Below are 57,671 nucleotides of genomic sequence, written 5' to 3' on the forward strand. Positions count from 1 at the left end.
CGAATTAAACCACATGCTCCACCGCTTGTGCGGGCCCCCGTCAATTCCTTTGAGTTTCAACCTTGCGGTCGTACTCCCCAGGTGGATTACTTAACGCTTTCGCTTAGTCGCTAACAGTATATCGCTAACAACGAGTAATCAACGTTTACGGCGTGGACTACCAGGGTATCTAATCCTGTTTGATCCCCACGCTTTCGTGCCTCAGCGTCAATAGTGGCTTTGTGAGCTGCCTTCGCAATCGGTGTTCTATGACATATCTAAGCATTTCACCGCTACATGTCATATTCCGCCCACATCAAACACATTCAAGATCAACAGTATCAATGGCAGTTCCGCAGTTAAGCTGCGGGCTTTCACCACTGACTTATCAATCCGCCTACGCACCCTTTAAACCCAATGAATCCGGATAACGCTCGGGTCCTTCGTCTTACCGCGGCTGCTGGCACGAAGTTAGCCGACCCTTATTCTTATGGTACATTCAGCCTCCTACACGTAGGAGGGTTTATTCCCATACAAAAGCAGTTTACAACCCATAGGGCCTTCTACCTGCACGCGGCATGGCTGGATCAGTCTTGCGACCATTGTCCAATATTCCTTACTGCTGCCTCCCGTAGGAGTCTGGTCCGTGTCTCAGTACCAGTGTGGGGGTTAGTCCTCTCAGATCCCCTAGACATCGTCGCCTTGGTGAGCCGTTACCTCACCAACTAGCTAATGTCGCGCATGCTCATCTATAACCGTCGGAACTTTAATCGTTGAGAGATGCCCCTCTGCGATTTTATGGGGGATTAATTCGAATTTCTCCGAGCTATACCCCAGTTATAGGTAGATTGCATACGTGTTACGCACCCGTGCGCCGGTCGCCGGCATGTATTGCTACACCCGCTGCCCCTCGACTTGCATGTATTAGGCCTGCCGCTAGCGTTCATCCTGAGCCAGGATCAAACTCTCCATTGTAAGTTTGATTTGGCGTCCCCACGGGGGGGGACAATTTTTACCAGGTTATCACTACTCCTTCACGACTCGGTGAAGTGAGTGATAATACATTACTTCCTAATTTAATTTTGGCCTTTCCCAATCTTTCAAAGAACTTTCTGATATTAATATCCGGCGAACCGGCGAATCAGTCAAGCTGTATTAAGAACGTGTTCCGTTTTCTTTTTGTTTGTCGAAACGGGCTGCAAAAGTACAACCAATTTCGTTATCTCCAAACTTTTTTCGATTTTTTTTCGAAGAAGTTTTTCAACCTTTCTGTCGAAACGGGCTGCAAAAGTACAACCAATTTTGACACCTCCAAACTTTTCTGAAAAAATTTTTCTTTCGAAGAACGTTGGTTTCTTTTATTGAAACGGGCTGCAAAAGTACAACCGATTTCGAAACCACCAAACTTTTTTTGATTTATTTTTCAGCGTTTTCGTGTTTGAAAGAACGTTTTGTCGAAAACGGGCTGCAAAGATACAGAGTTTAATTTTTAATCTGCAAATCTTTTTTCAAAGATTTTTTTCTGTGGCCTTTGCAAACCTTGATGAACCGCGTCTTAAAGAACGTTCCGTTGTTGAACGGGGCTGCAAAAGTAGCGGGAGTTCTGATACCTGCAAGCACTACAGGTTCTTTTTTTCATAGTGATTACCCAGTATGCTGATTTACAGCCTATTTAATTTTAACACCCTATTGCGTTAAGGTGTACTTAATGCTACCGGCAGAATCTTTCCATTGAAATACTTATGTCCGTTTAAGGCGAACCAGCCCACATACTCAGCCATTTCCGCAGCAGACAGCGGAGCCTGATAGCCCGGGAATGCATTTTCAAGCATTTCGGTTTGTGCCGCACCAAGTGCGAGGCAGTTTACACTGATATTATACGATTTGAATTCCTCGGCGAGTAATTCGGAAAGGTTTGCAAGTGCTGCTTTAGATGAGCTGTAGGCTGAAAGTCCGGGGAATTTGGCGCTGCCCTGCACACCGCCCATACTACTGATGTTTACTATATGTGCTTTTCCGGGGGCGGCGTCAAGTAAGGGCAGCATCAGTTGCATAAGTCTGAAAGGCCCAAACACATTGACCTGATAGATGTGGGTCAGTTCTTCATGGGTAATTTCAGTGAAGGGTTTATTAAGTAATGCGCCTGCATTATTAATTAGTACATCAAGATGTGGCACTATTGTACCAATCCGCTCACTGAATGAATTGGCCGAATAATGATCAGTAAGATCAAGCGGCAAGGTATGTATGGCCGCGCCGGGGGTATTTCCGTCAATTTCCGCAGTGAGGCGGCGTAATCCGGTAATGTTTCGTGAGGCTGCAATAACGTTGTGCCCTTGTGCGGCAAGCTGAGCTGCAAGCTGTGCACCAATACCTTTGCTGGCTCCTGTAATAAGTATATTCATTTGATGAACCGGAATTGACCGGCACAGCGAAGTTAAAGTTCCGCGGGCAAAACGTATAAATTAATCGGTCTTTTAACTGGCGCTTCTGCAATTTGGCTTGGCCTTTGTACCTTTAGCGTTATGAAACGTATATATTTTATTCTTGTGCTGCTTTTAGCAGTTGTATGTACCGGATTGAATGCACAAACCTTGGGCGACGAAACGGAAGAGTACCGTTCGCCGCTTATGGATAAGCTGGTGGTTGGTGGAAACGTGGGTTTGCAGTTCGGGAATTTAACTTACATCGATGCTTCACCCATGGTAGGATATAAACTATTTGAACGTGTACACGCAGGTGTTGGCGGTACTTACCGTTATTACCGCCAGCGTGTTCCGCAAAGTTCATCAATTTTGCGTGCCAATATTATTGGCGGAAGTATTTGGGCCAGGGGCTATATTTTCGGGAATTTATTTGTGCATGGTGAGTACGAGGGTTTACGTTTTGAAGCAATTGGCGGCACCCGTCGCCGGGCAATTTTACTGAATTATGCACTGGTGGGAGGCGGTTATACCCAGCAATTCGGTCCGAGGCTGTCGGCTATGGCTACTTTTCTTTTTCCGGTTTACAGTCGCAGCACAATCCCCAACTACACAATTTACGTCAATACGGTAATACGTGTAGGTGTGATGTTTGAATTTGGCGGCATAAACCGGTAATAAACGGGCATTGCCTTTTTGTTATATTGCTGAACCAAAACCAATATTCAGCAATTTCCCATGCGTAAGCTTTTTCTGTTTCTGGCATTATTTATGCCAGCAATTTCATTGCGTGCTATTGAAGATCAATTGCCGGTAAATGCCTATGCGGCATACTTTGACGAAGCTTATTCACGCTATCCGCTATTGAAGCGAGGTTCGCTTGAAGCGGTGGCATTTGTAAATACGCGGTTTCAGCATCTGGATGCATCTGTACCGGAAAGCTGCACGGGTATGCCGCGTGCCTGGAGTGTAATGGGGTTGATTGAAGACGGTAAGGGATGGTTTACCCCCACTCTTCAAATCATTGCAAAAACGGCACACTGCACACCAGAGCAAATAAAAACAGATCCGCGTACGGCTATTCTCGCTTATGCAGCAGCACTTGACAGCCTGATGAGCAAGAATGCAAATGGCAATGCAATCAGCCCCGAATATTACCTGCTGAACATGCAGTTTTTAAATGAGTTTCCGCAACGCTTAAACACTTTGGAAATGCACATGGGCGCAGATGCGGCTGAGGATATTAACCGCATATTCGTACATGATGTCTGGCTTTATGGGCTGTACGCATTTCTGAGTAATCAGGAGTACGCGCTTTATTACGGATTTCCTGTGTGGCAGCTGGATACACCTTCTATTTTCGGAAGTAATATAAAGTTGCTTTCCTCCTCACACATCCGGATAAGCCGAAATAAGATACCATCCGGAGATGCAGGAGAATATCAAATCAATGCCAGTAATATTACTCCTTCAGTACCATCTGTTCAGTCGCCCGATTACGGCCCGGCACTTTGGAATCCGGCTGCCACGTGCAATTTCAGTTCGCGGAATAGTGTGGCCATTTCGGCAGTAACCATTCATACCGTGCAGGGAAGCTACGCCGGGTGTATTTCGTGGTTTCAGAACTGTGCCGCGGGCGTGAGTGCGCACTATGTGGTGCGCTCAAGCGACGGGCAGGTTACACAAATGGTGCTTGAATCGCAGAAAGCGTGGCATGTGGGCAGCGAGAATCCTTACACGGTGGGTATTGAGCACGAAGGCTATGTAACCAATCCGGCCTGGTACACCACGGCTATGTATCAATCATCGGCCGATCTGACGCGCAACATCTGTACCGACAACAACATCAACCCGATGCGTACCGGTTTCTGGCCGTGGCTTGCCACTACGTATTACAACCAGTCGTCGATTCCCGGCAACTGCACTCGCGTAAAAGGACACCAGCATTATCCCAACCAAACCCACAACGACCCGGGCGTGAACTGGGACTGGAACCGTTTCTATCAGCTCATCAACAACACGCTACCTGCAGCTACCGTGTACACTGCAGTAACCGGCAATTTTTACGACAGTGGCGGACAAAGCAGCAACTATGCCGACGACGAGCGCCTGATCTGGCGTATTGCACCAACCAATGCCACTTCAGTTACACTCAACTTTAGTGCATTTGCCATAGAAAACACATGGGATTACCTCTACATCTACGATGGAAATTCCACCTCTTCCCCACTCCTTGGCAGCTATACAGGCAACGCCAATCCCGGAACCATTACTTCAAGTGGCGGAAGCATTACCATTGAATTCCGTTCAGACTGTGCCACCAATGGCAGCGGCTGGGCGGCTTCATGGACAAGTACATCAAACACGCCGAGCACCGATAACACGGCACCCACCACAAGTTTGGCTGTAAGCGGAAACTGGCAAACGGCAAACTTCAGCGCCTCGTTTGCTGAAACAGATAATGCCGGCGGCAGCGGACTTGAAAAAAGCTTTTACCAGATTATTGATTTCGACGGAAATGACTGGCGCGCCAATGCTTCGCGCGGTTTCTTCAGCGACAATTTTGACCAAACAACCATTCATCCCGAATGGACAGCTGTAACGGGTACATGGGCAATTACAAATGCCTCGCTTGAACAAAGCGATGAGAACATAAGCAACACCAATATTTACGCATCACTCACCCAAAACCTTTCCAACAAATACCTCTACCACTGGGCCGGAAAAATAGACGGCACGGGGAATAACCGTCGCGGTGGTTTTCATTTTTTCTGCGACAGTGCATCGCTTACCAATCGTGGCAATTCATACTTTGTCTGGTTCAGGGTTGATCAGGGTGTGTGCGAATTTTATGAGGTGGTGAATGATGTGATTACGCTGCGAAATTCGGTGAGCATGACTACTGTGGCCGGACAGTGGTATGACTGGAAAGTGATTTACGACCGCATTACCGGAAAAATTGAGGTATATCAGAACAATGTATATATCGGAAGCTGGACAGACCCGACGCCGCTTGCAAACGGCAATGCGGTTTCGTTCAGAAGCGGAAACAGCAACTGGCAGATTGATAATTTTAAAGTGTATCGCTCGCGCTTCAGTAATCAGCCGGTTACGGTAAATGTGGGCAACTGCGCCTTGTGTGAGCTGCGTTATCAGAATACCAACCCACTTACACCAGCCGGGCGTATCAAATCAATTGTGCGTGATTCGGCCAATAATCTTTCGGCGATTGCCTATCAGGATGTGAATGTGGACTGGACGCAGCCGTTGATGATTGATACGGTAAATGATGGTCCGGCAGGCGATATTGATTTATCGCTTTCGTCCACCACACTCAGCGGCAACTGGTCGGCTTCGTCTGATCCGCATTCGGGGCTGGCCACCTATTGGTATGCAATAGGCACTGCTGCCGGTGATTCGGATGTGGTGAGCTGGTCGCCAAACTGGGGATTTGATACGGTTTCGCTGAGTAATCTCACGCTGGTTACCAATCAATGGTATTATCTCAGCGTGCGTGCCGAAAATGGTGCGGGGCTTCGCAGTACAACAGCAGTGAGCGATGGTGTGCTGATTGATCTTACCACAGGCTTTTCAGTAGCGCAGGGTGGTTTGGCTGCAGGTGTGTATCCGAATCCATGCAATGCTTCGGGTGTGCTACAGCTGCAAGCAGATGTGGCAGCAACCGCGGTGATTCGTGTGACGGATGCTTCGGGACGATTGGTTGCGCTGGAACAGAAAGTACTGCATGCCGGTGCCAATCAATTGTCTTTACATACGTTAATTGGCCACGAAGCGCGGGGAGTGTATATGCTTACTGTGCAGGTAAGCGAAAAACTGCTTGTGCTGCCAGTTGTGCTTACCGAATGATGTGCCAAGCTATTATGCTGGTGGCAATGCACTATCAGCAGGTTTAATTTTTGCGTTGGAGTGTGCGTGATCTGCTGCTGCAATTTTGTGCGGCGCATGATATTCTCCGATCACCACAAAAGCAAACGAATTGCATTTTATAGCCTGTTAGTGTGAATGCAGCAGCATGACTTTGGCTGTTTTCATCACTTCGTGCTTTACGGTTATCTGCACAATGTAGATTCCTTCGGCTTGTGTGTGCATGGGAACAGCGGCAATGCCTGAAGCGGGATGCATGTGCTCGGCTACAATGCGTCCGCTACGGTCGTACACACGAATGGTGGCTTGTTCGTTAAGCGGTGTATTGAAGTTTACAAGAATTGCACCGGGCGCATTGATAAGCTGAATGGCAGCGGCTGTTGTTTCGTTTATACCGGTGGGATCATACACATGCAGCTGCATGGAAACCGAATCGGTGCAGATGCCGGCCTGTGCGGTGAGTGTTACGGTGTAATTGCCGGTTTGGTTGTAGTAGTACACCGGATTTGCCTGAGTGGATTGCCCGCCATCGCCGAAATTCCAGAGATACGAGGTGGCTCCGTTGGTGAAGTTGGAAGTAACCAGCGGGTAGGTAAATTCAAGTGTATCGGTATTGAGCGTAAATGCGGGCTGCACGTTGTTGAGTGCGGGTACATTAATGGTTTGTGCAGTTACACATCCGTTGGCATCGGTAATTTGCAGTATGTATGTGCCGGTGGGAATACCGCTCAGCGAATCAAGTTGAGAGCCATCGGGCCAGAGGAGCTGATAAGGGCCGGTGCCGCCTGCAATTTGTGTAATGCGTATGGTGGCGTCGGTAGTATTGCTGCAGGTTGCGGGAGTGATGCTGGTGAGTGGCATTACAGGCAGCGGACCGTTTACGTGTATGGTATCTTCGCGGTAGCCGCAGAGCCCGCTGTTTCCGGTTACCTGCACGGTGTAAACACCGGCCGTAATGCTGTGCAGCGTATCGTATCCGGTTATTCCGGTGTGCGTAGCAATCACATTGTTTTGAGCATCGAGCCAGGTATAATTCCACGGGCCGTTTCCGGTGCCGCGCGCAATGGCTTTACCGTTTGCCGTTGTGCCACAGGTAGCGGCTACTGATGATTTTGCAAGCGATACGCCTGTGTGCAAAACAAAGCGCGGGTGCTCGGTTGTATCCGAAATGGTAAAGGTATAGCTGGATGTATTCTGCAAATTGGTGAGTGTACCGGTGAGCAAATCTTCGAGAATGATGCAGGCGCTGTTGGGCATAGTCCAGAGCGAATCGCGGGAAATGGTGTATTGTCCGCTCACACCCACTTTGAGGCGTACAGGTATTGACACGTCATTGCCCAGCGGTGCCATTGAATTAACGGAAGCATCCATTGAGTCGTTGATGAGCGACGAGAATGTGGGCATGAGTGTATCACTGCTGGGCAGTTTCCAGGCATCATAGTCGGCATCAAAACCATCCGTTGCACCTGCGTAAAATCGAATAATCAGTTCATCATTCCGCACATTGCCGTCGGTTACTGAAAGCCGCATCAGTCCGGTAGGTGCTGTAGCGGTATTCATGCGCATAAACGCCACATCTGTGGCCGACTTGACACTCTCCGTCATGCTGAGTGAGGGCGAAGATGCAATGGCATGCACCCAAAATGCCTGCGACGAAGGAATGTTTGCTGTTCCTCCGTTGGTACCAATTCCGCTTACATATGTGGCATACTGGTTAATCACGGGATTCCACACATACACTGCAGCTTCAATTCCGGTGCGTGTCCAGCCCGCATTGTCCCAGTTAATTGATGAAGGATAAGGATTGGGCACCATATTCCATCCATCTTCCAGATATCCTGCAGAAGGGGTGTAAGAAAGGGGAATGTTGCGGGTAAATTTATTCGGCGGGCCATCTACATCAACCGTCACTGCAAGTGGTCCGACATAGACATAATAGCCGCGATTCGTTAAAATGGGGTCGTTTGAATTGGCCGGGGGTGCATAACCGAATTCTTTCGGGCCAGGTTGCGTTTCATCGTAGGGGGCAATGGAGTAGAATCCGTTCAGATTGGGATAATCTGAACCGGGAAAACCGGCCGTGATGAGATCATCATCCCAACTTTCGAAGGTTTGTCCGCTCACAGCTGTTGACATTTGCCGCCAGTTTGTGGGGCCTTGATAAATGTGGCGTTGCATGATGATATTTCCGGTAATATCGCCGCCGGTGATGGTTGCAATACGTGCAGTGCCCTGTGTATTTGAAACAAGGGTAAATGCTTGTCCGGTAGTGGTGAAAATGCCACTGGTGAGGGTGAGGGTACCGAGCAGATTTTGTGCGGAAGTAATGCTTACACCGGCAGTATTTTGTATGGTCATGTTTCGGAAATTAGTAATTGCCGGCCCGGAAAGTGTTTGAGCAACTGTGCCATTGCACACAACGGTACCCGATGTTTGTCCGTTGTAAGTACCTGCACTGGCCCAGTTGCCACGCAGGTTAATCGTAAATCCTGGCGTACCGGCGTCCACATTGGCATTGGTAAAAACATTCAGGTTGTTGCAGCCGATGTTGGAAAGCAGTGTTTTTACACCTGCACCGGAGAACACCACGTTATTGAAATTTTCATCGGCCAGGGTGCGTGAAATAGTTTGCGGCGAAGCTCCGTTAAAAGTGGTGGTATTGGTGCCAGGCTGATAGACCCCGCCGGTGTTCACCCAGTTTCCGCCCAGTGTTACATTCTGGTTGTTTGCATTGAATGTTCCTGCCGCAAGTGTTACGTCGGCAATTACGGTAAGCGGGTCGTTGATGATGCGTGCGGTAGCATTGGCGCTATTCACCAGTAAATTGCCCACGGGTGCCACCGTACGGATATTCATGATCTGAGCGGCAGGTGTAGTTGCATCACCAATCTGAAGTACGCCGCCGGTTACATTTGAAATCACCACACCACTTCCGTTAAATCCCAGATCCTGTCCGCCGGTACCGCCTTCTCGTTTAATTACAATCGTGCCTCCGCTTTGTGTAAACTGCGAGCCGGGAACATCCATCATAATCGGCCAGCTTGTTGTTGACGTAGAACTCACCACAGGCACGTTTATTTGACCGCCCGAAATAGTAAGCCTCACCAGCGAAGTAGAATTCACACGATCAAGCCTGCCTGCAATATTTAATGTACCGCCCGAAACGTTAACCAATCCGCCATAGGAAACAATATTCTGATTAGCATTATTTCCAATATTCACAGTTCCGCCCGTAATCCGAAGTTCGCCATACAGGTTAATGTTTCCGCCTGTGGTTGATACCGTGGCAAAATTGCTGTTTATCCAGAGGCGGGCATTACGGGGAATATTTGCGGTAGCATTAAACGGGATTACATTTACAGGGCCGGTTACCGAAAGTTTGAATGTGCCCTGCACAAGCGAGAGGAAACCAATGGCGGCGGTGAATGTGCTGGTTGCAAAATCAACCTGCCGGATGGTATTATCTACTTTATTAATGGTAATTCGGTTGTAGCGGTTTACCGTTCCTACTCCATTCACCAACTGATTGGCGTAGGGATTGTCAAAGGTCACATCACAAAGCGATGTCCCTGTGGGCGCAAAATCAATGGTTCCGGCATTGGCTATGTTTCCGTTTACAAACAGCTGATGTGTAATAAGCGACGCGGTGTTTACTGTAAACGATGCATTTTGCCGCACCAGAATGTTTCCGCCCACATCAAGTGTGCGTGAGGTATTGTTGTTTCCGAAACGGAGTGAGGCTGTTCCTCCCTGCCCGACCTGCAGGTTGTTGCAGGCCGAATTGGCATTGATGGTCACGGTATGTCCGTTTGCTACGATCACGTTATCCGACGCACCGGGCACTGTACCTGCATTCCAGGTGCTGCCGGTGTTCCAGTTTCCGCTTTGCACCGAAATAAATGTAGTTCCGGCGGCAGTAGCCTGCGTGCCCGTAAGCGGTGTGCCGATTGCGCCTTCGGTTACGGCATATACACGCCAGTAATAGGTGGTTGCGGCGTAAAGGCCGGTAATGATTGAGCTGGTGGCATTGGCCGCAGTTTGCAATTCAAAATCGTAGTTAACACCATCAACCGAACTGTAAATTACATAGCCCACTTCGTTGGTAGCCCAGTTAGGCCACGAAAGTGTCATCTGATTTGAGGTTACTCCGCTAAAAGTGAGTGTACCGGTTGTAGCAGTAGGAACCGGCGGCACAAAATTGAGGCGCGAATTAGTGGCCGGCATGGCCGTAAGGTTGTTTTGCGGCGTATTGCTGAAAGTAGCGGTATTCGCCGTTTGCTGTGTGCGCAACTGGGCAGCAGTGGGTATAAAATTGAGTACAGCCGCATTCATGCCTATGGTATAGGAGAAATTGGCTGTTCCCTGTGTCATGTTGCCATACACGTACTGAATCTGCCCGGTAGTTTCGTAAAGTTTTAGCTGATAATTGAGATTGGGGGTTGTGTTGAGATAAATGGCCATATTGAACCACTCAACCGTGAGCACACGATTGGGGGCGCTGCCCGTAACCAGATAGCGGATACTCAGGCCAAGCGGATCGGAGCCGCCCTGCGTGGTCTGATCGTCATAAAAAACGGCCAGCGCATTATTTGTTCCGCCCGATACCGAAAACTGTCCGTTGAAATAGCCGTAAGGCCCGGTAGTGGGCCCTCCATCAGCCGCAGAGGCTGAGAAATCGACATACCCGTTTGTGGACACACTCAGTTCGGTGTAACGCACGCCGTTGTACCAGAAATCAAACCCAATCGGAATCGGATTACTTCTGTTGTCATCTTGCTGAAAACCACCCGAATACCGCCAGCTATTACAGGGAAAAGCAATAGCATTGATAGGCGAGAAAGTAATCCCGGTATTGCGTGTAACCGTGTAATTGGCAAGGCTTTGCGCCACTGACGAACAAGTCACAAATAACGCCGACAGCAGAAGCAATAAATTACGTCTGAGTGGAAGTGTAATCATGGGTATTGAGCGATAATGACATTAAACGATTCTATTCAGTTATGGTTACTCCTCTTCGATAAATAAATGCACGACACGATGAACTAAGAATAAATCCGGTTAAACAGCGTGGCAATTAGTTTATTATCAGGAATTGAACGAGAATTTTAACGATTATCTTTGAAGCTGCTATGAAACGACTCCCGACCCTGATTTTACTATTTGGCCTGCTGTATTTTAAACCGATACTGGCGCAATGGGTGCAACAAAATCCGGGGACTTCTTCCACGCTGTTTTCGGTACATTTTGCAAACGGGCAAAGTGGCTGGGCCGTGGGGGCAGGCGGCACCATTATTCATACGGCCGATGGTGGTCAGAACTGGCAGCCTCAAACATCGGGGGTGAGTACGGCGCTCAATGCGGTTTGGTTTGCCGATACGCAGCAGGGCTGGGCAGCGGGCGATGGCGGAGTGATTCTGGCTACCACCGATGGCGGCCAGAACTGGGTGCCTCAGGTAAGCAATTCGGTAAGCAAGCTGCGTACGATCTGGTTTTTCAACAGTGATACCGGCTATGTGGCCGGCCAGGGTGGACTATGCCTGCGCACGGTGAATGGCGGGCTGGTGTGGACACAGGTCGGCACGGCAGTTAATCAGGATATTTTCTCGATTGGATTTGCCGATGCCAGCAATGGTTACCTGAGCGGGCGAAACGGCAATTTTCAGAAAACCATTACAGGCGGCACAAGCTGGATTAACGGACCGCCCCCGCCCCCGCTCGATACGCTTAAAGCTGTGCGCGCTCCCGCCCCGACCGATGTGTATGTGACCACCCACAACGGCAAAGTGCTGAAAACCGACGGCAGCGGCAACTGGATAAGCCAGCAGCCTGGCAGCACCAAAAGCCTCAACGGCGCCTGGTTTACCACCACCACCACCGGCTGGGTAGCCGGTGATTCGGGCCGCGTATTTACCACCTCCAACGGCGGCGGACTATGGCTGCAACAGTCAACCGGCCTTGCCGAAAGGCTCTGGGCCATACACTTCCCCAACGACAGTGCCGGCTGGTGTGTGGGGGCCAACGGCACCGTGATAAAACTCACGCTGCTTACCACGGCGCTGCCTGCTACAGCGGCCCCGCAAACAATGCGCATTTTCCCCAACCCGGCCAGTGCAGCCACGCCACGCTACATCAGCCTGCCCCAAAACGAAAATGTGGTTCAGCTGGAGTTGTTTGATGCCCAGGCAAACCGGCTCAGTGTTTCACAATTCGCGGCTACGGCTTTCGGAAACGGCTGGAAATTAGAAACCGGCACATTGCCGCCGGGTGTATATATTCTTCGAATCACTACCACATCCGGTGTAATTTGCAGCCGAGTGGTTGTGACCGAGTAAAGTCAGCGCACTTTAGAATAAGTCTGTGTGGCTGTCAGGATTTTTTTCGGGCAGGCGTGTACCTTTTTCCTGAATGCGGTATTAGGAGTTCAAAAACGAATAGTTGCGAACGCTTAATACTGAAGAAACATGGCATCAGGCAAACAAACTCCCCGTCAAAAAATGATTGGCATGATGTATCTCGTGCTTACGGCGCTGCTGGCGCTGAATGTATCAAAAGAAATTCTGGATGCATTTGTAACGGTGAATGCCGGACTGGAAAATACCGGCGCCGGAATAGACCGCGATATTTCTGCGTTGTATGCTGAATTTGACGCACGTAAAAGTGTAGATCCGCTGCGCGTGGGCGGGAACTGGAAAAAAGCGCAGGAAGCACGGCGACTTTCGAAAGCACTCAACAGCCATATCGACCAGCTGAAACGGCGATTGATACGCGAAACAGAAGGTTTTGCCAACCACGAAGAAGACACCATCAGACTGCAGTTTGTGGAGGCGAAAGACAACTATGATATTCCAACCAATATTCTGGTAGGCACCGCCGAGGATGGCTCAAACGGTGAAGCGCATGTATTAAAACAAAAGCTGAACGAATACCAGTCAAAACTGCTTGGATTGCTTGAACCTGAAACGCGCAAATCGGTAAACCTCAATATCGACACCCGCGATCCGGTGAATGAGCCGGAACTCAAAACGTGGGAAATGAAAACGTTTTATCATTCGCCGCTGGCGGCTTCGGTGGCCTTGCTTTCGAAAATTCAGGATGATGTAAAAAGTGCCGAAAGCGATGTGGTGGATGCCCTGCTGCGCGAAACCGAAGCCGATATAATTCCGTTCGATACGGTGGCAGCGCGTATTGTAGCGCAAAGTAACTATGTACTGCTTGGCGAAAATTATCAGGCCGATATTTTCCTCGCCGCATTTAATAAAACACTCAAACCTCAAATTTATCTCGGTGACTATGATCCCGCCACGGGGAAAATGCGCGGTAGTTTCGACAGTGTAAATGTAGAACGGGGTATTGGTAAATACCTGGTTCCGGCCAGCAGTGAAGGAATTAAGCAGTATAACGGCGTAATCAATATGCGCACACCAAAAGGGCAATTGATGCAATTCCCGTTTCAGTCGGAATACATTGTGGCGCGGCCTGCATTGACGGTGAGTGCGGATAAAATGAATGTAATGTATGCGGGACTGGAAAATCCGATTTCCGTTTCCGTGCCGGGTATTCCGAATGAAAAACTTCGGGTGAGTATTGATAATGGCGTGCTTACCCCTAAAGGAAACGGACAATACATTGTTACGAAACCTAAAACCGGATTTGCCAATGTGCAGGTTATTGCAGAAATAGATGGCAAAACCAGAAATATGGGCAGTATGAAATTCAGGGTAAAGCCTTTGCCTAAACCTGTAGCAAGATTGAGTTGTCTTTCTGCTCCCGGTGGCACCATTACAAAAGCGCAACTGTTAGCCTGCCCCGGTGTGATTCCGTTTTATGATCCGAATTTTGAATTTGATGCCAAAGCCCGTGTGGTATCTTTCACTGTGGAGATTCCAGGTGCGAGCGGAGCTTCTTCAAGTTTCAATTCAGGCAATGCTTCTTTCCCGGATGCGGCTAAACAAAACTTCAGCAAATTAAAACGTGGCGACCGGGTTACGCTTACCAATATCAAAGCCCTTGGAGCCGACGGAAACGTGGTTACGCTCGAAGATATCACCTACAAAATACTGTAGTCTGTGTTTGATTGCAGTTAGTTACTGCAATTGTGTTTGCCGCAAAGCCTTCTGACAAATTCAGGAGGCTTTGTTTTTACAAATAGAAACAGCACTTAATTTTCCCAATTTACTGACCGAATGATTATTAGTATGTGATTCAGGCGGGTTGAATTTATGCCAAACAAACACATATTGTTTTCAAGATGAAGCATTTACCTTGCTTGTATGCCAGCTATTTTTATCTTTGTAAAAGCGCAACACATTATTCACTTCCGGTAACACGGTAATTCAAGACAAACACATGAAACAGGTCAGATACAATCTGTCCTTATTATTCCTGCTTTTAGCGGGCATAATAAAAGCACAGTTAACGGTAAATTCAACAGTCACCACCAATCAGCTTTTAAGTGCCCTGGTGGGATCAGGCTTAACAGTAAGCAATATTACGTTGAATTGCCCCAGCGGGGCGTATGCCAGTTTTTCCAATGGAAATACCACAAACCTGGGCCTGAACAACGGAATTTTTCTGGGCACCGGACTGGCTGACAGCATTCCCTTCCCGAACACCACATCATTTGATGTCGGGACGTGTCTAAATCCCAACGGCAATCCGTTTAACGACCCCGACCTGATAGCCATTGATCCTACTGCACAAAATGATGTGTGTATTCTCGAATTCGACATTCTTCCTCAATGCGATTCGCTTACAATTCGTTTCGTATTCGGATCCGATGAATATCCGGTGTTTGTGAATTCGATCAACGATATTTTCGGCTTTTTCATCAGCGGTCCTAATCCGGCCGGCGGTCAATACACGGGATTAAACATTGCCACCATTCCGCCCAATATTCCTGTGGGTATCAATACCATTAACAATGGCAATACCAACACCGGCCCGTGTGTTAACTGTGCGTATTATGTAGATAATTCAACCGGCACAACCATTGAATTTAATGGCTTAACTACAGTCATCACGTCTTCGGTATGGCTTGTGCCCTGCCAGTCGTATCATTTCAAAGTGGCTATTGCCGATGCGTCGGACTGTTTCTATGATTCGGGGGTGTTTATTGATTTTCTTCAATGTTCATCGGCCTTTACCTACACACTGGCCAACACGCCCGATGTGTGCAATACATGTAACGGTACGGCATCGGTTACTGTGCAGGGCGGCGTAGGTCCGTTCACCTACCAATGGCTGCCCAGCGGCGGCAACGGGCCTACGGCAACCGGCTTATGTGCGGGCACCTACTCTGTACTGATTACGGATGTAGTATCGTGCGGTATCCCGGATACGGCAATAGTTACGGTGCAGGCGCAGAACAGCGTATCCACCACGTCCACCCAAACCGATGCGTTGTGCAACGGCGACTGCAACGGCACAATTGCCATTACGGCACTGGGCACACCGCCGTTTACTTATGCGTGGACACCCAATGTAAGCACCACCAACTCGGCCAACGGGCTTTGTGCAGGTGCTTATACTGTAGCCGTAACCGATTCGAGCGGATGCAGCAGTACACTGAATTTTACCATTACACAACCCGCAGCACTTAGTGTGGCGCTGGCGGGTACTACCACCATTTGCAATGGCGATACATCTGTAATAACTGCCACACCCGGAGGCGGCACCGGCCCATACACGGTTACGTGGGACAACAGCCTGCCGCCCGGTCTTACACAAAGTGTATGGCCCACTGTAACTACAACCTACAACGCCACGGTAACCGATTTTAACGGCTGCAGCGTTACACAGGCCTTCACGGTAAACGTAAGTCCTACACCGCTGGTAAGTTTTACTGCATCGCCCGGCGATTGTGCTCCGGCTACCGTTTCATTTACCAACACCAGTACCGGCGCCACCAGCTATTTATGGAACTTCGGCGACCCGGCTTCGGGGTCGCAAAACACCTCCGTTACACAAAATGGCTCACACTTATACCAAACGGCGGGGTCCTACACCGTCACACTGGTGGCTGTATCCGGCGCAGGCTGTGTGGATTCATTCAGTTTCGGACCGGTAATCATTTTCCCTCAGCCGGTAGCCGGCATTATTTCCAACACCGCTACCGTAAATGAACTTTCACCGCAAGTGACGTTTACCGATCTCTCTTCAGGCGGCACCAATTGCGTGTTCTACTTCGGCGACGGCGACTTTACCACAGTGTGCAACTTTGGTAACATTACACACACCTATCCCGCCCCGGGCACTTACACGGCCATGCAGATTGTAACGGATTCCAGCGGTTGTTCAGACACGGCTTATATTACCATTGTGGTGGAACAGGAAACATCTATTTATGTTCCAAATGCATTTACGCCTAACGGAAACGGCAACAACAATGTATTTCAGGCTTACGGCATCAATGTGCAGCAATACGAACTGCTTGTATTCGACCGCTGGGGAATGTTGCTTTACAGCACAAAAGATATTGCGCAAGGCTGGGATGGCTCGTATATGGGTAATTTATGCCAGCAGGATGTATATGTATGGCGGATAAACTATACGGATTCACGCGGGAAAAAGCACCGGCTTATTGGCAGCTGCACACTGCTTCGGTAAATGTATTCCGGCAAAAACAAAACGGCCTTCACGAAAATGAAGGCCGTTTTATTTTGAATGAAACAGCGATTACATGGCTTCTGCCACAACTTCTTTCACGCCGGGCACCATGCGGCGAAGCAACGCCTCGATGCCGGATTTGAGTGTAACGGTAGATGAAGGACAGCCGCTGCAAGCGCCTTTGAGCTGTACGGTAACGGTGCCGTTTTCAAACGAGCGGAAGGTGATGAGTCCGCCATCTGATTCTACTGCCGGACGTACATACTGTTCGAGCACTTCCACAATTTTGTGTTCGGTTTCCGATTGCGGGGCGGCATGTTCGGTGAATACCGTGGTGGTTTCTTTGAACGAGGAGTCGGTATGCACTTTTTGTTCGGGGAGATTATTGATAACTGCGCCGCCTTTGTTGAGATAATCGCGGATGAACTCGCGGAGTTCGAGAATGACATCATCCCACAATACGATATCAGACTTTGTAACGGTGATGAAATTGGCAGTTACAAACACGCCTTTTACAAACGGAAACTGAAACAGGCGGGCAGGTAAAGGTGCGTCAGCTGTGTCGGCGGCTGATTTGTATTCGGCGGTGGCGCCTTCGGCCTGAAGGAGAAATTTATTGGCCACGAATTTCATGGTAGCCGGGTTGGGTGTGCTTTCGGCGTATATGATGAACGGAAGTTGTGTCGGTGTTTCCATAATACAAAGGTACGAGATGCCCGACGGAAACTTCAGAGGCAGTTAGGATTTTTTCTTACTAATGATTTTACGTCTTTTTTGACCGCTCTTCGTTGCTTTTTTCGCTAAGACCTTCCAGGTATTCACTCAAAAAGCGCCTCAATCGGTCAAAAAATCCTGCAAAATCAAAGTGCAACAAAAAGTCCTAACTGCCTCTCAAACAACTAACTTTGTTTTACGTTAAAATTAACAGCGTGGCCAAACAAACCGATTTTCTTATCATCGGCTCAGGTATTGCCGGTTTGACATTTGCCCTGAAAGTGGCAGCACACGGCAAGGTACTGATGATTACCAAAGCCAATGCCGACGAGTCGAATACGAAGTATGCGCAGGGCGGAATTGCAGCCGTGATGTACGGGCACGACTCGTACGACAAGCATATTGCTGACACGCTCGACTGCGGCGACGGGCTATGCGACCGGGAAGTGGTGGAAATGGTTGTGCGCGAATCAACCGAGCGTGTGCAGGAGCTTGCCGCCTGGGGGGCGCAGTTCGATAAAAAGCCCGATGGTGGTTATGATCTCGCCAAAGAAGGCGGGCATTCGGAGCACCGCATTCTGCATCACAAAGACATTACCGGCTACGAAATTGAGCGGGCCCTGCTGCAACAGGTGCACACACATCCCAACATTACCATACTCGATCATCATTTTGCGATCGACATAATTACCCAGCACCATCTGGGTGTGGAAGTAAACAGCCGCACGCCTGATATAACCTGCTACGGCGCCTATATTTTCGATACTGAATCAGGTTTAACGGAAACCGTGCTTGCACGTGTTACGCTGATGGCTACCGGCGGTGTGGGCCACGTATATGCCACCACCACCAATCCAACCATTGCCACCGGCGACGGCATTGCCATGGTGTATCGTGCAAAAGGGAAAGTAGAGCACATGGAATTTATTCAGTTCCACCCTACTTCGCTTTACAACCCCGGCGAGCATCCTTCGTTTCTCATTACCGAAGCCATGCGCGGCCATGGCGGCATTTTGCGCACGCGCGACGGGAAAGAGTTTATGCACAAGTACGACGAGCGTAAATCACTCGCCCCGCGCGATATTGTGGCCCGTGCAATTGACAATGAACTCAAGCAGCGCGGCGACGACTGTGTGTATCTCGACTGCACACACCTGAATGCCGACGACCTGATTGCGCACTTCCCGAACATTTACAAGAAGTGCCTCAGCATTGGTATCGACATTACCAAACAGCCCATTCCGGTGGTGCCTGCGGCGCATTACCTGTGCGGTGGCATTAAAGTGGACAAAGCAGGGCGCAGCAGTTTGCAAAATCTGTATGCGGTGGGCGAATGCTCGTGTACAGGTTTGCACGGCGCAAACCGGCTGGCGTCCAACTCGCTGCTTGAAGCGGTGGTGTATGCGCACACAGCCAGCCACGATGCAATTACGCGCTTTAAAAAAATAGAATTTGCGCAGGGCATTCCCGACTGGGATGCCGAAGGTACGGCCACACCGGAAGAAATGGTGCTGATTACACAAAGCCGCAAGGAAGTGCAAACGATTATGAGCAGCTATGTAGGCATTGTTCGCTCTGATTTACGTTTGCAACGCGCGCTCGACAGGCTTGAAATAATCTGGCGCGAGAACGAAGCGCTGTACAAACGCACCACCATTTCGCAGTCCGTATGCGAGTTGCGCAACCTGATCAACTGCGCGTACATTATTCTCAAACACGCCCGCCTGCGCAAAGAAAGTCGCGGACTGCATTACACCATTGATTATCCGCCGGTGCGGCCATTGCTGCGTGAAGGTGTACTTTAATCTTCCCCAAAATTCTGTTTTGATTCAAATTCACTGCATTAACCGATGCAACGCATGGGGGTGAATGCGTATATTTATTTTCACACATACCCCTCCTGTTATGAAACGATTTTTACGCTCGCTTTTACTTACTGTTATTCTTATAAACAGCACTTACAGTACTGCGCAACAGCCTCAATTAACAGATAGCGAAATTACGGCAATAGCTCTGCAGCGCGGAATTGCGGAGATAGATATTCCGGGATTTATTACACATTACCGGAAGTATCACCTGCCACATAATTCTCAAATTCAACGCAATCCCTCAGCTACGCCTACGGCTCCGCTTACTACATTCAACCTTGGTTTTGAGACTGGCGATTTTAGTGGTTGGACTGGTTATATTGGTAATAACGACATACAAAGCGACTCGATATGGAGTAATGTGCAATACGGTATTTTCAGTACAACAAACAATGCAACAATTAATTCCTGCAATGCCCGACATACGATCTTTGATACAATAACTACCGACTATTGTGGCAACTTTCAGATTTTGCCACCTGCGATGGGTACTGCAATAGCACGGTTAAACAATAATTGTGCAGGCTATATGGGCAGTGGGATACAAAAATCATGGACCGTTACACCCGGTTCATCTGTATTGTACATTAGCTATGCGCTATTACTGAATGATGGCGGGCATACAGTGCTTGAAGCTCCATACTTTTCATATCAAATTAGCGACTCAATTACGGGCTCTGTCTTGTTTGATAGTTTGATAATGGCCAATCAGAATACAACTCCTCCATTTATTCAATGTCCGACTGATCCCTATACCTCTTACCTCAACTGGCGTACTGACACCATAGATTTAACTTCTTGGCTCAACCAGACTATCATCATTAAACTTGAGGTGGCCGGTTGTATTTACGGCGCGCATTTTGGAATTGCATATGTTAACCTCGATTTACCCAACCCGTCCGCAATCAATACCACATCTCAAAATACATTGCACCTGCAACCCAATCCGGCAATTAATTTCGCAGAATTAACATACCCCCAAGTTATTGATGATGATGCGTACCTCATCCTCACCGACATGAGCGGACGCATTATTAATACCGATATAATGCGAACTTCTGCGGGATGGAGAATAAATACTTCATCGTTAGCTGCGGGTATATATACGATCACTGTAATTGCCGCTAATGAAAAATTAAGCACGCAGCGATTACTTATTCAGCCGCACTAAATCGGTTGAACCAATGTACACATCGCTTATTTTTGCACAATGCCTTTCAAACCACTGCTCGATAAAATTTATGAATGGCGTACACGTCACATCAGCAACCGCAATTTTTTAATTGTGGCCAGTTTACTTGTGGGGCTTGTGGCGGCTATAGCGGCTGTAGTGCTCAAAAGCACGGTGCATGGCATACAGCATTTGCTTGAATTGCTTCGTGCAGCATCGGGCAACAATTATCTGTATTTTATTTTTCCGCTCATCGGCATTTTACTTACCGTATTTTATGTACAGCGTTTTCGGGGCGGAAAGCTGGGGCGTGGCATCGCCAATATTCTTTATACAATTGTAAAGAAATCGAGCAATGTGGAGCGCGACAAAATTTATTCGCATGTAATTACCAGCGCACTTACTGTGGGTTTTGGCGGTTCGGCGGGGCTGGAAGCGCCCATTGTTGTGACAGGTTCGGCCATTGGCAGCAATACCGGCCGCGATTTGCGCATGAATTACAAGGAGCGTACTGTGCTGCTTGCTGCGGGTGCAGCGGCTGGTATTGCAGCTGTTTTCAATACACCTATTGCCGGAGTAATTTTTGCGGTGGAAGTAATTCTGATGGAAGTAGCCATTCCTTCGTTCATTCCGCTCCTCATTGCCGCAGCCACAGCAGCGGTAATCTCAAACCTGCTGCACAGCGAACAGTTGTTTTTCCTCATTACAAAAGGGTGGGAGTTTAAAGCCATACCATTTTATATTCTGCTTGGCATCTGCATGGGCTTTGTGTCGGTGTACATGTCGCGGCTCACATTGCGTATCGAGGGTTTCTTCCGCAGTAAAAAGAAAGTGTGGCAAAAAGCCGTATTGGGCGGAATCGGACTTGGTGTATTAATTTTCATGTTACCTCCGTTGTATGGCGAAGGCTATCGCACCATTGAAAACCTGCTCAACGGTAACTATGAAATTCTTTACGGCGGAAGCTGGTACAGCAGTTTCATGCAAAGTCCGTGGATGCTTGTAGTGGCCGGGCTGCTGCTTGTGTTTATTAAAGTCATTGCCACTTCGCTTACCATCGGATCGGGAGGCAATGGCGGAATTTTTGCGCCTTCGTTGTTTACCGGTGCGGTGGCTGGTTTTGTATTTGCCTACTTCTTCAACCTCACCGGCATTATTGAGCTTACCGTACCCAACTTTATTGTAGCGGGCATGGCTGGTGCGTTGAGCGGTGTAGTGCATGCGCCCATGACAGCCATCTTTCTTATTGCAGAAGTAACTGGCGGATACGCCTTGTTTGTACCGCTCATGATTGTTTCGGCATTCTCCTATTTCATTTCGCGTTATTTCGAGCCTTACTCTATTTACACCAAACGCCTTGCTGCACGCGGCCTGCTGCTTACACAAAACAAAGACAAGAATGTGCTGGCCCGTCTCAAACTAAAGAAACTCATTGAAACCGATTTCACACCTGTGCACCCTAACGATACACTCGGGCAGCTTGTGGATACGTTTGCCAGTTCGAAACGCAATGTTTTTCCGGTACTCAATCCGCACGATGAACTTATCGGACTCGTGCATCTCGAAAACATCCGCGAAATCATGTTTCAGACCGAACGCTACGACAACACGCTTGTAAGCGATTTAATGACACGCCCGGAGCTGACAATTGACAGTAATGAAAGTATGGTGGATGTGATGAAAAAATTTGAACAGCACAATGCCTGGAATATACCGGTACTTGAAGATGGAAAGTATATCGGCTTCATTTCAAAATCCACACTGCTTACACAGTACAGAACAAAAATGGCGAAGCAGGATTCGGGTGTGGCGTAAAGGCAGCTACAGCTTAATACCGATCATCATCATATCATCCGTTTGCTCCATATCACCCTGCCACGCATTCATCAGTTCGGCAAACTTCGTGCTTTGTTCGTTCATGCTCAGATGTGAGGTGGAAAGCAGAAATTCTTTCAGGCGTTTTTTGGTAAACTTTTTATTAGAGCCGGCACCAAACTGATCCGTTACCCCATCGGTAAACAAATAAAGTTTATCGCCTTTTGCAAGTGACAATGTATGTGTGATGAATTCCTGATTTTCGGGTGTATATGCACCAATAGAGGCGCGCGTGGCCTCGGTTTCCTCAATTGTATCGTTACGCATTATCCAGAGCGGCCGGTTGGCGCCGGAATAATAAAGCACGTTGCGTGAAAAATCAATCGCACACACGGCAATATCCAGCCCGTCGTTGATACGCTCTTTTGTATTTTTATTTAAATCCTGACTAATCCGCGTATTCATATATTTAAGCAATTCACCGGGTGAATTAATCTCAGGATTTTTCACACTGTGATTAAGCAGTTGTGTGGCAAGCAAACTCATAAAACCACCCGGCACTCCATGTCCGGTACAATCAGCAAGCGCCACCACAATAAGCTGTATGGGCGTTTCCGAGGTGGTGCTCAGTTTAGCGTACCAATACAGGTCGCCACTTACTATGTCTTTCGGATTATTGTATATAAATGCTTCGGTAAATTCATCAATGAAATTTTCACTGTCGGGCAAAACCGCATTTTGAATACGTTTTGCATAATTGATACTGTCGATTATTTCCTTTTGCTTTTCCCGTATTACCTGATTTTGCTTAATTACGGTTTCGCTCACCTGCCGCTTTTTCACGTAACTCCGATATATAAATACCGCAAAACCGACCACCAGCACCAGCAATGAACAGACCAGAATAAGAATCTGATTTTTCTTTTTCTTTTCCGTTTCAGTTACTGCATCTTTTTTTGCCTGAGCAAGTTTTTCTTCATCCAGTTTTTTCTCCAGTTTATACTGATACTCCTCAGCATAGAGTTTAGCCGTATTCTCTTCATTGTATAAGCTATCGCGGAACCAGATGTATTTCTGATAATAGTCCAAAGCTTTATCAAACCTGCCTGTTTGCTGATAAATCCGGCTCATCAGGTTATTTGCTTCAAGCATGGTTTCTGCATCACCTATGCGGGAAGCAATGCTAATCGCTTTTTCGCCATAGCTTTCTGCAGTTGCATAATCCTTCATCAGCATGTAGGTGCGGCAAAGGTTTACGTATGCAATTTCCTCATCCTCCTCATTATTTGAAGCAAACGCATTCATTTCAAGTGCCCGTTTATGAAAAACGATTGCACTGTCGTAAAGGCCAAGATCAGTATATACGCCGCCAATGTTGTTGAGAGAAAGTACAAGCATAGCTGTATCCTGCTGTTCTACCTTTATTGCCAGCGACCGGTAATGGCTTTGCAGTGCCTCTTTATATTTTTTCTGGCTATGATAGATGTTTGCAATGTTATTGTACGAATTGGCAATATTGTCTTTGTCTTTCAGCCGCAGCCTGATGTTGAGCGCCTTCTGATGAAAGTCGATAGCCTGATCGTAGTATTTCTGACGGGTATAGGTATTACCGATATTATTGTAACAGTTGGCAATACGAGTAGAGTCTTTCTGCTTTTCGTAAATTTTCAATGCAATGAGATAACTTTTTACTGATTCGGGATAAAGCCCACGGAAGTAATAGCAGTTGGCCAGAATATTATGCGCAGAAGCAAGCTGACGGGGAAAATTGCCCTGCGATGCATAATGAATTACGGTCTGGGTATATTTAATTGCACTATCGTATTCATTGGCATACACAAATTGAATACTGGCTTCATTGAGTGCAAATAACCGTGTTGTATCAGCTCCCTTTTGCTGAATTTCGCGTAAAACGGAAGCCGCATCCGCTTGTTGGGCATGAAAAGATCCTGACACAAAAAGCAGGCAAAGAAGAAAAAAGCAGTTCGGCTGTATGAACATGTACTAAATATAATTAAAAACCAACAGGAATCAGACTATTGAAAACGGGAAATTTGCGGGAAGGTGAGTTTTTCGTATTTTTGTGTTATGAAGGCACGTTTTCTTCACTCAATTACACTTATGCTCACCGCAGTTATGCTGTTGAGTGCATCGGGTATTGTGGTGGGCAAAATGATTTGTCTGAAAACGGGAAGAGAAGTTGTAAAGATAAATTCGGCGGTGGATTCCTGCTGCCCTGAGCCAGAGCAGGAAGCTGAACTGGACAAACAATGTTGCCTTTATAAGAGTTACGGTATTGTTACTGACAATTTTATACAGGCTTCGCAGTTGTTTGTGAAAGCACCGGTTTGGGTGGCAGTTCCCTCACAGCAGCTTCCCTCTGTTTCATTACTGCTTACCTCGCAGCCACTTCCGGTGCAGGTATGCAGCAAACCGCCTCCGCGAAGTGCGCGTGTGTTGCTGCAACTCAATCAAACCTTCCTTATTTAGTGGTGAATTGTATTCCGGCCTGATGCAATAATTGCGTCGGGATTATTCGTATATACAATTTACTCAACTCATGTATTTCATCCGAATTCTACTTCTGTTGAATCTGTTGCTGAGTGCTGTTACGCTTCGGGCGCAGGATGTACTCACCGGCAATGTGTATAGCGGCAGATCAGAACCTGTGCCTGGTGCACAGATTTTCTGGCAGGGAACAAGTATTGGTACTTCCTGCGATAATCAGGGTAATTTCCGTATTGCGTGGCCCGATAGTTTTCCGGCACAGCTGCGTGTGTCGATGACCGGTTTTCAAACGCGTGTACTTACTTTCGACAGCAAATCGCCCGCGCAGGTGAGTGTGGATTTGCTTCCTTCGAATACACTTAATGCAGTGGTTATTGAAGAACGTTTGCCTGCAAGCCAGTTCTCCACACTCAGTCCTATTTTTGCCGAGCGGATTACTTCGGCCGGTTTGCTGAAAGCCGCCTGCTGCAATCTTTCCGAGAGCTTTGAAACCAATCCGTCTGTAGATGCCGCCGTAACTGATGCGGTTTCTGGCGCAAAGAAAATACAGATGCTTGGCCTTGACGGAGTGTATTCGCAGATTCTGTTTGAGAACCTTCCGCTTATCCGTGGCCTTTCGGCTTCATACGGCCTTGCTTACGTGCCTGGCACATTTATCAAGGGCATACTCATTACAAAAGGCACAGGCTCGGTGCTAAACGGCTACGAATCAGTTTCGGGACAGCTGAACATTGATTTGCTGAAGCCCGAAGAAGGTGCCGACCGTTACTTTGTAAACCTGTATGCCAACCAGCTTGGCCGTTACGAAGCCAACGTGCATTTTAACCGGCAGCTGAACGAAAACTGGGGCACCACGCTGCTTATGCACCACAGCCGTTTGAAACAGCGCAACGACAACAATAACGACGGTTTTCTCGACATGCCGATGTATGAGCAATACAATGTAATGTCGCGCTGGAACTGGGTGCATAAGAATAAAGTGGAAGGGCAGTTTGGCATACGTGCCTTGCAGGACGACCGCACGGGCGGGCAGTTTGCCTTTAACAAAGCGAGCGATTACGGCACCACCAATTTCTGGGGCATGGGCATACTGAACCGGCAGCTTGAGTTTTTTAATAAAACCGGTTTTGTATTCAGGAAGCCCGGCCGCAGCATTGGCACCATGTTTTCGGCGCGGTGGCATGAGCAGGAAATGTTTTTCGGACTAAAAACTTATTCGGGCGAGCAGCGCAGTATTTATGCCAACGTGATCTGGCAGGATAATGTAGGCAGTGGCGACAAACACGGTTATAAATTGGGCGCAAGCCTTGTGTTTGATGAATACCGTGAGGTGTTTAACGACTCTGCCATGTTCAGACCTGAATCTGCGCCGGGTGTGTTTGCCGAGTACACAGGGCATCTGAGTACGCGTTTTTCAATTGTAGCCGGCCTGCGTGCTGATATGCATAGTGTGGCGGGCTTTCAGCTTACCCCGCGTGTGCATGCAAAGTATGATCTCACGCCCAAAACTGCGTTGCGCGTGTCGGGTGGCAAGGGATTTCGCACGGCCAATATTTTCACCGAGAACAGTGCCATTTTTGCAAGTTCGCGCGCGGTGAAGATAAATGGGCCACTGAAAGCCGAAATTGCCTGGAATTATGGCGGCAGTTTGCAGCAGAAATTTAAACTTGGCAAAGAGGCATTGCTCATTATCGATTTCTTCCGGACCGACTTTCAAAATCAGGTAGTGATGGACATGGAAACGCCGGAGCTGCTGCAATTTTACAACCTGCAGGGCAAGTCGTTTGCCAACAGCCTTCAGGCCGATCTTTCGCTCGAACCCATTGAACGGCTTGATCTGCGTTTCGCCTACAAGTGGTATGATATTCGTACTACCTACAGCGGACAATTAAAATCGCGTCCGCTTATGCCTGTGCACCGCGCCTTTTTCAACATTGGCTATGCCACAATGCACGACCGCTGGAAGTTTGACGCCACTGTAAAATGGATGGGACAAAGCCGCCTGCCCAATGTATCGGCCCACGCACAGCACGGGGGAATGAGCGATACGGTGGGCGAAGCCTTCTGGCTGTTCAATGTGCATATATTGAAAAACTTCCGCACATTTTCGGTGTATGCCGGCTGCGATAATGTATTCAATTTCATGCAGCACAACGCCATACTCCTGCCCGGTCAGCCCTTTGCGCCTGAGTTTGACGCTTCACTCATTTACGGACCAATGGATGGCCGCATCATTTATGCGGGCATTCGCTACGCAATCAACTAACAAACAAAAATCAATACCATGAAAACCATTCTCAAAAATTCACTCCTCGTGCTGCTTTTCATCAGCGGCAGTATCCTGCTCCAGTCGCAGCGCCCGGCCGATACAACCGAAAACGTCACCATCGAAATCAAAACATCGGCTGAGTGCGGCATGTGCAAAACACGTATCGAGAAAGCACTTAATCTAACCAAAGGTGTGGTAAGTTCATCGCTCAACATTCCCACACGCGTGGTTACAATTACCTACAATCCAAAGAAAATCACCCCTGCCAAAATCCGCGACATTATTTCCCGCACCGGCTATGATGCTGATGATGTAAAAGCTCGTCCGGGCGCTTACAAACGTCTGCCGGAATGTTGCCGCAAGAATGGGATGAATGGGGGAAGTTGTGAGGGGAAATGAGTATAATGAAACAGCGGGAATGAGTATCGTTCCCGCTGTTTTTTTTACAACACTGTATTTTGCATACTATTTACAAGCAAAACAATTTACTTACCAAACGAATACCCGACACTTACATTAACAATCCATGGCGAATTACTTACGCCTATGTTTAATGCATTATGAGTTAGACTCACTCCGTTTCTATCCGTATAAACCAACTTATCATCACTGAGTGAACTTGCTATGCGCGGCCACCAGCGTACACTGGGTGCAATGGTAATTCCTTTTAACCCCGACTGTTTATTTTGGAAAGGCAACCACCTGTAATATACACCCAAACCAAGCGTGTAAGTAGAATAACGTCCGATCCGATTGGCTGCAGTTTGGATGTCGGTTTGATTATAGAGTTCAAACACATGCAATTTGGGTTCGATCCTCAGATTAAGACCATCCGTAAATCGGTAGCCAAATCCGAAACCGACGCTGTGCGGGATCTTCACATTGAGTTGTTGAGCCTCTAGTTCGCCTCCCACTAATCCACCATCAAGTTTTAATTCAACACCATGTGAATAGTCTATCACAAATCGTTTCATCCATAGATCAAATTCGGCATTGAAGCCGCGAAGAAAAATGGGTTGAGTAAGCCCTAAAACAAAGCTGTAACGTGGCGAAAAAGAAGGTCTCTCTTCTAAAGATTTTCCCTGAAGAAGTAAAGGAAACAAAAGAACCAAAAGACTGATACGATTTTTCATGTTATGGATATTTGTCCATGCAAAAATGAAAAATCAATATAGTCCGCTATAAGACATTTGTCTGAAAAATTATTTACCGCCTCTTAGTCTATTTAAATGACGCGGTGTAATTCCGAGATAAGAAGCGATATATGTGACAGGAAAACGTTTAAATATTTCGGGCTTATCACTTAACAGCTTTTGATAACGATTTTCTACACTAAGACTTACCATTTCTACCGAACGACGGGCCATTGCCACCATTCCGTCCTGAATAAGTTTATATTGTACTTTAGCGGCATCGGGATGTTTTTTCACCATTGAACTGAGGTTATCAAGACTTAATACTACAGCTTGAACAGGTTCTACAGTACGAATTGAAATTTCAGCCGGAGTGCCATCGGATAAACTCTTCACATAGGTTACCCATTCCCCCTCGAGTGCCAGATCGCAGGCGCTTTCATCAGCCTCATTATGGGCAAAGTAAACCATACTTCCTTTTTCAATAAAGGCAATATGACGACAGATATCTCCCTGACGCAAAAAGTATTCTCCTTTAGAAAAGGTTTTTATATCGAAAAAAGCAAGCATCGATTCAACCTTCGAAGGAGGTAGCTGATGATAATTAATAAGTGTTTTTCTAATGAGTTCCATAACTAACTTCCCTCCACAATTTCCGCCAGTTCCAGCCATCGCATCGACTTCTCTTCCAATTCTTTTTCAAGCACTGAAAACCGGTCAGATAACTTACCCAACTCCACATGATCGGTTGTAACAGTCATTTTTTCGGTTAACTCCGCTTTTTCTTTTTCGAGTTGGGGAATTTGTTTTTCCAGTTGCTCGAATTCGAATTTCTCCTTGAACGAAGGTTTACGTTTGGCCGTTGAAGCGGTGGCTGAATTAACAGTAGTTTTAGGCGAATTATTTTCTTCTGCTTTAGCCTCAGCGGCCTGCTGGCGGCGTTCTTCGCGGTCCTGCTCAATTTGTTTTTCGCGCCACTGCGAGTAGTTTCCGGGGAAATCTTTCACCACACCGCTGCCTTCAAACACAAAAAGATGATCCACCAGTTTATCCATGAAGTAACGGTCGTGCGAAACGATGACCACGCATCCCGGAAAATCCATCAGAAAATCTTCGAGTACACTCAGCGTTAAAATATCAAGATCGTTGGTGGGTTCGTCGAGGATGAGGAAGTTTGGATTTTTCATCAGGATGGTGAGCAGGAAAAGCCTTCGCTTTTCGCCACCACTGAGCAGCGACACGTAGTTGTAATGCGACTGCGGCGGAAATAAGAAACGCTGAAGCATTTGCGAGGCCGAGAGCTTGCTGCCATCGGCCAGCGGAAATACATCGGCAATATCCTTGATTACTTCAATTACGCGTTTATCATCGGCAAACTGTATGCCTTGCTGTGCGTAGTAACCAAACACCACCGTTTCGCCGGTTTGGAGTTTACCGCTGTCGGGTGGTTCGAGGCCCATTACGATGTTAAGCAAGGTTGATTTGCCCACACCGTTTTTGCCTACGATACCGATTTTTTCGCCGCGTTTGAAGGTGTAATCAAAGCCGTCGAGAATGATTTGTTCGCCAAACTTTTTGCGTATGCGGATGAGTTCGAGAATTTTTCCGCCGAGGCGGGTCATCTTCACCTGCAGCTGTAGTTCTTCGTCGGGTCTTTTACCGCGGGCTTTTTCGGCTACATCCGCAAATGCATCTTTTCGGGCTTTTGCTTTTGTGCCGCGTGCACGGGGCATTTTGCGCACCCACTCCAGTTCGCGGCGATAGAGGTTTTTGGCTTTCTCCAGCGCACTTGCGTCGGCAGCTTCACGCTCGGCCTTCTTTTCTATGTAGTAGGCAAAATCGCCGTCGTAGCGAAAGAACTTTCCGTTCTCGAGTTCAATCACTGCATCGCACACGCGATCGAGAAAGTAGCGGTCGTGTGTAACAAGCAGCAGTGTGCGCTCGCTGTTGGCCAGAAAGCTTTCGAGCCACTCAATCATGTCGATATCGAGGTGGTTGGTGGGCTCGTCGAGGATGAGCAGATCAGGTGCCGACTGGATAAGCTGTGCCAGCGCAAGACGTTTGCGTTGCCCGCCGGAAAGTGTGCTCACGGGCTGTGTGAGCTGTTTAAAGCCAAGTCGGCCCAGCAGGGCTTTCAGCTGCACTTCATGGTCCCAGGCCTGCAGCCTGTCCATTTCGGCCAGCGCATCATCAAGGCGCTGCCGCGCAGCGGGGCTGTGATCGGTTTCACTTTCTTCGAGTGCGGTTTCGTAGGCGCGCAAAGCACGCAGCGCGGGCGTATCGCCTTCTACTGCAGCCTGAATCACAGTGAGGCTTTCGTCGAACTTCGGATCCTGATCGAGAAAGCCCACAGTAATGTCGCGGCGCATGCTTACTGTACCGGTATCAGGCACATCACGCCCGGCGAGAATATTCAGCAACGTGCTTTTTCCAGCACCGTTGCGGGCCACAAGTGCCACCTTCTCGCCCTGCGCCAGTCCGAAACTAACATCGGTAAACAGTGTGCGCAAGCCGTAACTCTTGGAAATCGATTCAACCGAAAGCAAATTCATAGGCCGCAAAGATAGACAGTTCCGCCCGTTGCAACGATACCGATATATTCACTTACAGCTATAAAAAACAACGGCTCCCCTTGCTGAGGGAGCCGCTGCCGGTACCGGTTGTTGCTGCAACCAATACCACCACACATATTTTACAAGCTCATGAAAACTATTTTGTGTGTACTGCGGGAACTGCCGTTATCAATTGAAATAAAATATACTCCGTTTGAAAGTCCCAATGCATGCGGATCAATCTGAAGCTGCTGCGGACCGGCTCCGAACGACTGATTGTTGCTTAGTGAAATGGTGCGGCCAGTAATATCAGTGAGCCCGATGTTAAGCTGTGCAGCATCAGCCAGCACAAAGGAAACAGTGGTGATGCCTGAGGATGGATTTGGTGAAGCAAAAAGATTAAAATCATGATTCACAATTTCCTCCTGTCCCACAACACCGGTAATATTGATATCGTCGATATAGAGGTTGTTTGAAAAATTACCTGCGGTAAACTCAAATTTAAACCGCACCCGCTGCTGAGCTACTACACTGGGCAAATTTATCGCTACACTGTTCCATTGATTTTGCATTACCGGTGAGTAAGCATTCTGGTCGAGTCCGCCGGGCACCAGCGCATATCCGTTAATGTTTCGCAACAACACCCATGTGCGGCCACAGTTTAAAGAGTAATACACACGCAAGGCATCGCGCACCGAATCCTGCAACGAACTTACTGCGGCGGTGTATTTAAAGTTAAGCACCATTTGCGAAGTGAGCGAAAGATCAACCGAAGGCGAAATCGCTTCGTCGCGCACGGCACCATCGCTCCCAAATGAATTGAGTTTAAGTGCATGTGACCCCGAAAAACCGGCACTGTTAGATACCTGCCACTGCGAAGGTGTATTTCCCGGATTGGAAATAATCCACTGATTGAAATTCACATTTTCAAAATCTTCACTCCATGTACCGGTAAAATCACTCCAGCCGGGACTGATATACACATTGTTCCATTTTGTGACACTATTGTTTCCGGTGCTGTTACTTACATTGAGCGAAGTAGAATAATACCCGGCCTGATTATAAGTAACCGCCTGCGAAGCAGCGGTGGATGTGGCCGGCGAGCCTCCACCGAAATTCCAGTTGCGGCTTGTTACCGGACCGTTCCAGCTCTGGTCGCTATAATTAATGGTAGTGCCTTCACATGCACACCATACTGAATTATTAAAATCAGCAATGGGCGCACAGGGCGTGGTCACAGAGCCGTCAACTCCGGTAAGTGCAAGATTTGCGGGTGACCATAAATTATCGCGGTCGCTGATGCTGCTGTTGAGTGTGGCGTGCATGGCCAGCACCTGATCGTTGGTAAACATGCGCGAGCAGTAAGAATAGTCCATAAAATTCTGCACGTTCTCAGGCACACCGGGTGTACATAGTGCCCACTGCGCATAAAGCGGCGGCGTGGGTGTGGGGCAATTTGTCCAGCCTTCGGTAACCGGTGTATCAGGAATACCATCGTCGCCACAAGCCACACCGGGATTGTTCGTACTGCCCCAGGGATGGGCAAGGTTGAGGTAGTGGCCTATTTCGTGTGTGAGTGCACGCGACGTACCGGGCGCACCTGTGCCGATGCTGCCGATGTAATCCTGAAGGATGATAATTCCATCGTAATAATATCCAAACCCGTTTTGCACGGCCGACGGATAGTAAGCATATCCAGCCACGCCGTTGCGCATTTGTTTTACCACCCAAATGTTGAGATACTTATCTCGCGGCCAGGGATTGAGTTTTGAAAAATCATCGCCCACGCGGGTTTCGTGCGAGTAGATGCGGTCGATGCCGTTGGTGCAATTACCATCGGGGTCAATTTTAGCGAGACGGAATTCGATACCGGCATTGCCCACAAGTGGTTTGAAAGGTGGAATAACCACACTGGTATCAGCGTTGAGTTTCTGAAAATCTTCATTGAGTATGGCTACCTGATCAAGTATCTGCGCATCGCTGATGTTTTCGGCGCCATATTCATGAATGATGTGAAATACGATGGGAATTACATACTGCACCGAGGCGGCGCGCGCTGTATTGTTTTGCTGCAATGCTTTCTGCTGCTGCATGTATTGCTGCACATAAGCATCGTACTCCGCCTTACGCTGATCGTAGGTTGGATCCTGCTGCTGAATGTGGCGGTGTGCATCGGTACTGCCGCAATTGAGCTGTGCGTGCAGGCCGGACTGGTTAAGCCCCAGCCATACAAACGCACACACTCCTGTTTTGAGGAGGAAATGTTTGGTCATACGAATAATATGAGTTTACTGCGCTTCGCAGGCGCAAAATGGAACAATGAAAAAACACTACACAAACCTGAATGCTGAATAAACGAATTGCACCTTATTTGCGGTGTAAAGCAAATAAATAGATGCGTGCAAAGTACACAGCACTGTTTGTGTGAATGTTTTCAGTAAAAAAGGTATAATTTGAGAAGGGATACTTCTCAGCAAAGATCAGGCGGGGGTGTCGGCACATTGGGGATGAAAGCCGGAACCCGCCAGGCAGGTTCGGCAAAATGCAGCCGTGTAAACAAATCCGGACGAGCCGGAATTTCGGTTTTCGTAAAATGGTCGATTGCCAGAAGTTCGAATTCGTTTAAAATAGTATTGTAAGGATTGTTATTGTTTTCATCGGTCATTTTCTTCATGGCAAGCACCATGAGGGTTTCGTCATTATCATCAAAACAACTTAACACTACTTTTCCTCCTTCCACCTTCATCGAAACAATATCATACATACGCCCCTTCCACTCTATTTCTTTTCCTTCATCTTTGAAACGGGCGGAGGCAAGTTCACCTGCTGTAAGCGTAATTGATACCAGATGCGACTCGGAAAGTTCAGTCAGCACCTGGTGCTTTACCTTGTGTCTGTGTGCTTCGCGCAGCGCCATCCACCAAAGTGAACCGAGAGTGAGTTGCATGAGCATACACAATGGTACAGCCAAAAATAGTATGTGGCGCCATTTACGCATACTACAAATATGTAATTATTGAGTATAAAGTAATGTTAATCTTGTCAAATGGCTGAAAATTTCCTTCCTGCGGCTGAAAGCAAATTGCAGGAGGTTCATTTTTCAGCATTTCCGGTTTGATCCTTTGAATCGCGGTACCAATAGGTAATGTTTACGTGCGGATGAATGGGATCAGCCGGAGGCGGCGGTGGCTGTGGGGTATCGCTGAAGTCCGGCAGTTCTTCGGGAAAGGGCAGAGGCTCATTGTCATCTTCCGGTTCATCCTGCCAGTAAACCTGCCGTTGCGGACCTTCGCGGCGATATACCCAGGCCAGCATCATGCCGGTGAGTGCGCCAAACAAATGACCTTCCCACGAAACCGTAGGATCAATTGGCAGTACGCCCCAAACCATAGAGCCATAAAGAAAAACAACCAGCATGGAAATAACCATGAGTTTAAGATGCCGGCGGATAATGCCGCTGAAAAACAAGAACGCTGCCAGTCCGTACACAAGTCCGCTTGCGCCGAGGTGCCACGATTCGCGTGCAAAAAACCACACCAGAATACCCGTAAGCAAATACATGATAAAGAAGACCCGGTGCGCAATAATCTTGTAGGCATTAAAAAGAAGCAGACCCAGTACAAGCAGCGGAATACTGTTCCCAATCAGGTGACTGAAATCGGCGTGCAGCAGCGGGTGAAAAACGATACCGTAAAGACCTTCTGTATGCCTGGGGAATAATGCAAGGTGGCGTAATCCGTTGTGAGAGAAACCCTGCAAAATATGCATCAGCCAAAGCGCCACCACAAAGGTGAAAGGAAACAACTCCCGAAAAAAAACACCTTTCCTTTTTTCAGCCATATTATTATGAGGTCAACACTTATGCCAGACCTGATTTACTGACGTTGTGGCAGTTTACGAATGCGCAAGATGCCAGGCAAGCAGTGCCTCAAAATGAGGATTCTTTTCAAAGAAATAATTCAGCGCATACTCAACTGCCGCTTCGGGTGTATCAAACGAAAGATCAAAATCACCGGGGCCGGGGCCCGGTGTCCAGTTCACGCATTGCAGCAAATATTTACCCTCTTCAAACAAAAGACCGAGTTGGGGACAATCAGACCGGTATTCCTTGCACTCAGAAAGCATTTCGCCGGTAAATACAGCAACTACCGCCGCAGGCAGGTTATTCAAACTATTTCCGCCGGCTTCAGGATTTTTGAGCAGGAGGTAATGCGTAGGATACTCAAATACCCACACACCTTTTGACCGGATATTATTCAAAACTGCGTCAGACAACATATCATTCAAAGCTAAGCGTTTGCTGTTGGCTATAAAAGTTAAACGGCACATAAGCAGTGCTGAATGTTTATTTATATTTGTTTCATGCTGCTGCAACGCATAAAAGCTTTTTTCCTGCTTTTAATTATTCTTGTTCAGTGTGCGGGCCTGCAAATATGGGCGGGCTGGCAACTGGGGCAGTATCGTGCAGCCATGCGTAAAGCCTGCAAAGCTATTCAGCCTCATCTTCGTTTTACACCGGCTCAACTCAAACAGGCACGGTGGATTCATGCACATGAATTTGAGCTGAACGGCAAACGCTATGATGTGGCCCGTGTGGAGCAAACGGATTCTGGCATTGTGTATCATGCAATTTCCGACAGCCGCGAAGACCGCATGCGTGCACAGGAAAAACTCTTGCATACGCAGGACGAAAGCAGCAGGCCGGCGCAAAAAATTGTACTGAAAAAACTTACTGATTATTCGCCCGCAACAGATGCGGTGTCTTTGCCCCCGCTTTTTCTTACCGGAAAGACAAGTTTTGATTTACGGCCGCAAGCCTCCCACGGTTTGCGCCCTGTTCCGCCCGATCCTCCCCCGCCCCGCACGGTACAATGCTAACACGCATGCTGCATCACGCAGCATGAAAACTGCAGCATACCGGCTGCAGCAGTTGTAGTTTGTTGCAACTGTACATCATTGTACACCAATTTACCTTTCAACTCAAATGAAACGCATATACTTTATGGCTATTGCCGTGTACACGCTGTTGTGCTCGGCTGCCATGGCCCAAACCAGCCAAACCATTACCGTTCGCGACCGCGCCACACTTACACCCGTAAGCAATGCAGCGGTAGAAATACACGCCCCGGCATCTGAGGGAATAAACAATGCCCGCACCTGGCAGCATGCAGGTGTAACGGATGTAAAAGGCCAGATCACCATTTCAGTTACGGCTTCGGCCGACAGTGTGCGGTTTACGCATCCGGCCTTTGGCACACAAGGCAATACATTGGCAGCCGTAACGGCAAACAACGGCCTGATGCTGCTTACCCAGCGGGTTCTGTTGCTTAACGAGTTTGTGTATGCCGCCAACCGCTCCGAAGAACGCAAGGCCGATGTGCCTTATCAGGTAGGCGTAGTTTCCTCGCGCGATGTAGAACTGGGCAACCCGCAGAACTCCGGCGATATGCTGATGAACTCAGGACAGGTATTTGTGCAGAAAAGCCAGATGGGCGGAAGCAGCCCGGTGCTGCGCGGCTTTGAAGCCAGCCGCGTACTAATAGTGATTGACGGCGTACGCATGAACAACCTGATTTACCGCTCAGGCCATCTGCAGGATGTAATTACCATTGATCCCAACATGCTCGAACGCACAGAAGTGGTGTTCGGGCCTTCGTCGGTAATTTATGGCAGTGATGCCATGGGCGGAACCATGCACTTTATTACCAAAAAGCCGGTGCTGGGAACCGACAGCGGCATGTTCACTACGGGCAACGGCTTTGTACGTTATTCAACCGCCAATAACGAACAAACGGCGCACATCGACTTTAACCTCGGCACAAAGCGTTTTGCATCACTCACCAGCATTACCCGCAGCGATTTCGGCGACTTGCGTATGGGCGCAAACGGTAATCCCTACGACCCGCAATTTGGCTGGTGCAAATACTACGTGGAACGAATCGACGGAAAAGACAGCGTGATGCAAAATACCGATCCGCTGGTACAGAAATTTACCGGCTATACACAAATTGATGTCACTCAGAAATTCCTGTTCAGGCAAAGCGACAATGTATCGCACCTGCTCAACCTGCAACTTTCCACCTCATCAGACATTCCGCGTTATGATCGTTTGCAGCAGCTGAGCAACGGACTTCCGCGTTTTGCCGAGTGGTATTACGGACCGCAGAATCGTGTACTGGCGGCTTACACGCTGCAGCTGAGCAATGGCAACTCGTTTTATGATAATGCCAGTATTACACTTTCTACACAGCGCATTGATCAGGATCGCATTACACGCCGCAGAAACAGCAATAACCGTATTCGCCAGAATGAAGATGTAAGCATGTTTGCGCTTAATGCTGATTTCAAAAAGCAGATAGGGAAAGAAAATGAGCTGCGCTATGGAGCAGAGTTGCTTTACAACACTGTACTTTCAACCGCCACCAGCACACACATTGAAACCCTTGCCGAAACTCCGGCCGCCACACGTTATTCGGATGGCGATAATTCACAGCTTATGGCTTCGCTGTATGCTTCAAACAGCTGGGAAGTGAGTGAGAAGTTTATTGTGAGTGGCGGTTTGCGTGTGGGTATTGTTAACCTTAGTGCGCAATGGAATGATACCACATTCTTCCCCTTTCCTTACACAGAAGTAAAGCAAAACAATTTTGCTCCCAGCGGGAATCTTGGTTTTGTGTGGATGCCTTCGCAGAAGCTGCGAATCAATATTTTGGGTTCAACCGCTTTCCGCGCGCCCAACATCGACGATTTGTCCAAAGTGTTCGACTCGCAGCCCGGTACACTGGTTGTGCCCAATCCAAACCTGAAACCGGAGTTCGCACTGAACGGCGAGTTTGGTATTTCGTGGACCTTTACCGAAGGGGTGCGCCTTGATTTTGCAGGCTGGTACACGGCCATTACCAATGCCATTGCCGTGCGCGATTTCACCTTTAATGGTGCTGATTCGCTTGTTTTTGACGGCACACCCAGCCGCGTGGTAGCTGCGCAAAATACCGACCGTGGCTACATTACCGGCTTCAGCAGCGGCATTACGGCAGATTTTAATGATCATTTCTCATTTCGCGGCACGGTAACCTACACCTACGGCAGATATATCGACACTCAACTCGACACTGTAGTTCCGCTCGATCATATTCCGCCGGTGTTTGGACAAAGCGGTCTGGTGTATCACACCAACAAATTAGAGTGCGAGCTGTTTGCACGCTACAATGGCTGGAAGCATCTTGCCGATTACAGCGCCAGTGGTGAAGATAATTTATCACAGGCCACACCTTATGGCATGCCGTCCTGGACCACACTTAACTTCCGTGCCGGTCTTCAGCTTAACCGCTGGGTGCGTGTAACCGGTGCCGTTGAGAATATTTTTGATCTCAACTATCGCCACTTCGCCTCCGGTATGAGCGCGCCCGGCAGAAACTTTATTGTTGCCGCACGAGTACGATTTTAATCTCTATTCAAATAATTGATTTACAACCAAATAAATCATTAAATCAACTTTAATCAAAAAATAGTCCGATCCCGATAAACAAAACATCCACACCCTTGTTTTATATGGGAATTCACCAAGAGATTGTGTGAAACTCAGGGGTAATACTCAGCATCACTTCGTGGTGTGAGTGGTTTGGACAAAACAAGAGCCTAACAGGCTCTTGTTTTGTTTAATACCGGTTCGTACCCAAATAAAAACGGTTAATCCCCTTTTAATTGTTTTAATTAGGCAAAAGATAACGGATGATACATATTTGCATATCAATTATTGCTACTGGCAAACATAGTTAGCATAATTGATATTCGATCATCACTTCAGTGGTGAGAGTGGTTTGGGAAAAAACAGGGACGCTAAACGGCGTCCCTGTTTTTATTTCAGTATGTGCTCCGCAAAACCTTCAATCTGGCTTCACACAGGCTTAATACAAGTGGCGTAATCTTGCACAACTAAATGATGAATTTATGATGAATGCCTCTTACGCGGGAATTGCCCGTATTTTCCTGAGCAACGGACAACAACAAACCGGTTTATTGCTGAACGATGTAGAACGTGAAGATGCGTTTGACAACGGCGTACGTTTTGTGCCGTACAGCATGCTGAATGCTTTTTTGCAAACGGCTGATGAAACACTTGTAAAAATCCTGGAGCCTTCGCGCGTAACAGGAATTGATTTGTTTCAAAAGTAATTATCTGGTGGTTTCGATAAGCTCAACCACCAGAGATCGTATCGTTGCGTGGTGGTGGCGAAAAACTCAACCACCGGTTTACGTAAATTAACTGAATCCTCTTTGTTTACGGATGTTCTCGTAGGCATCCTGAATATGCTGAAATCGTTCTTTGGCCGATTTCTGTGCTTCTTCTCCCAAATCAGCCACGCGGTCAGGATGAAAGCGGAGTGCCATTTTGCGATAGGCTTTTTTCACTTCTTCATCGGTTGCGCCTGAATCAATTTCGAGGATTTTGTAATCGGCCCCCGCATCGCGGAAATACATGGCTTTGAGTGAGCCAAAGTCGCCGGAAGAAACACCCATTTGTGCGGCCAGTGTTTCAATCAGATCTGATTCTGACTGCGACACAACACCATCGGCTTTCGCGATTCCGAACAGATAATGGAGCAACTGCACACGTTGTGCCTCGGGCATGTACATTTGCAGGCGCCTGCAAATTTCAGTGGTGTTAATCTGCTGATCAAGCAGTGTGCGTAGCTGGGGCAACAGCTGACGCGTATTTTCCTCGCCAAACTGTACCACCAGAAATCGTTTCACATAATCAAGTTCTGATTTGAGCACCTTGCCGTCGGCCTTCATCATTACGGCGGAAAGCGCAAGCAGACTGCGCACAAAATCCTGCCTTGCATTCACCGGGTTGTAGCCGGTACTGTAACTATCAAAATCGGCAAATCCCGGACCGCCGCCCATGCGTCTGCCATTTATGTTGGCCACAAATGTAAACCCGTCGATAAAAGAGCCGATGAAAAAGCCCAGAAGAGCGCCCCAGAAACCGCCGCCAAGAATCCAGCCCAGCGCGGCTCCCACCCATTTAAAAAATTTAAAATTGCCCATCAGGCTTTACGCTAAATAGTTTAGCTGCAAATGTACAAACCATATACCGCTATTGGAACATACGCCACAATGGCAGGCCTCAGAAATTCAAAACGCCCCGAAAAGGGGCGTTTTGAATTATAAAGTAACGAGACTTTTACTTTTTATTACCTGGCTTGGCCGGCTTTGCGGGAGGCGGAGCAAGCTTTGTCATTATTCCCGAATCAAAAACCTGGTGATCATTGTGATACACTTCACGGCGTATAACGGTTCCGTTTTCGTCGTGGTGCAGCACTTCACCATCCAGATCATCCCACAGCCAGTTTTCTACTCGTTTCACCTGACCATTTTCGTGGAAGTATCGTTGTTCAAGATGTTTGAAGCCAGCTTTGTAGTTGCGGACCTCTTTGCTTTTGCCATTTTCATAATATACTTTCTGCACACCTTCATAATCGCCATACTCGTAATTTTCTTCCTTGTAAACGGCTCCGTTGGCGTAGTATTCTTTCCAGACACCATGCAGGTATCCGTTTTCAAAACTACCCTCAATTGATTTCTGGCCGTTGGCAAAGAATGCTTCAATTTTACCATTCCCGTTTCGAATGGGTTTACGCGGCAAAAGATTACCATCGGGACCGTTATAGGTATAACCTACCAGCGCACCGGCTTCGTAGTAGCGAATATGTGTAAGCTCACCTTCGGGACTGAAGAAACGATGTTCGCCCCAGGGTTCGCCGTTGCGGTAAAGGCCTACGCGGCGCAACTTGCCGTTTTCGTAGTAATAATAGCTGGTATCATCTTTTGAATCGAGCACATAGTTTTCTTTGTACTCTAACTGACCGTTTTCATAATAGCGTTTGCAGATGCCCTGACGGCTGCCGAGGTGGTAATTGAATTCGGCGCGGAGCTGGCCGTTAAGATGATACGATTTATAAGTGCCTTCATCTTCACTGTTGCGCATAGGGCGCTCACTCTGAATGCTGCCATCCATGTAATACCCTTTGGAAACACCGGTAATACGGCCGTTCTGATAATTCTGCTCAATGCGTACCTGTCCGTTTGGATAAGATAAACGCAATTCGCCTTTAAACTGTGTGGAGTCATAACGATATGTGTACACAATGGTGTTTCCGGTGGTGTCATAGAAATTGCTGTAACGCATCCAGCCTTCACGTATAAAATTATTTTCCACCAAACGCCCTTTGTTATCGTAGTAATACTGATTGCCATAGTTGCCGCCATTAATGAAATACTGCTTACCGGTCATCACACCACCTGCGTTATACTCAGTCCATTCCGACTGGCGTTCATCATACTGATACCAGCCTTTGGAGCTGATCTGACCGTTTGAGTGGAAAAACTTGAAGAAGCCGTGGCGCATGTCTTCCTTGTATTCACCTTTGCTTTCTACGCGGCCGTTGGCGTGGTATGTGGTGGAAGGCCCGTCTTTCATACCGCGTTTAAATTCATACTTTGATTCGAGCCAGCCGCCCTCTTCGCGGAAGAATTTCCATTCACCTTCGCGCATGTTGTTCACGAGTTCACCTTCGGCCGCTTTTGATCCGTTGGGGTGATATTCGATTACCGCAAGGCGCTGCCCGGTGAGTTTCTGATTTAGTAACACATCGCCATCTTTAGCGTAATAGCGCATCTGCTGAATCACACCAACTTTGTAGGTATTTTGGTTGTATTTGATTCCGTCAGCATCATACATAAACAAATCACCATTCAATTTACCGTCTTTTCCAAAGGTCGCTTCAGTTTCGAGTTTGCCATTACGGTGATACTCTTTCCATGAACCTACACGGTTGCCCTGTGCGGTGTATTCTCCTTCCCGTAGTTTCTCTCCCGTGCCATAATAGTTTGTCCAGCTACCTGTTTGTACACCATTGGTAAACTGTCCGGAGGTAATCAGTTTGCCGGTTGCTGAATAATCAAGAAACTCACCGTTTTCTTTATCGTTTTTGAAATTAATTACACGCGACACAGAGCCATCGGCGAAGTATTCCGTTGCTTTACCATCACGCATTCCGTTTTTGTATTCCACTTCAATACGCAGCGTGCCATCGGCAAAATAGGTTTTCACCTTTCCGTCGTATTTCCCTTTGCTCATGGAGCCTTCTTCGTACTTGGCGCCATTTGAACGGTAGGTGGTATAGGGCCCGTCCATTTCTCCGTTGGAGTATGTATATCGTTCGCGGATTACGCCGTTATCGAAATATTTTTCCTGTACCCCATTAAGTTTACCATTTTCATAATTTTCCTTTGTCCGGATTACGCCATTAATCGGATAATACCAAACCCACTCACCGGTTTCCTTACCCATGCTGTTGTAGCTTCCCTTGCCGCGCAGCAAACCGTTTCGTTCCTGATAGAACACCCACTCGCCGCGACGTTCAGGAGTTCCGGGGTCTTCTCCTTTTTTCTTCTTACTTGGCTTGGCATTCAGTTGCTGCTCACGCACTACCGGATCTATTTTACCAATACCAAAAATAATTTTGTTGTCGTGGAAAAGTATATCTACGTTTTCGGTGTTGCTCATTGCCATTTTAGCCGGATGGCGAAGATTTTTATCAATAAAATCAGTCGCCCACTTGGCAAATGCCGGAATCTTTTTCTTTTTATTTTTCTTGTATGCTTTTGCTTCTGCCTTGTCGGCTACGGTGGCAAGCGTGTAGTAAGTATATACTTCGTAGTATCCGTTTTTATACATGTTTACAAAAAACGGCACATAGGTTTGCATAAACCAGTTTTTCGAATCATCCTCCATCTTCATGCTTTCAAACATGAGCTGGCGCTGCATCACAAACTTGTATTTAAGCGTAGTGAGGTTTTTGTACGCGGGATTAAGTGCCTTTTTCGATTCGAGCAAATCAACCAGATAATCAAAACACTGATCACCGGCTTCAGAAGAAGAAAGCCGGGCTTCCGGATCTGAATCAAGATTACCGCCATACATATCTTCTATCTGAACCACTACTTTGTTGGCACGCTCACTGCTGTTATCCAGCAGCAGATAATATTCGAACGAAAGCAATGCGGGCAAAAGACGACCCTGCTCCACAAGTGCTTTACCGAGCTGAAAATGACTTGAACGATGATACTGGTTCAGTTCAATTGATTTCTGAAAACAGGTTACTGCATCGGCATATTTCTTCTGCTTCACATAGGTAAGCCCTTTATGGTAGTAGAGGTAAAAGAAATAGGGAAATTTCTCAATGCCTTCGTCGAATGCTTTGTGCGCATCGTCATACTTAGCCATCTCACGATTCGACTCACCGATATACTGGTAAAAATCGGCCTCAAAACGATTTCTCATTTTCAGCCCTTTCTGCGCGGTAATGAGGCAGAGGCTGTCGTCGTGATTATCATTGTAGGCCGAAGCGAGACGGAGTATGGCATAGGCGTAGTTCGTATCGTTCGGGTGACATTTTTTGTAATTGGTTATGGCTTTTTCGTACTTGCCGGTGAGCTCATAAAACGAGCCCTGGATAAGCAATTCACCGGAAGATGTGTATTCTTCTTCATCAACCTGAGCAAACACAGACTGCCAGGAAAACAAAAACGAAAAAACGAGGGTCAGGCGAAAAATCTGATTCATTTGAAAAGTGAACGGGTTAGGTTATTCAATGAGAATTACAACGGGTTTTACCCGGCAAACAAAAATAACAATTTCGGCGATTTATCAGTCCTGTTTAAGAAGATCGCTGAGGAGCTGATTAAGGCGTTGTTCGGCCTGCAGGCGGCCTATGGAAAACGTGGATAAATCGACTGTTTTCAGCCATGCATAAATGGCCAGAGCTTTGCGGCAACGGTCGGAAGCTGCGGCATTATCGTGGTTGTGATGAAGGAAGGCCTCCATTTCAAGTGCGCGGGCCAGCGCATCGGCCTGCGCGGGTGTGAGCGGATTTTCCTGCCCGATTAAATCTGCAAGTGCCTCCGGCGTGAGGCGGTAAAGCACTTCGGGGGTGATTCCAAAAAACGGATGATAGCTTTCGGCCAGTTCGTGCAAGGCATCTTCGCGGCGCTGCTGGTTGCGCAGGCCCATTGCCCGTGCAAGCACGCGGGCAAACTCCTCAATCATGCGCTGTACGTAATCGCGGCGATACATGTTGACTTTTCAGATAACAGACCATGGCTTTTAACATAGCCGGTGCAATGCCCGGTGAAAAAAGCCAACAGGCCAAAAGTACAAATGCCCGGCACGATTATGAAATGCTACAGCTGCAGAAAGCACCATTCGTGGTGTTTTCGCACAGCAAGCAGTTAACATTCAGACAGGGAAGCTGACATCGTACAGAAACTGAAACTGACGGCTTGCCAGCGATGAGGGTAATATTCGCATGAGCGCATTGCGCATTGCAGCAAGCAGGCGACTGTCTGTTTGCGCCAATTTACCCACGCGAAGGCTTTCTTCCACAATCCGGCTTGTGCGCGGCAGGCGCATGGCCGAGAAACTGCGCAGGCTCTGCTCCACGGTATCTGCCGTTGTTAAATATGCGGGGAGCAAAACCGCATCTTCAATGGCCTGACAGGCGCCCTGTCCGAGATTTGGCGTAGTAGCGTGGCCTGCATCGCCAAGCAGCAGCACGCGCCCGTAAGCCAGCGACTGCAGCGGCTTGAGGTCGATAATATCATTGTGCATAAGCTGTGCAGGCGGCGTGGCAGCCAGCAGTTGCGAAACGGGATAATGAAAACCGGCAAAGTGGTTTTGCAATTCACTCAGCTTCCATGCAGCGAAGCGCGGGTCGTTTTCCTGCGATGTATTTATGCAGGCGTACCAGTACACGCGGTTGTTTGTGAGCGGACAAATGCCAAAGCGTCCGGCCGTATCCCATGTTTCGCTGAAGGCGATGCGCGTGGTATCTACCGTGGCGGCAGTAACGCCGCGCCAGCAGGTGTAGCCGGCATAGCGATGTGCAACATGCGGCAAAAGCTGGCGGCGAATCGTGCTGTGAATGCCGTCGGCCGCAAGAAGCAGGTCGCCCTGCCAGGCGCTGTTGTCGGTAAAATGCAGTACAATACCGGCGGCTGTTTCGCTGAAATGGCTTACGGTTTTGCCGGTGTGTAATGTGCCCGGCAGCAGTTTGCTGCGCAGCAGTTCATGCAGTTCGGCACGATGCAGCGTGTAGGTATGCATTTTACCCGACGGATGCGAAAAATCGTTTGCCGAAATTACGTTCCCGTTCCGCGATAAAATCAGTGCTTTGTCAATAAGCGAACCCGCCGCAATAACCTCTTCGCCTGCACCAATGCTTTTGAGCGCACTTATCGCATTTGCGGCCAGCGCAATACCTGCACCCACAGCCTTTAGTTCGGGTGCGCGTTCGGCAAGTTGTACTTCATGCCCCGCGCGCTGAAGGGCAATGGCTGCGGTTAATCCGCCTATTCCGGCTCCGGCAATGAGAACTTTCATATTACCAAGATTTAGAACAAATGTACTAATTTATTTTTCACTGGAACATTTGTACTAAATATTTATTTTTACAGGGTGACTACCAAAGAACGCATACTTCGCACCGCGCTTGAACTTTACAACAAATCGGGTCCCGAAACCGTAACCGTGCGGCACATCGCCGCCGAAATGGGCATCAGTCACGGCAACCTCTGCTATCATTACCCCAACACCGAAGCCATTGTGCGGGCGCTGTATGATGAGCTGGTGGCCGAAATGAACAGGATGGTAACGGATTCGCAATCAAATTCGGCAGGCGATTTGAAAGCGGTTTTGCAAATGGTGCTCCATGCGGCGCGGCGCGGCTTCGAAACATTGTATCGTTACCGTTTTGTGTTGCTCAACTTCCACGCGATCATGCGGAGCGATGAATACATCCGCAAAAATTACAGTGAACTGACGCGTCAGCGTCAAACCGAATTCAGAATGATTACCGATGCGCTCATCCACGCCGGAATCTTCCGCCCCGAAAGCTTTCCCGGCCAGTACGATCTGCTCATCGAGCTTCAATTACTGGCCGGCGACAACTGGATAGCCCGTGCAGAAATCATTCGTAAAATGAATAAAACACAGGCAATAAATTATTACACCGATGTACTGCTTTCGCCGTGGACGGCGATAATGACCGAGCAGGGAATGAAGATGTACAGAGAGCTTTCAGGGAAATGAGTAACCGAAATCGCCGGAAAAATAAAATACGAGATAATAAGCGGAAGGCTCGGCGAGATGCTCCTCCGGCTCAAGGCTGGTTTGGAAAATTTCTTGATGTGGTTTTCTTTGAGTTTTATCTTGTTGGAAAAATAGCCCAAAGAGGGATTAGTGTTAGTGGTCAAACTTCATGGATAATGTTAATGATTGGGGTAATGTATTTCCCTCTATTATTTGATAATGCGTCAAAACAGCTGAGTCTTTCTATAAAGATATTGATTGGCATTCAACTGCTTTTACAACTCATTTGGTGGTTGCGTTATGGGAATGACACACAAATTGAATTACTGAAAGTTAGACGCAGAGACAGACATCCTCTTATGTTTTTAGTGATCTGGGGGCCAATTTTTGGGTATCCGCTTTGGCGGTTATATGTGTGGTACTAACTAAAGACAACGCCCGCCAAATATCGATTGGCGGGCGTTGTTAATTATTTTATAGCATGCACAGAACGAAGTCACAGACTTCGCTAAATGTTCCGAAAAGCTACGGCAGTCTTCGACAGCTTAAACTTTTCGGAGCATTTTGAGTTATACAGCCGAAACTTTTCAGGGCTATATCAACCAATCATTTCAACCGATCGGCGAATGAATTTGGTTAACTCCTCGCCTTTGAGTAATCCCTGAGCAAGCAACGCCAGATCGGCCGATTGCTTGAGGAGTTGCTGTTGTTTTTCGGCATCAGCCTCCTGCGCAATTTTATAAATGAGCGGATGATTTGCATTTACCACAAGGTTATGCATATCGGGCAGTGAGCCGTAAAAACCTGCACTGCCGCCCGAAAGCGCGCTCATGTCTTTCATACGTCGCATAAACTCAGGACGCGTGATCAGCATCGGGGCCTCTGTTTCGCTGAGCGACTCGAACACTACCGTGTATTTTTCTTTGGGCACAATGCCTTCAACCACAGGCTTGAGTTTATCTTTTTCTTCATCGCTCAGCTTCGAGGGTTGCACATCGTCTTTGGCAATGAGTTTATCCACCGTGTTCGAATCGACACGCACAAACATGGTGTTTTCGAGTTTCGACTCGAGGAAGTTGATGTAATGCGGATCAATCGGACTGTCGAACACAAGCACATCGTAGCCGCGCCCGGAAGCTGAATGAATATAGCTGTGCTGCGCCTCGGTATCGTTGGTGTAGAGGAATACCACTTTTTTGTCCTTGTCGGTTTGCACGGTTTCCACGTGCTGGCGGTATTCGTCGAGGGTGAAGTATTTACCTTCCGTATTTTTCAGGAGTGCATACTTGCGTGCGCGTTCGTAGAACTTATCGTCGCTGAGCATGCCGTATTGTACGAAGATGCGGATATCATCCCACTTCTTCACAAAGTCTTCGCGGTCTTTTTTGAAAAGCTCGTCGAGTTTATCCGCCACTTTTTTGGTGATGTGGCTGCTGATTTTCTTCACATTGGCATCGCTCTGCAAATACGAGCGCGATACGTTGAGCGGAATATCAGGCGAGTCGATTACACCGCGCAGCAGCGTGAGGAAGTCGGGCACAATTTCTTCTACTGAATCGGTTACGAAAACCTGATTGCAGTAGAGCTGAATTTTATCGCGCTGCGCATCGAGTGTTTTCTGCAGGCGCGGGAAATAGAGAATGCCGGTGAGGTTGAAGGGATAATCGACGTTGAGGTGAATCCAGAAGAGCGGATCTTCGAAATTCATCGGGTAGAGTTCGCGGTAAAACGCTTTGTAATCGTCGTCGCTGAGGTCGGCGGGCTTTTTGGTCCAGGCCGGCGCCGGGTTGTTGATTACATTGGGAACGGTGGTTTTTACCTCGTTGCCTTCGTCGTCTTTGCTGGTTTCTTCGCGTTCGCCGAAGCGGATTTCCACGGGCAGAAACTTGCAGTATTTGGTGAGGATGCCGCGCAGACGGTGCTCTTCGAGAAATTCCTGTGAATCGTCGGCAATGTGCAGGATAATATCTGTGCCGCGATCATCGCGCGAGGCTGCTTCGAGTGTGTACTCAGGGCTTCCGTCGCAAATCCAGCGCACGGCTTCGGAGCCTTCTTTATAGCTGCGTGTTACAATTTCTACTTTGTGCGCCACCATGAATGCCGAGTAGAAACCGAGGCCGAAGTGACCGATGATACCGTTTACGGCGTCGGACTTGTCTTTGTATTGATTTACAAATTCCTCAGCACCGGAGAAGGCTACCTGTGCAATGTACTTTTCGACCTCTTCGGCTGTCATACCAATGCCACGGTCGGAAATGGTGACAGTTTTGGCAGCGGGGTCGGTTTTTACACTCACGTAAAGCTGACCGGCTTCACCGGTAAATTCGCCCAGCGAGGAAAGCGCCTGGAGTTTGCGGGTAGCATCTACCGCATTGGAAACCAGCTCACGCAGAAAGATTTCGTGATCAGAATAAAGGAATTTCTTGATAATCGGGAAAATGTTCTCTGTCTGAACGTTGATTTTGCCTGTGCTCATGGAGTAGTATGTTAAGACCTCGTAGAGTTGACCAAAACTGTGCCGGGAGAAAATCCTGCCATTTTGACACTACCTGAGGATTAAAAATTTTGTCGTGGATGGACGGGACAGCAAGAGAAAGGGAGGGCAAACGCCTGTTTTTGTTTACTTTCGGGTTGAGCAAACACAAAACCTGATTCCAAATGAAAAAAGTTACCCTGATTCTTGCCGGGGTGCTGTTGTATTTTGCCGCTGAGGCCCAGCTGAACGGTACTTATACAATTGATGCCCTGCTACCGGCAAGCGCAACTAACTATCAAAGTGTCAATGCAGCCGTTGGCGATTTAGCCACCGGCACCCGCACCGACGGCGGGCCGGTAAACGGCCCCGGCGTATCGGGCCCGGTTGTGCTGCGTATTGATGCCGGCTCCGGCCCCTACAACGAACAAATTACCATTCCGGCCATCACAGGCACATCGGCCACAAACACCATTCGCCTTACCGGTGGCTCCGGTCGCGAAGCGATTACGTTTACCGGCACCACCACCGCCGACAGGCAGGTGATTAAACTCAACGGTGCGCGCCACATCATACTCGACAGCCTCACCATTGTGAATAACGACATCGGCTTCGGTTTTGGCGTACACATTACCAACAGCGCCGACAGCAACCGCGTGAGCAACTGTGTGGTGAGTGTTTTCAATGCCTCCACAAGCACAAACTTTGCCGGAATTGTAATTGGCGGCACCTCTGTAACTACAAACAGCGATGCCGGCGACGATAACGTAATTGAGAACAACACCGTGGAAGGCGGCTACTACGGCATCACCATGCGCGGGCAAAGCACCACCATTTTTAACCAGCGAAACCGAATTGTAAATAACATTATCCGCGATACCTACTTCTACGGCGTGTACTGTATTTACCAGAACCTGCCCGAAATATCGCGCAATACCATTTCGGGACGCGCCACGCAAACTTCTTCCTCATACGGTATATTCATCAGCAACACCGACTTGTTTACCTGCGAGCGCAACCGCATTTTCAATGTAGGTCTTTACGGTATTTTTATTACCACAGGCAACAACCAGGGTGGCACCGGTACAACACGCGTAAAAGTGGTAAACAACATGGTTGGCGGGGGCTGGCTTTCGGTTAATCCCTACGGCATTTATGTGGCAGGCACCTCGCGCCTGATCGATATCTGGCACAACTCGGTAAGCTTAACCAGCGGCAACGGCCGTGCAATTTATGTGCTTGGTACTTCGTCGGGACTTGACATAAGCAACAACTCACTTGCTGTATTTGGCTCTGCAACCGGCTATGCACTGTATGTAAATACTGCAGCAATGGCTACCACAATTGATTACAACAATTACTGGGCGCCCGGCTCTTCCAACTTCGTTTTCATCGGTGCGGCTTACACCACTGCAAACTATATTGGCGGCGGCGGTTTCAACAACAACTCGCGCAGTGGTGATCCGATTTACATCAACAATTTCAACAACCTGCACACCACCGCCACACAACTTTTCGATGCAGGCACCAACCTGGGCATAACCACCGATTTCGACGGCGATATGCGTCCGATGGCCCCCACAAGCCTGTACGACATAGGTGCCGATGAATACACACCATCGGTAAACGATGCCGGTGTGCAGGTGCTGGCCAGTCCGGCGCAACCTTTTGGCGCAGGTTTGCAAACCATAAGCACACGCATTTTCAACTTTGGTGCAGCCACACTTACCAGCGCTACCATCAACTGGCGTGTAAACAATGTCGCGCAAACGCCGTTTAGCTGGACCGGCAGCGTACCCAGCAACAGCCTTTCGGCTCCTGTAAACATTGGCACCTTTACTTTTGCCAGCGGCACCACCTACAACATGAAATTCTGGACATCGAATCCTAACGGCGTTACCGACCAGAATTTCCTGAACGATACGCTTACGCTGAGTGTATGCGTGGGTTTAAACGGAACCTACACCATTGGCGGCCCCGGTGCCGATTACCCCACCATTTCGGCGGCAGTTTCAGCCTTGGTTTGCGGAGGTGCTGCAGGCCCGGTAACCATGCGCCTAAACGCGGGTCAGGGACCGTTTAACGAGCAGGTGATTATTCCGTTTGTGGTTGGCGCTTCCCCCGCACGCCCGGTGCGCTTTACCGGTGGTGCTAACCGCGAGACGGTGACTTTCAACGGGAACCTTTCGTCTGAACGCGGCGTATTTGTACTCAACGGAGCACACAACATTACGCTCGACAGCTTAACCATTATCAACACCGGCACCACACAGGGTTACGGTGTAAAACTCACCAACAGCGCCGATAGTAACATTATCCGAAATTGTATCGTGCGCCTTGATACGGTGAGTACTTCCGCAAACTTTGCAGGTATTACCATTTCCGGTGCCACTGTAACTGCCAATGGAAACTTTGGCCGCGATAACCTGATTGAAAATAACTTCGTAAGCGGAGGTTATTACGGAATCACCGCCCGTGGTTTTTCCACCACCATATTCTCGCCGGGCAACCGGATTATCAACAACACCATTGAACGTTTCCACTATCATGGTGTATATTGTTTCTATCAGAATAAATTGGAAATAACCAGAAACGATATTCGTGCGCGGGTGGCACGTTCAACGGCCACCTACGGCATAAACATTGCCTATGCCGATTCGCTTACCGTGGAACGCAACAATGTGCGCCGCTTTGGTACGTATGGCATTTACATGACTTACGGAAATTACCAGAACAACACCGGCACATTCCGCGCAAGGGTTACCAATAACATGATTGGCGGCGATGTAAACGGCGGTACTCCTTACGGAATTTACATTACCACCAACTCGCGCAACTTAGACATCTGGCACAACTCGGTGAGCCTTAACAGCGGCAATGGCCGTGCCATTTACATTCTCAGCGGATCGGGAAACAATGTGCAAAACAACTCGTTTGCGAATTTCAATTCCACTTCGGGTTGGGCACTGTACATAAGCAGTGTGGCCAACGTAAACGGGGTGGACTACAACAACTATTTCATACCCAACTCCACAAACTTCATTTTCATTGGCGGTGCTTACACTACGGCCACTTACGTGGGCGGAGGCGGTTTCAACGTAAACTCGCGCCACGGCAATCCGTTTTACGTAAACAACCTTACCGACCTGCACAGCTTTGCCTCGCAGTTGTATGATGCGGGAACCAACCTCGGCATTAACGTGGACATTGACGGCGACGTGCGCCCGATGGCTCCCACAAACCTGTATGATATAGGTGCCGATGAGTTTGGTGTAATCAACAACAATGCCCTGCCGGTTTCGTTGTCGTCGCCCATTAACTTTGCCTGCGGCGACAGTGCGCAGGTGATTTCGGTGGTGGTAAGCAACCTCGGTGCCAATACCATTACGTCGCTGCCCGTTACGGCGCAAATCACAGGTTTTGTAAACACCACACTTACTACCACGTACACCACGCCCATTCTGTTCGGGCAAACTGCCACCATTAACATAGGCACCATAAACGCCTACGCAGGCGGCACACTTAACCTGACCATTTACACACAGCTTGCGGGCGATCAGGTATTGGGCAACGATACGCTGCGCACACAAATTACAATCACTCCTCTCGCAGTGCCCGCAGTGGGTGCCAACGACACGGTATGCAACGGCGATCAGGCAGTACTGACAGTAAACAGCGATGGCTTTGACCATTTCTGGTACACTTCGCCCACAGCTACCCTTCCGGTTGCGCAGGGTGATACACTGGTAACTCCGGCACTGGTAAGTTCGCAAACCTATTATGTAGCTGCACTTACCTCAGGCTCCGGCAACCTTACCACACAGTTTACCGGCGGCAACGGTTGCGAAGGTGCTATGTTTAACATTACTCCGGTGGTGGACATGGTGCTCGATTCGTTTGATGTGAATCTGGGCTCTACCACCATTCAGGGTGTACGCGTGTTCTGGCGACTTGGCGGCTATCAGGGTTTTGAAACCACCCCGACCGCCTGGACAGTGCTCGGACAAGACAGTGTGCAGGGCATGGGCGCAGGACAACCTTCGCGCGTGCATCTTGGCGGATTGTTTCTGCAGGCCGGTCAAACGTATGGTTTGTATTTCCACAATCCTTCATCAAACATCGACTACACTACCGGCTCGGCCAACTTCAGTAATACGGATGCTGCTATTTCAACAGGCGCGGGCTTGTGCGGTTTGTTTACTTCTGTAAATGCCGGACGTATTTTCAACGGACGCGTGTATTACACCAAAGGCTATTGCCCTGCATCCACACGCACACCCATTACGGTAACCGTGCTTCCGCGTCCGCAGGTAACACTTGGCCCCGACACCACGCAGTGTGGTCCGCGTGTGCTTAACGCAGGCAATCCGGGCAACACGTTTACATGGTCAACCGGCGATACCACGCAGCAAATCTCGGCCGGGCTTTCCGGTCAGTACTCCGTTGCGGTGAGTGATGGGTTTTGTGTGGGACGCGATACGGTGAACCTTACTATCAACCCCATTCCGCCCGTAGCTGCATTTGCGTATGTGGGCGTGCTTTGTCAGGGCCAGCGTGATACACTTGTGGCCACCGGCGCAGTAAACTATGTATGGAACACCGGCGGCACCAGCAACACCGAACCGATTTTCCCGGCTACCACCACTACTTACTCCGTTGTCGGAACTGATTTTGTGGGATGTTCAGACACAGCCTCAATTACAGTAGTGGTAAATCCGAACCCGACTGTAAGCTACACGGCTTCGCCGGACACAGTGTGTGCGGGAAGCAGCACCACACTGAGCGGCGCCGGCGCACAAACCTATGTATGGAGCAACAGCGTGGTTGACGGTGTACCGTTTACACCCTCCACATCGGGCAGCTACACGGTAATTGGCACTGATGCTAACGGATGTGTGGACACCACTGTAGCGTCTATTGTGGTGAATGCAATTCCCAACGTAAGCTACACCGCCAGCAGCACACAGCCCTGCGAAAATACACAGCTCACACTCAGCGGCACCGGCGCACAAAACTACAGCTGGACCGGTGGCGTGAATGACGGCGTTCCCTTTACCGCCACCACCACCACTACATACATCGTAACCGGAACAGATGCCGCCGGCTGTAGCGATACGGCTTCAGTTACCATTAACGTGTTGCCGGCTCCGGTAGTAGGCATCAACACAAGCGGCAACACGGTATGTGCGGGCAACGCAGTTACATTGAGCGGAACCGGCGCGCAAACTTACACGTGGACTGGCGGCATAACCAACGGCGTACCGTTTACGCCTGCCACTTCGGGCAGCTACACGGTAACGGGCACCGCAGCCAACAACTGCAGCGCCACCGCCACAGCAAACATTACCGTAAACGCATTGCCCAACGTAGCACTCAGTCTGCCGTTCAGCACCATCTGCTTTGATGATGCCAATGCTGTGCTTAACGGCGGCACACCCGCAGGCGGCAACTGGAGCGGCCCCGGCGTAACCGGCAGCAGCTTTGATCCGTCGGCCGCCGGCAACGGTACACACGGCATAATTTACGCTTACACAGATGCCAACGGCTGCAGCAATCAGGCCACGCAAAACGTGGTGGTTGATCCCTGCATCGGCATTCATGAAAATACCGTTACGCTGATGCAGGTATATCCCAACCCGAACAACGGTATATTCACCGTAGCTTTTGGCGGCAATGAAATGATGCAGCTGCAGGCGTTTGATGCCACCGGCAAACTTATGTTTGATGCACAGGTATTGCCCGGCACGGTTCAGCAAATGGAGTTTGCCTCGGCCGGCCTGTACACGCTGGTGGTAATTACTGCCGATGGCAGCCGGACCACGCAGCGCGTGATAGTGACGAAGTAATTACGAATATTTATTTGGTTGATCTCCGCAGGTAGTATTATCTGCGGAGATTTTTTTGTAGAAACAAGCAAAAAAACGAACAGAATCTGTTACTATTTTGCCTTAATCCTGTGCCGCACAGTGTCAAGTACTTCAATCGTTTTATCAAGCAGTTTCAATACAGCTGAAGTATCTATATACCTGGATAAATCGACGGGCTCTTCTGAAACCGGAACAGTATCGTTCGATGTAAGGCACCTGCCTTTATTCGAGCGTTTCACATGAATATCATACTCATCAAAAAGCCTGCGTTTGGACATTACCAGTACACAACTGTCGGTAATACAATTCTTATCGCTCAACACAATCTTTGCTATAGCAAATTTACTTGTTGGCTTGCTGATTACCTTCACTACGTTACCGACTTGAAACCCGTTTATCATTACTTTACTGTATGTGGTAAGTGAACCAGGTGCACATTTTATGTAGAAGGTTTTTGTTTCATCAGCACAATTGGAAAGACACAGGATGACAAAAAATACAATTGTAAAAATGACTGTTGTGCGGGATTGCATTGGCATGAGTATATTTTGGAGTAAAATAGAATCTTTATAGCAGTTTTCGAAGTTGTTTTTAAAAAAAATAATCATTCTGAAACCCTTCCGAATTGTCAGTAGTGTACTTGTTGTACCATTGTTGTACCAAATGAAAAAAGCCTTTCAGGATTTCTCCTGAAAGACTTGATTTTAGTAGAACTCATATCGAAATCATCCCAACAAACTGCTTATCTGCGAACAAACTGAAAATTCAATCAATTCCCTCGCAAATTTTCACTCCAAATTCTTAATCATGGCATACAGCATCCTTGAAAGTTCATCTGCATTTGCGCATAATTCCTCAAATTGATCTTCCGACAATTTTGAGTCGTCTTTGAGTAAGTCAAAGATTGCCACACATTCAAAAACAGACCCGCGGGCAGTTACAAAGTAGTTCCTCCGATCAGGCTTTGAAAATTTACCCGAACCTTCGGCAATGTTGAGTACAATACTGAATGAAGCCCGGCCGAGTTGATCTTTTATATAAGAACCCAGCTTATGCTGACCAATGATATTTTTGCATGACAGGTGAAAGGCTTTCGACTTCTTGTAAACTTCTAGATTTCTAAATTCAAACATCGTATTTAATGGTTAAAGGATTACAAACAAGGGATATTACTATCAGAAAGAGAAAGAGAAAGAGTAAGAGAAAGAGAAAAACGTTGTGTTTAATGGTTGAATGATTACAAACAAGGGATATTACTATCAGAAAGAGAAAGAGAGTGAGAGAACAGAAAAAAGAGAAACGTTGTGTTTAAAGGTTTAATGGTTTAATGATTACAAACAAGGGATATTACTATCAGTAAGAGAAAGAGAGTGAGAGAACAGAAAAAGAGAAAGAGAAACGTCGCACTCGCTCTGTTTCTCTTTCTGTGTAGTAGCGGGGGCCAGACTCGAACTGACGACCTTCGGGTTATGAGCCCGACGAGCTACCAACTGCTCCACCCCGCACCGTAGCGCTTCCGTAAAAGCGAGTGCAAATATACAGCTTTTTCCGATTTGTGTGAAAAGATTATGAACATTTCGCCTTAACGCGGTTCATAAGACTGGAAAATAATTACGATCTCGCTGATTAACTGACACTTATGCAGTCGGGATTATTCATCAAAAACCGGACTGAGCGATTAATCCGGTCTTTCCGTGCGTTAGGGCTGCGTAAACAGGTTGTAAATGAATTTTCACGGCAATACGTCTTTAATATTATGCTTCGTGATAATGTGATTTAGCGTTAATACTTGCTTAAAGCTTTTTGAAATGAGGTATCGGAATTTTGTGACACAAAATAACGTGCATGAAAAAACTACTGACCTCACTGGCTTTTTTGAGTATTTGTGCTGTTGCATCAGCGCAAAACGGGCCGGGACTGATTATTTCCGAAGCGCTTCCGAACCCTGCAGGAACTGATTCGCCTTTTGAATTTGTAGAACTGGTGGCTACACGCTCCATTAACTTCTCGGTAACACCTTACACGGTGGTGGTGTGCAACAACGGCACCGCAAACGCACAAGGCTGGATAGCCGGAGGTGCGTTGAGCTATGCGTTTGAAATAACTACCGGCACCGTAAACGCGGGCGACGTAGTATATGTAGGCGGCTCGTCAATGGCAGCTACCGGCACAGTGCTGCGCAGCATAAACACCGGCACCACCGCGGGTGACGGATTCGGAAACCTTGCATCGGGTGGCGTGTTTGGCAATGGCGGCTCCAATGCCGATGGTATTGCCATTTTCAACCAGCCTGTGGCCGCACTTACACCAGCTACCGTGCCTGTGGATGCACTTTTCTTTGGCACTGCTACCGGCACTGCAGTAGTGAACGCCGGGGCCGACGGCTACCAGCTTCCTGCAAATGATTTGTACGCCGGCGGCAAGCTTCAGTCAACCAGCTTTCTTGCACCCGACCCGGCTTCGGCACAAACGCTTACCGCAGCTGGCGTGTTCAATCCTGCAACCGGCAGTTTTACCACTACGCGCACCTGGACCATCGGCAGCTTTACCGACCTCACCACGGGTGTTACACTTTCAACCACACCCGGCGCAGCCACACTTGCATTTTCAACCACCAACCAAACCGTGAATGAAAATGCGGGCACCGCTACCGTAAACGTAACCATAACCAACCCCAATAATGCGCAAATCGTTTTCACGGTGGGCGCAGCGGCATTCTCCAACGCCACAGCCGGAAGCGATTACAGCATTTCTGTCCAGCCCGTAGTAGTGCCGGCAAACACAAGCACTACGCAAACCATCACCATTACCATTACCGATGATGCGCAGGCCGAAAGTGACGAATACATTGCACTTACGTTTACACAACTCGTAAACGGAACTGCATCGGCTACTGCTGCTCATTTCCTTTACATCAAAGACAACGATACACAAACTCCGGTTGGCACCAACGAACTTTATCTCGATGTACTTGCAAGCTTCTCTAACGGAAGCAATGCCTCCAACTCGGCCGAGATTGTGGTACACGATCCTTCCACACAGCGCCTCTACATTGCAAACAGCATTGGTGCAAAACTTGATATTGTAAACTTCAGCAATCCTGCTGCTCCGGTGCTTATCAATTCGATTCCGGTTACCACTTACGGCAATATTAACAGTGTGGCTGTAAACGACAGTATTGTGGCGCTGGCTATTGAAAACAGCACCAATCCGCAAGACAGCGGCCGTATTGTGTTTCTCGATTACAACGGCGCA

General features: G+C 48.3%; 36 protein-coding genes, 1 tRNA gene and 1 rRNA gene (1 of these 38 running past the window's edge). 18 read left to right on the forward strand and 20 right to left on the reverse strand.

The window, feature by feature from the left end; all coding sequences use genetic code 11:
- Nucleotides 1-954 (reverse strand): 16S ribosomal RNA (locus IM638_09875); the annotation flags it as partial.
- Between the two features lie 719 nt (nt 955-1,673).
- Complete coding sequence (locus IM638_09880) at nt 1,674-2,384, reverse strand: SDR family oxidoreductase (GenBank protein MCA6363336.1); 711 nt, start codon at nt 2,382-2,384, stop codon at nt 1,674-1,676.
- Between the two features lie 120 nt (nt 2,385-2,504).
- On the opposite strand from IM638_09880, the gene IM638_09885 reads away from it, so the two are divergent.
- Together IM638_09885 and IM638_09890 are read left to right on the forward strand one after the other, a co-directional pair.
- Entirely contained in the window at nt 2,505-3,080 is a 576-nt protein-coding gene (locus IM638_09885; GenBank protein ID MCA6363337.1) for a hypothetical protein, read from the forward strand.
- 60 nt (nt 3,081-3,140) lie between these two features.
- Nucleotides 3,141-6,269: an N-acetylmuramoyl-L-alanine amidase gene (locus IM638_09890; protein MCA6363338.1), complete on the forward strand. Its 3,129-nt coding sequence runs from the start codon at nt 3,141-3,143 to the stop codon at nt 6,267-6,269.
- A gap of 147 nt (nt 6,270-6,416) precedes the next feature.
- Here the strand turns inward: IM638_09890 and IM638_09895 are convergent, their stop codons facing one another.
- The gene (locus tag IM638_09895) at nt 6,417-11,246 is read right to left on the reverse strand and encodes a PKD domain-containing protein (protein ID MCA6363339.1); all 4,830 of its coding nucleotides are present in this window, start codon (nt 11,244-11,246) and stop codon (nt 6,417-6,419) included.
- A gap of 170 nt (nt 11,247-11,416) precedes the next feature.
- On the opposite strand from IM638_09895, the gene IM638_09900 reads away from it, so the two are divergent.
- The 3 genes from IM638_09900 to IM638_09910 all read left to right on the forward strand — a co-directional run bounded on the left by IM638_09900 (nt 11,417) and on the right by IM638_09910 (nt 16,892).
- The gene (locus IM638_09900; GenBank protein ID MCA6363340.1) at nt 11,417-12,619 is read left to right on the forward strand and encodes a T9SS type A sorting domain-containing protein; all 1,203 of its coding nucleotides are present in this window, start codon (nt 11,417-11,419) and stop codon (nt 12,617-12,619) included.
- 129 nt (nt 12,620-12,748) lie between these two features.
- On the forward strand, nt 12,749-14,350 hold the full coding sequence (gene gldM / locus IM638_09905) for a gliding motility protein GldM (GenBank protein MCA6363341.1): 1,602 nt from the start codon (nt 12,749-12,751) through the stop codon (nt 14,348-14,350).
- Nucleotides 14,351-14,633: 283 nt separating this feature from the next.
- Nucleotides 14,634-16,892 carry a choice-of-anchor L domain-containing protein gene (locus IM638_09910; GenBank protein ID MCA6363342.1) on the forward strand — a complete coding sequence of 753 codons (2,259 nt, stop codon included), beginning with the start codon at nt 14,634-14,636 and terminating at the stop codon, nt 16,890-16,892.
- A 69-nt stretch (nt 16,893-16,961) separates the two neighbouring features.
- On the opposite strand, the gene IM638_09915 is transcribed toward IM638_09910, so the two are convergent.
- Entirely contained in the window at nt 16,962-17,588 is a 627-nt protein-coding gene (locus tag IM638_09915) for a NifU family protein (GenBank protein MCA6363343.1), read from the reverse strand.
- A gap of 233 nt (nt 17,589-17,821) precedes the next feature.
- Between IM638_09915 and nadB the strand changes: the two genes are divergently transcribed.
- From nadB to IM638_09930, 3 genes are all read left to right on the forward strand, one after another.
- Nucleotides 17,822-19,411, forward strand: a complete 1,590-nt coding sequence (nadB, locus tag IM638_09920; GenBank protein ID MCA6363344.1) for an L-aspartate oxidase — start codon at nt 17,822-17,824, stop codon at nt 19,409-19,411.
- Nucleotides 19,412-19,511: 100 nt separating this feature from the next.
- Nucleotides 19,512-20,645 carry a T9SS type A sorting domain-containing protein gene (locus tag IM638_09925; protein MCA6363345.1) on the forward strand — a complete coding sequence of 378 codons (1,134 nt, stop codon included), beginning with the start codon at nt 19,512-19,514 and terminating at the stop codon, nt 20,643-20,645.
- Between the two features lie 39 nt (nt 20,646-20,684).
- Nucleotides 20,685-22,460 (forward strand): chloride channel protein, encoded by a 1,776-nt coding sequence (locus IM638_09930; protein MCA6363346.1) that lies wholly within the window; start codon nt 20,685-20,687, stop codon nt 22,458-22,460.
- 6 nt (nt 22,461-22,466) lie between these two features.
- Here IM638_09930 and IM638_09935 read toward each other — a convergent pair whose 3' ends face one another.
- Nucleotides 22,467-24,416 carry a tetratricopeptide repeat protein gene (locus tag IM638_09935; protein ID MCA6363347.1) on the reverse strand — a complete coding sequence of 650 codons (1,950 nt, stop codon included), beginning with the start codon at nt 24,414-24,416 and terminating at the stop codon, nt 22,467-22,469.
- A 132-nt stretch (nt 24,417-24,548) separates the two neighbouring features.
- On the opposite strand from IM638_09935, the gene IM638_09940 reads away from it, so the two are divergent.
- The 3 genes from IM638_09940 to IM638_09950 all read left to right on the forward strand — a co-directional run bounded on the left by IM638_09940 (nt 24,549) and on the right by IM638_09950 (nt 27,636).
- Complete coding sequence (locus IM638_09940) at nt 24,549-24,950, forward strand: hypothetical protein (protein ID MCA6363348.1); 402 nt, start codon at nt 24,549-24,551, stop codon at nt 24,948-24,950.
- A gap of 70 nt (nt 24,951-25,020) precedes the next feature.
- Nucleotides 25,021-27,234 carry a TonB-dependent receptor gene (locus IM638_09945; protein MCA6363349.1) on the forward strand — a complete coding sequence of 738 codons (2,214 nt, stop codon included), beginning with the start codon at nt 25,021-25,023 and terminating at the stop codon, nt 27,232-27,234.
- An 18-nt stretch (nt 27,235-27,252) separates the two neighbouring features.
- The gene (locus IM638_09950) at nt 27,253-27,636 is read left to right on the forward strand and encodes a heavy-metal-associated domain-containing protein (protein ID MCA6363350.1); all 384 of its coding nucleotides are present in this window, start codon (nt 27,253-27,255) and stop codon (nt 27,634-27,636) included.
- An 86-nt stretch (nt 27,637-27,722) separates the two neighbouring features.
- On the opposite strand, the gene IM638_09955 is transcribed toward IM638_09950, so the two are convergent.
- The 7 genes from IM638_09955 to IM638_09985 all read right to left on the reverse strand — a co-directional run bounded on the left by IM638_09955 (nt 27,723) and on the right by IM638_09985 (nt 35,200).
- Nucleotides 27,723-28,370 carry a hypothetical protein gene (locus IM638_09955; GenBank protein MCA6363351.1) on the reverse strand — a complete coding sequence of 216 codons (648 nt, stop codon included), beginning with the start codon at nt 28,368-28,370 and terminating at the stop codon, nt 27,723-27,725.
- Nucleotides 28,371-28,439: 69 nt separating this feature from the next.
- Nucleotides 28,440-29,042, reverse strand: coding sequence for a Crp/Fnr family transcriptional regulator (locus IM638_09960; GenBank protein MCA6363352.1), 603 nt, complete (start codon nt 29,040-29,042; stop codon nt 28,440-28,442).
- The gene (locus tag IM638_09965; protein ID MCA6363353.1) at nt 29,006-30,922 is read right to left on the reverse strand and encodes an ABC-F family ATP-binding cassette domain-containing protein; all 1,917 of its coding nucleotides are present in this window, start codon (nt 30,920-30,922) and stop codon (nt 29,006-29,008) included. The genes IM638_09960 and IM638_09965 overlap by 37 nt, the downstream gene beginning before the upstream one ends.
- A gap of 140 nt (nt 30,923-31,062) precedes the next feature.
- Entirely contained in the window at nt 31,063-33,195 is a 2,133-nt protein-coding gene (locus IM638_09970; GenBank protein MCA6363354.1) for a T9SS type A sorting domain-containing protein, read from the reverse strand.
- 197 nt (nt 33,196-33,392) lie between these two features.
- Nucleotides 33,393-33,869: a hypothetical protein gene (locus IM638_09975; GenBank protein MCA6363355.1), complete on the reverse strand. Its 477-nt coding sequence runs from the start codon at nt 33,867-33,869 to the stop codon at nt 33,393-33,395.
- 146 nt (nt 33,870-34,015) lie between these two features.
- Complete coding sequence (locus IM638_09980) at nt 34,016-34,762, reverse strand: rhomboid family intramembrane serine protease (protein MCA6363356.1); 747 nt, start codon at nt 34,760-34,762, stop codon at nt 34,016-34,018.
- A 54-nt stretch (nt 34,763-34,816) separates the two neighbouring features.
- The gene (locus tag IM638_09985; GenBank protein ID MCA6363357.1) at nt 34,817-35,200 is read right to left on the reverse strand and encodes a hypothetical protein; all 384 of its coding nucleotides are present in this window, start codon (nt 35,198-35,200) and stop codon (nt 34,817-34,819) included.
- 84 nt (nt 35,201-35,284) lie between these two features.
- Between IM638_09985 and IM638_09990 the strand changes: the two genes are divergently transcribed.
- The 3 genes from IM638_09990 to IM638_10000 all read left to right on the forward strand — a co-directional run bounded on the left by IM638_09990 (nt 35,285) and on the right by IM638_10000 (nt 39,097).
- Nucleotides 35,285-35,800, forward strand: a complete 516-nt coding sequence (locus tag IM638_09990) for a hypothetical protein (protein MCA6363358.1) — start codon at nt 35,285-35,287, stop codon at nt 35,798-35,800.
- 106 nt (nt 35,801-35,906) lie between these two features.
- Nucleotides 35,907-38,369: a TonB-dependent receptor gene (locus IM638_09995; protein ID MCA6363359.1), complete on the forward strand. Its 2,463-nt coding sequence runs from the start codon at nt 35,907-35,909 to the stop codon at nt 38,367-38,369.
- A 503-nt stretch (nt 38,370-38,872) separates the two neighbouring features.
- Complete coding sequence (locus tag IM638_10000) at nt 38,873-39,097, forward strand: hypothetical protein (protein MCA6363360.1); 225 nt, start codon at nt 38,873-38,875, stop codon at nt 39,095-39,097.
- A gap of 87 nt (nt 39,098-39,184) precedes the next feature.
- Here IM638_10000 and IM638_10005 read toward each other — a convergent pair whose 3' ends face one another.
- From IM638_10005 to IM638_10025, 5 genes are all read right to left on the reverse strand, one after another.
- Complete coding sequence (locus tag IM638_10005) at nt 39,185-39,973, reverse strand: TerB family tellurite resistance protein (GenBank protein MCA6363361.1); 789 nt, start codon at nt 39,971-39,973, stop codon at nt 39,185-39,187.
- A 136-nt stretch (nt 39,974-40,109) separates the two neighbouring features.
- Nucleotides 40,110-43,553, reverse strand: coding sequence for a tetratricopeptide repeat protein (locus IM638_10010; protein MCA6363362.1), 3,444 nt, complete (start codon nt 43,551-43,553; stop codon nt 40,110-40,112).
- An 84-nt stretch (nt 43,554-43,637) separates the two neighbouring features.
- Entirely contained in the window at nt 43,638-44,063 is a 426-nt protein-coding gene (locus IM638_10015; protein MCA6363363.1) for a hypothetical protein, read from the reverse strand.
- 30 nt (nt 44,064-44,093) lie between these two features.
- Nucleotides 44,094-44,192 carry a DUF2867 domain-containing protein gene (locus tag IM638_10020; protein ID MCA6363364.1) on the reverse strand — a complete coding sequence of 33 codons (99 nt, stop codon included), beginning with the start codon at nt 44,190-44,192 and terminating at the stop codon, nt 44,094-44,096.
- A gap of 33 nt (nt 44,193-44,225) precedes the next feature.
- Entirely contained in the window at nt 44,226-45,368 is a 1,143-nt protein-coding gene (locus IM638_10025) for an FAD-dependent monooxygenase (GenBank protein MCA6363365.1), read from the reverse strand.
- 75 nt (nt 45,369-45,443) lie between these two features.
- Here IM638_10025 and IM638_10030 point away from each other — a divergent pair, with 75 nt between their 5' ends.
- Nucleotides 45,444-46,076, forward strand: coding sequence for a TetR/AcrR family transcriptional regulator (locus tag IM638_10030; protein MCA6363366.1), 633 nt, complete (start codon nt 45,444-45,446; stop codon nt 46,074-46,076).
- Nucleotides 46,073-46,501 (forward strand): hypothetical protein, encoded by a 429-nt coding sequence (locus IM638_10035; protein MCA6363367.1) that lies wholly within the window; start codon nt 46,073-46,075, stop codon nt 46,499-46,501. The genes IM638_10030 and IM638_10035 overlap by 4 nt, the downstream gene beginning before the upstream one ends.
- Nucleotides 46,502-46,674: 173 nt before the next feature.
- Here IM638_10035 and htpG read toward each other — a convergent pair whose 3' ends face one another.
- Complete coding sequence (gene htpG, locus IM638_10040) at nt 46,675-48,552, reverse strand: molecular chaperone HtpG (GenBank protein MCA6363368.1); 1,878 nt, start codon at nt 48,550-48,552, stop codon at nt 46,675-46,677.
- A gap of 182 nt (nt 48,553-48,734) precedes the next feature.
- On the opposite strand from htpG, the gene IM638_10045 reads away from it, so the two are divergent.
- Nucleotides 48,735-54,395 (forward strand): right-handed parallel beta-helix repeat-containing protein, encoded by a 5,661-nt coding sequence (locus IM638_10045; protein MCA6363369.1) that lies wholly within the window; start codon nt 48,735-48,737, stop codon nt 54,393-54,395.
- Between the two features lie 809 nt (nt 54,396-55,204).
- On the opposite strand, the gene IM638_10050 is transcribed toward IM638_10045, so the two are convergent.
- Nucleotides 55,205-55,549, reverse strand: coding sequence for a four helix bundle protein (locus IM638_10050; GenBank protein MCA6363370.1), 345 nt, complete (start codon nt 55,547-55,549; stop codon nt 55,205-55,207).
- Nucleotides 55,550-55,848: 299 nt separating this feature from the next.
- Nucleotides 55,849-55,921 (reverse strand) — tRNA-Met (locus IM638_10055).
- A gap of 340 nt (nt 55,922-56,261) precedes the next feature.
- Here IM638_10055 and IM638_10060 point away from each other — a divergent pair.
- Nucleotides 56,262-57,671 carry the beginning of a choice-of-anchor I family protein gene (locus IM638_10060; protein MCA6363371.1) on the forward strand. The gene runs 3,459 nt beyond the window's last position, so the window shows 1,410 of its 4,869 coding nt (coding positions 1-1,410); it begins with the start codon at nt 56,262-56,264; its stop codon lies beyond the right edge, outside the window.

The sequence above is a fragment of the Bacteroidota bacterium genome (assembly GCA_020402865.1).
Lineage (GTDB): Bacteria > Bacteroidota > Bacteroidia > Palsa-965 > Palsa-965.

What these genes read in the sequence shown, in the direction of transcription:
- IM638_09880 (MCA6363336.1), bottom strand. Translation starts at nt 2,384, where the DNA reads ATGAATATACTTATTACAGGAGCCAGCAAAGGTATTGGTGCACAGCTT.
- IM638_09885 (MCA6363337.1), top strand. Translation starts at nt 2,505, where the DNA reads ATGAAACGTATATATTTTATTCTTGTGCTGCTTTTAGCAGTTGTATGT.
- IM638_09890 (MCA6363338.1), top strand. Translation starts at nt 3,141, where the DNA reads ATGCGTAAGCTTTTTCTGTTTCTGGCATTATTTATGCCAGCAATTTCA.
- IM638_09895 (MCA6363339.1), bottom strand. Translation starts at nt 11,246, where the DNA reads ATGATTACACTTCCACTCAGACGTAATTTATTGCTTCTGCTGTCGGCG.
- IM638_09900 (MCA6363340.1), top strand. Translation starts at nt 11,417, where the DNA reads ATGAAACGACTCCCGACCCTGATTTTACTATTTGGCCTGCTGTATTTT.
- gldM (MCA6363341.1), top strand. Translation starts at nt 12,749, where the DNA reads ATGGCATCAGGCAAACAAACTCCCCGTCAAAAAATGATTGGCATGATG.
- IM638_09910 (MCA6363342.1), top strand. Translation starts at nt 14,634, where the DNA reads ATGAAACAGGTCAGATACAATCTGTCCTTATTATTCCTGCTTTTAGCG.
- IM638_09915 (MCA6363343.1), bottom strand. Translation starts at nt 17,588, where the DNA reads ATGGAAACACCGACACAACTTCCGTTCATCATATACGCCGAAAGCACA.
- IM638_09925 (MCA6363345.1), top strand. Translation starts at nt 19,512, where the DNA reads ATGAAACGATTTTTACGCTCGCTTTTACTTACTGTTATTCTTATAAAC.
- IM638_09930 (MCA6363346.1), top strand. Translation starts at nt 20,685, where the DNA reads ATGCCTTTCAAACCACTGCTCGATAAAATTTATGAATGGCGTACACGT.
- IM638_09940 (MCA6363348.1), top strand. Translation starts at nt 24,549, where the DNA reads ATGAAGGCACGTTTTCTTCACTCAATTACACTTATGCTCACCGCAGTT.
- IM638_09945 (MCA6363349.1), top strand. Translation starts at nt 25,021, where the DNA reads ATGTATTTCATCCGAATTCTACTTCTGTTGAATCTGTTGCTGAGTGCT.
- IM638_09950 (MCA6363350.1), top strand. Translation starts at nt 27,253, where the DNA reads ATGAAAACCATTCTCAAAAATTCACTCCTCGTGCTGCTTTTCATCAGC.
- IM638_09955 (MCA6363351.1), bottom strand. Translation starts at nt 28,370, where the DNA reads ATGAAAAATCGTATCAGTCTTTTGGTTCTTTTGTTTCCTTTACTTCTT.
- IM638_09960 (MCA6363352.1), bottom strand. Translation starts at nt 29,042, where the DNA reads ATGGCTGGAACTGGCGGAAATTGTGGAGGGAAGTTAGTTATGGAACTC.
- IM638_09965 (MCA6363353.1), bottom strand. Translation starts at nt 30,922, where the DNA reads ATGAATTTGCTTTCGGTTGAATCGATTTCCAAGAGTTACGGCTTGCGC.
- IM638_09970 (MCA6363354.1), bottom strand. Translation starts at nt 33,195, where the DNA reads ATGACCAAACATTTCCTCCTCAAAACAGGAGTGTGTGCGTTTGTATGG.
- IM638_09975 (MCA6363355.1), bottom strand. Translation starts at nt 33,869, where the DNA reads ATGCAACTCACTCTCGGTTCACTTTGGTGGATGGCGCTGCGCGAAGCA.
- IM638_09980 (MCA6363356.1), bottom strand. Translation starts at nt 34,762, where the DNA reads ATGGCTGAAAAAAGGAAAGGTGTTTTTTTTCGGGAGTTGTTTCCTTTC.
- IM638_09985 (MCA6363357.1), bottom strand. Translation starts at nt 35,200, where the DNA reads ATGTTGTCTGACGCAGTTTTGAATAATATCCGGTCAAAAGGTGTGTGG.
- IM638_09990 (MCA6363358.1), top strand. Translation starts at nt 35,285, where the DNA reads ATGCTGCTGCAACGCATAAAAGCTTTTTTCCTGCTTTTAATTATTCTT.
- IM638_09995 (MCA6363359.1), top strand. Translation starts at nt 35,907, where the DNA reads ATGAAACGCATATACTTTATGGCTATTGCCGTGTACACGCTGTTGTGC.
- IM638_10000 (MCA6363360.1), top strand. Translation starts at nt 38,873, where the DNA reads ATGATGAATGCCTCTTACGCGGGAATTGCCCGTATTTTCCTGAGCAAC.
- IM638_10005 (MCA6363361.1), bottom strand. Translation starts at nt 39,973, where the DNA reads ATGGGCAATTTTAAATTTTTTAAATGGGTGGGAGCCGCGCTGGGCTGG.
- IM638_10010 (MCA6363362.1), bottom strand. Translation starts at nt 43,553, where the DNA reads ATGAATCAGATTTTTCGCCTGACCCTCGTTTTTTCGTTTTTGTTTTCC.
- IM638_10015 (MCA6363363.1), bottom strand. Translation starts at nt 44,063, where the DNA reads ATGTATCGCCGCGATTACGTACAGCGCATGATTGAGGAGTTTGCCCGC.
- IM638_10020 (MCA6363364.1), bottom strand. Translation starts at nt 44,192, where the DNA reads ATGGTGCTTTCTGCAGCTGTAGCATTTCATAATCGTGCCGGGCATTTG.
- IM638_10025 (MCA6363365.1), bottom strand. Translation starts at nt 45,368, where the DNA reads ATGAAAGTTCTCATTGCCGGAGCCGGAATAGGCGGATTAACCGCAGCC.
- IM638_10035 (MCA6363367.1), top strand. Translation starts at nt 46,073, where the DNA reads ATGAGTAACCGAAATCGCCGGAAAAATAAAATACGAGATAATAAGCGG.
- htpG (MCA6363368.1), bottom strand. Translation starts at nt 48,552, where the DNA reads ATGAGCACAGGCAAAATCAACGTTCAGACAGAGAACATTTTCCCGATT.
- IM638_10045 (MCA6363369.1), top strand. Translation starts at nt 48,735, where the DNA reads ATGAAAAAAGTTACCCTGATTCTTGCCGGGGTGCTGTTGTATTTTGCC.
- IM638_10050 (MCA6363370.1), bottom strand. Translation starts at nt 55,549, where the DNA reads ATGTTTGAATTTAGAAATCTAGAAGTTTACAAGAAGTCGAAAGCCTTT.